The 43,134-nt window shown below is 59.4% G+C and carries 37 protein-coding genes and 1 other RNA gene (1 of these 38 cut by a window edge); 17 read left to right on the top strand and 21 right to left on the bottom strand.

Annotation, left to right across the window (positions count from 1 at the left end; all coding sequences use genetic code 11):
- The 6 genes from carB to grpE form a co-directional block, all read right to left on the bottom strand.
- Nucleotides 1–967 carry the beginning of a carbamoyl-phosphate synthase large subunit gene (carB, locus tag ACEWE8_RS20075; RefSeq protein WP_012312643.1) on the bottom strand. It extends 2,255 nt beyond the left edge of the window, so the window shows 967 of its 3,222 coding nt (coding positions 1–967); the start codon lies at nt 965–967; the stop codon falls past the left edge of the window.
- A gap of 105 nt (nt 968–1,072) precedes the next feature.
- Nucleotides 1,073–2,209 carry a glutamine-hydrolyzing carbamoyl-phosphate synthase small subunit gene (gene carA, locus ACEWE8_RS20080; RefSeq protein WP_039602472.1) on the bottom strand — a complete coding sequence of 379 codons (1,137 nt, stop codon included), beginning with the start codon at nt 2,207–2,209 and terminating at the stop codon, nt 1,073–1,075.
- Between the two features lie 374 nt (nt 2,210–2,583).
- Nucleotides 2,584–3,387 carry a 4-hydroxy-tetrahydrodipicolinate reductase gene (gene dapB / locus ACEWE8_RS20085; protein WP_046788150.1) on the bottom strand — a complete coding sequence of 268 codons (804 nt, stop codon included), beginning with the start codon at nt 3,385–3,387 and terminating at the stop codon, nt 2,584–2,586.
- Nucleotides 3,388–3,400: 13 nt separating this feature from the next.
- Nucleotides 3,401–4,525 carry a molecular chaperone DnaJ gene (gene dnaJ / locus ACEWE8_RS20090; RefSeq protein WP_039602362.1) on the bottom strand — a complete coding sequence of 375 codons (1,125 nt, stop codon included), beginning with the start codon at nt 4,523–4,525 and terminating at the stop codon, nt 3,401–3,403.
- A 197-nt stretch (nt 4,526–4,722) separates the two neighbouring features.
- A complete protein-coding gene (gene dnaK / locus ACEWE8_RS20095) occupies nt 4,723–6,648 on the bottom strand; it encodes a molecular chaperone DnaK (RefSeq protein WP_046788149.1) in 1,926 nt (641 codons plus the stop codon).
- 101 nt (nt 6,649–6,749) lie between these two features.
- Entirely contained in the window at nt 6,750–7,304 is a 555-nt protein-coding gene (grpE, locus tag ACEWE8_RS20100; RefSeq protein WP_012312638.1) for a nucleotide exchange factor GrpE, read from the bottom strand.
- Nucleotides 7,305–7,495: 191 nt separating this feature from the next.
- On the opposite strand from grpE, the gene recN reads away from it, so the two are divergent.
- A complete protein-coding gene (gene recN, locus ACEWE8_RS20105) occupies nt 7,496–9,169 on the top strand; it encodes a DNA repair protein RecN (RefSeq protein ID WP_046788148.1) in 1,674 nt (557 codons plus the stop codon).
- Between the two features lie 104 nt (nt 9,170–9,273).
- Here recN and fur read toward each other — a convergent pair whose 3' ends face one another.
- A complete protein-coding gene (fur, locus tag ACEWE8_RS20110) occupies nt 9,274–9,678 on the bottom strand; it encodes a ferric iron uptake transcriptional regulator (protein WP_046788147.1) in 405 nt (134 codons plus the stop codon).
- A gap of 97 nt (nt 9,679–9,775) precedes the next feature.
- On the opposite strand from fur, the gene ACEWE8_RS20115 reads away from it, so the two are divergent.
- Nucleotides 9,776–10,312: an outer membrane protein assembly factor BamE gene (locus ACEWE8_RS20115; RefSeq protein WP_046788146.1), complete on the top strand. Its 537-nt coding sequence runs from the start codon at nt 9,776–9,778 to the stop codon at nt 10,310–10,312.
- Nucleotides 10,313–10,374: 62 nt separating this feature from the next.
- Here ACEWE8_RS20115 and ACEWE8_RS20120 read toward each other — a convergent pair whose 3' ends face one another.
- Nucleotides 10,375–10,809, bottom strand: a complete 435-nt coding sequence (locus tag ACEWE8_RS20120; protein ID WP_012312635.1) for a type II toxin-antitoxin system RatA family toxin — start codon at nt 10,807–10,809, stop codon at nt 10,375–10,377.
- 162 nt (nt 10,810–10,971) lie between these two features.
- Here ACEWE8_RS20120 and smpB point away from each other — a divergent pair, with 162 nt between their 5' ends.
- The gene (smpB, locus tag ACEWE8_RS20125) at nt 10,972–11,454 is read left to right on the top strand and encodes an SsrA-binding protein SmpB (protein ID WP_012312633.1); all 483 of its coding nucleotides are present in this window, start codon (nt 10,972–10,974) and stop codon (nt 11,452–11,454) included.
- Nucleotides 11,455–11,575: 121 nt separating this feature from the next.
- Here the strand turns inward: smpB and ACEWE8_RS20130 are convergent, their stop codons facing one another.
- A complete protein-coding gene (locus tag ACEWE8_RS20130) occupies nt 11,576–12,343 on the bottom strand; it encodes an FCD domain-containing protein (RefSeq protein ID WP_046788145.1) in 768 nt (255 codons plus the stop codon).
- Between the two features lie 256 nt (nt 12,344–12,599).
- On the opposite strand from ACEWE8_RS20130, the gene ACEWE8_RS20135 reads away from it, so the two are divergent.
- From ACEWE8_RS20135 to ACEWE8_RS20195, 13 genes are all read left to right on the top strand, one after another.
- Complete coding sequence (locus ACEWE8_RS20135; RefSeq protein WP_395589356.1) at nt 12,600–14,270, top strand: lactate permease LctP family transporter; 1,671 nt, start codon at nt 12,600–12,602, stop codon at nt 14,268–14,270.
- Between the two features lie 63 nt (nt 14,271–14,333).
- Nucleotides 14,334–15,479: an FMN-dependent L-lactate dehydrogenase LldD gene (gene lldD / locus ACEWE8_RS20140; protein WP_012312630.1), complete on the top strand. Its 1,146-nt coding sequence runs from the start codon at nt 14,334–14,336 to the stop codon at nt 15,477–15,479.
- Between the two features lie 73 nt (nt 15,480–15,552).
- Complete coding sequence (locus tag ACEWE8_RS20145) at nt 15,553–18,363, top strand: FAD-binding and (Fe-S)-binding domain-containing protein (protein ID WP_046788143.1); 2,811 nt, start codon at nt 15,553–15,555, stop codon at nt 18,361–18,363.
- A gap of 867 nt (nt 18,364–19,230) precedes the next feature.
- Nucleotides 19,231–19,500 carry a hypothetical protein gene (locus tag ACEWE8_RS20150; protein ID WP_115273537.1) on the top strand — a complete coding sequence of 90 codons (270 nt, stop codon included), beginning with the start codon at nt 19,231–19,233 and terminating at the stop codon, nt 19,498–19,500.
- 4 nt (nt 19,501–19,504) lie between these two features.
- Complete coding sequence (locus ACEWE8_RS20155; protein WP_046788360.1) at nt 19,505–19,753, top strand: DUF3077 domain-containing protein; 249 nt, start codon at nt 19,505–19,507, stop codon at nt 19,751–19,753.
- Nucleotides 19,754–20,144: 391 nt separating this feature from the next.
- Nucleotides 20,145–20,414, top strand: a complete 270-nt coding sequence (locus ACEWE8_RS20160; protein WP_115273537.1) for a hypothetical protein — start codon at nt 20,145–20,147, stop codon at nt 20,412–20,414.
- Between the two features lie 4 nt (nt 20,415–20,418).
- Nucleotides 20,419–20,667 carry a DUF3077 domain-containing protein gene (locus ACEWE8_RS20165; protein WP_161871123.1) on the top strand — a complete coding sequence of 83 codons (249 nt, stop codon included), beginning with the start codon at nt 20,419–20,421 and terminating at the stop codon, nt 20,665–20,667.
- A gap of 150 nt (nt 20,668–20,817) precedes the next feature.
- The gene (locus ACEWE8_RS20170) at nt 20,818–21,111 is read left to right on the top strand and encodes a hypothetical protein (protein WP_046785172.1); all 294 of its coding nucleotides are present in this window, start codon (nt 20,818–20,820) and stop codon (nt 21,109–21,111) included.
- A 99-nt stretch (nt 21,112–21,210) separates the two neighbouring features.
- Nucleotides 21,211–21,602: a transfer-messenger RNA gene (gene ssrA / locus ACEWE8_RS20175) on the top strand.
- Nucleotides 21,603–21,775: 173 nt separating this feature from the next.
- Nucleotides 21,776–22,981 (top strand): integrase arm-type DNA-binding domain-containing protein, encoded by a 1,206-nt coding sequence (locus ACEWE8_RS20180; protein WP_340623228.1) that lies wholly within the window; start codon nt 21,776–21,778, stop codon nt 22,979–22,981.
- 140 nt (nt 22,982–23,121) lie between these two features.
- Nucleotides 23,122–28,023: a DEAD/DEAH box helicase gene (locus tag ACEWE8_RS20185; RefSeq protein ID WP_395589357.1), complete on the top strand. Its 4,902-nt coding sequence runs from the start codon at nt 23,122–23,124 to the stop codon at nt 28,021–28,023.
- A gap of 487 nt (nt 28,024–28,510) precedes the next feature.
- Nucleotides 28,511–28,720 (top strand): AlpA family transcriptional regulator, encoded by a 210-nt coding sequence (locus tag ACEWE8_RS20190; protein WP_256207019.1) that lies wholly within the window; start codon nt 28,511–28,513, stop codon nt 28,718–28,720.
- Complete coding sequence (locus tag ACEWE8_RS20195; protein ID WP_274119154.1) at nt 28,720–29,775, top strand: AAA family ATPase; 1,056 nt, start codon at nt 28,720–28,722, stop codon at nt 29,773–29,775. The genes ACEWE8_RS20190 and ACEWE8_RS20195 overlap by 1 nt, the downstream gene beginning before the upstream one ends.
- Before the next feature lie 144 nt (nt 29,776–29,919).
- Here ACEWE8_RS20195 and ACEWE8_RS20200 read toward each other — a convergent pair whose 3' ends face one another.
- Nucleotides 29,920–30,753, bottom strand: coding sequence for a hypothetical protein (locus ACEWE8_RS20200; protein ID WP_340623230.1), 834 nt, complete (start codon nt 30,751–30,753; stop codon nt 29,920–29,922).
- Between the two features lie 128 nt (nt 30,754–30,881).
- Nucleotides 30,882–31,457: a recombinase family protein gene (locus tag ACEWE8_RS20205; RefSeq protein WP_395589358.1), complete on the bottom strand. Its 576-nt coding sequence runs from the start codon at nt 31,455–31,457 to the stop codon at nt 30,882–30,884.
- 227 nt (nt 31,458–31,684) lie between these two features.
- On the opposite strand from ACEWE8_RS20205, the gene ACEWE8_RS20210 reads away from it, so the two are divergent.
- Nucleotides 31,685–32,668 (top strand): hypothetical protein, encoded by a 984-nt coding sequence (locus tag ACEWE8_RS20210; RefSeq protein WP_054904418.1) that lies wholly within the window; start codon nt 31,685–31,687, stop codon nt 32,666–32,668.
- Between the two features lie 804 nt (nt 32,669–33,472).
- Here the strand turns inward: ACEWE8_RS20210 and ACEWE8_RS20215 are convergent.
- The 10 genes from ACEWE8_RS20215 to ACEWE8_RS20260 form a co-directional block, all read right to left on the bottom strand.
- Nucleotides 33,473–33,832, bottom strand: coding sequence for a RidA family protein (locus ACEWE8_RS20215; protein ID WP_009681604.1), 360 nt, complete (start codon nt 33,830–33,832; stop codon nt 33,473–33,475).
- A 36-nt stretch (nt 33,833–33,868) separates the two neighbouring features.
- The gene (locus ACEWE8_RS20220; protein ID WP_009681605.1) at nt 33,869–35,239 is read right to left on the bottom strand and encodes an FAD-dependent oxidoreductase; all 1,371 of its coding nucleotides are present in this window, start codon (nt 35,237–35,239) and stop codon (nt 33,869–33,871) included.
- On the bottom strand, nt 35,232–35,567 hold the full coding sequence (locus ACEWE8_RS20225) for a (2Fe-2S)-binding protein (RefSeq protein ID WP_009681606.1): 336 nt from the start codon (nt 35,565–35,567) through the stop codon (nt 35,232–35,234). Before ACEWE8_RS20225 ends, ACEWE8_RS20220 begins: the two co-directional genes overlap by 8 nt.
- A complete protein-coding gene (locus ACEWE8_RS20230) occupies nt 35,557–36,693 on the bottom strand; it encodes an FAD-binding oxidoreductase (RefSeq protein ID WP_017638571.1) in 1,137 nt (378 codons plus the stop codon). The genes ACEWE8_RS20225 and ACEWE8_RS20230 overlap by 11 nt, the downstream gene beginning before the upstream one ends.
- Before the next feature lie 92 nt (nt 36,694–36,785).
- Complete coding sequence (locus tag ACEWE8_RS20235; protein ID WP_197844851.1) at nt 36,786–37,580, bottom strand: ABC transporter permease; 795 nt, start codon at nt 37,578–37,580, stop codon at nt 36,786–36,788.
- Nucleotides 37,581–37,591: 11 nt separating this feature from the next.
- Entirely contained in the window at nt 37,592–38,461 is an 870-nt protein-coding gene (locus ACEWE8_RS20240; protein WP_009681609.1) for an ABC transporter permease, read from the bottom strand.
- Nucleotides 38,454–39,524 (bottom strand): ABC transporter ATP-binding protein, encoded by a 1,071-nt coding sequence (locus tag ACEWE8_RS20245; RefSeq protein ID WP_009681610.1) that lies wholly within the window; start codon nt 39,522–39,524, stop codon nt 38,454–38,456. The genes ACEWE8_RS20240 and ACEWE8_RS20245 overlap by 8 nt, the downstream gene beginning before the upstream one ends.
- A gap of 40 nt (nt 39,525–39,564) precedes the next feature.
- Nucleotides 39,565–40,596, bottom strand: coding sequence for an ABC transporter substrate-binding protein (locus ACEWE8_RS20250; RefSeq protein ID WP_009681611.1), 1,032 nt, complete (start codon nt 40,594–40,596; stop codon nt 39,565–39,567).
- Between the two features lie 245 nt (nt 40,597–40,841).
- Nucleotides 40,842–41,759 carry a LysR substrate-binding domain-containing protein gene (locus ACEWE8_RS20255; protein ID WP_009681612.1) on the bottom strand — a complete coding sequence of 306 codons (918 nt, stop codon included), beginning with the start codon at nt 41,757–41,759 and terminating at the stop codon, nt 40,842–40,844.
- A gap of 151 nt (nt 41,760–41,910) precedes the next feature.
- Nucleotides 41,911–43,053, bottom strand: coding sequence for a hypothetical protein (locus ACEWE8_RS20260; protein WP_061552265.1), 1,143 nt, complete (start codon nt 43,051–43,053; stop codon nt 41,911–41,913).
- Nucleotides 43,054–43,134: the final 81 nt, after the last annotated feature.

Here is a 43,134-nt window from a genome sequence, read left to right on the forward strand (position 1 = left end):
CGATCTTGGCGATCGGGAAGCCAGTTGCCTTGGAAGCCAGCGCCGAGGAACGCGAAACACGCGGGTTCATCTCGATCACGACCATGCGGCCGGTGTTCGGGCAGATACCGAACTGCACGTTGGAACCGCCGGTTTCAACGCCAATTTCACGCAGCACCGCCAGCGAGGCGTTGCGCATGATCTGGTATTCCTTGTCGGTCAGGGTCTGCGCCGGAGCAACGGTGATCGAGTCACCGGTGTGCACGCCCATCGGGTCGAAGTTTTCGATCGAGCAGACGATGATGCAGTTGTCCTTTTTGTCGCGGACCACTTCCATCTCGTACTCTTTCCAGCCGATCAGCGATTCGTCGATCAGCAGCTCTTTGGTCGGCGACAGGTCCAGACCACGGGTGCAGATTTCTTCGAACTCTTCACGGTTGTAAGCGATACCACCGCCTGTGCCACCCATGGTGAACGACGGGCGGATGATGCATGGGAAGCCAAGCTTCTCAAGGACCGCATTGGCCTCTTCCATGCTGTGGGCGATACCGGAGCGCGGGCACTCCAGGCCGATATCCTTCATGGCCTTGTCGAAGCGCGAACGGTCTTCGGCCTTGTCGATGGTGTCGGCGTTGGCACCGATCATCTCTACGCCGAACTTCTCCAGAACGCCGTGGCGCTCCAGGTCCAGGGCGCAGTTCAGTGCGGTCTGGCCACCCATGGTCGGCAATACGGCGTCCGGGCGCTCTTTTTCGATGATCTTGGCCACCGACTGCCACTTGATCGGCTCGATGTAGGTGGCGTCGGCCATGGCCGGGTCGGTCATGATGGTGGCTGGGTTGGAGTTCACCAGGATGACGCGGAAACCTTCCTCGCGCAGGGCTTTACAGGCCTGGGCGCCGGAGTAGTCGAATTCGCAGGCCTGGCCGATCACGATCGGGCCAGCGCCGAGAATCAGGATGCTTTTGATGTCTGTACGTTTTGGCATGGTGGTCACTCAAATCCGGGGTCAGTCGGCAAGCCGCTTTGAACAATCTGGGTCAGGCGCTTCCGGGCGCGGCAGGTGCCGGCCCGGGGCCTTGAAGCAGGATGCTCAGCGGCGCTTGGCCATGGCATCGGTGAAACGATCGAACAGTGGCGCGACGTCGGTCGGGCCCGGGCTCGCTTCAGGGTGGCCCTGGAAGCTGAACGCGCTCTTGTCGGTACGCTCGATACCCTGCAGGGTGCCGTCGAACAGCGACTTGTGGATGGCGCGGACGTTACCCGGCAGGGTGGCTTCGTCTACGGCGAAACCGTGGTTCTGGCTGGTGATCATCACCACGCCGGTGTCCAGGTCCTGGACCGGGTGGTTGGCACCATGGTGACCGTGGCCCATTTTCACGGTCTTGGCGCCAGAGGCCAGCGCCAGCAGCTGGTGGCCCAGGCAGATGCCGAACACCGGAATATCGGTGTCGAGGATCTCTTTGATCGCCTGGATCGCGTAGTCGCATGGCTCCGGATCACCAGGGCCGTTGGACAGGAACACACCATCGGGGTTGAGCGCGAGCACTTCGCTGGCCGGGGTCTGGGCAGGCACCACGGTCACGCGGCAGCCACGGGCGACCAGCATGCGCAGGATGTTCAGCTTGACGCCGTAGTCGAAGGCAACAACGTGGTACGGCAGCTCGGAAGCTTCCAGGGTCGGGTGGCTGTCGGTTTTCAGCTCCCACACGCTGGAGCGCCACTCGTAACGCTCCTTGGTGGAAACGACCTTGGCCAGGTCCATGCCCTTGAGGCCCGGGAAGGCGCGGGCAGCGGCGATGGCGGCTTCTTCGCTGATGTTGTCACCGGCGAGGATGCAGCCGTTCTGAGCGCCCTTTTCACGCAGGATACGGGTCAGGCGACGGGTGTCGATGCCGGCGATGGCAACGACATTGTTGGCCTTGAGGTAGTCAGGCAGCGACTGGGTGTTACGCCAGTTGCTGGCCAGCAGCGGCAGGTCACGGATGACCAGGCCGGCGGACCAGACACGGTTCGACTCGGCGTCTTCCGGAGTGGTACCGGTGTTGCCAATGTGCGGGTAGGTCAGAGTAACGATTTGCTGCGCGTAGGAAGGGTCTGTAAGGATTTCCTGGTAGCCGGTCATAGCGGTGTTGAACACCACCTCACCAACGGTCTGACCGTCGGCTCCGATGGCTTCACCGCGAAAAATACTGCCGTCGGCAAGGGCGAGTATGGCTGGCTTTGTCAAGAAGACCTCCCGTAAATCAAGCATGAAAGGGCGATCGCAGGTTGCAAAAAAGCGGAGTGACGTATGGACACGTCACCCCGCTTCTATGTGCTGAATTCAATTCGCTGCGCGCTTTTAGTGGACACACTAAAGCTGTAGCTTACAGAAAAGTGCTTTTTTGGTCTACCGCAAATGTGCCTCTAAAACACATGATTGCGACAGACTGACCTTCTTGGGCAATGCACACGCGTGTAGGAGCGGCCTTGTGTCGCGAAAGGGTCGCGCAGCGGCCCCAGGGACCTCGGCAGCGCCGCAGAAAGCTGGGACTGCTGCGCAGTCCTTTCGCGACACAAGGCCGCTCCTACCAGGGATCACATGTACCCCGAGGGAACGGCTTAACGCAGCTCCAGCACATCCTGCATGTCGTACAAGCCCGCCTCGCGCCCATCCAGCCACAGCGCGGCACGCACCGCACCCTTGGCGAAGGTCATGCGGCTGGAAGCCTTGTGGGTGATTTCCAGGCGCTCACCTTCAGCGGCGAACAATACGGTGTGGTCACCGACCACATCGCCGGCACGCACGGTGGCAAAACCGATGGTCTGGCGATCACGCGCGCCCGTCTGGCCCTCACGACCATACACCGCCACTTCTTGAAGATCACGGCCCAGGGCATTGGCAACCACCTCACCCATGCGCAGCGCAGTGCCTGACGGCGCGTCGACCTTGTGGCGGTGGTGCGCCTCGATGATCTCGATGTCGACATCATCGCCCAGCACACGCGCCGCCATGTCCAGCAACTTCAGGCTGAGGTTGACGCCTACGCTGAAGTTGGCGGCGAAGACGATCGGGATGTCCTTGCCTGCCTCGGCCAGCAACTGCTTCTCCTCGCTGGTGAAACCGGTGGTGCCGATGATCATCGCCTTGCCATGCTTGCGGCAAAACGCCAGGTTCTTCAGGGTCACCGAAGGGTGAGTGAAGTCGATCAGCACGTCGAATTCGTCGGCAACCTTGGCCAGGTCATCCGACAACAGCACGCCGATCCGACCGAGCGCCGCCAACTCACCGGCATCCGCACCGACCAGCGAGCTGTCCGGGCGGTCGATCGCCGCCGTCAGCCCGGCACCCGGGGTTTGCTGCACGGCTTCGATCAGGGTCTTGCCCATCCGCCCAGCCGCGCCCATCACTGCAATACGTCGCATAGCCTGTTCCTTGTCAGAGATCGCCGAAGAAGCGCTTCACGCCATCGAACCAGCCATTGGCCTTGGGCGAGTGGGAGCTGTCGCCTTCGAGCGAGTCGCGCAGCTCTTCGAGCAGTTCACGCTGGCGACGGCTGAGGTTGACCGGGGTCTCGACCGCAACGCGGCACAGCAGGTCACCCGCACCACCACCACGCACCGGTGCCACACCCTTGCCACGCAAGCGGAACTGCTTGCCGGTCTGCGTGCCTTCCGGGATCTTCAGCTTCACACGACCATCGAGGGTCGGCACTTCCAGCTCGCCACCCAGAGCGGCATCGGTATAGCTGATAGGCACTTCGCAATACAGGTGCTTGCCGTCACGCTGGAAAATCTCGTGCTCACGCACGTTGATCACCACGTAAAGGTCGCCGGTCGGGCCACCATGGGTGCCTGCCTCGCCTTCGCCGGACAGGCGGATGCGGTCGCCAGTGTCGACGCCGGCCGGCACCTTGACCGACAGGGTCTTGTATTCCTCGACACGGCCTTCACCGTGGCACGAACCGCAAGGGTCGGTGATGATCTTGCCCTGGCCATGGCAGCGCGGGCAGGTCTGCTGCACCGAGAAGAAGCCCTGCTGCATGCGCACCTGGCCGATACCGCCGCACGTCGGGCAGGTCGACGGGGTCGAACCCTTCTTCGCACCACTGCCGTCACAAGGCTGGCAGTTGACCAGGGTCGGCACCCGAATGCTGACCGTGGTGCCGCGCACGGCTTCTTCCAGGTTCAGCTCCAGGGTGTAGCGCAGGTCGCTGCCGCGCGAAGCGCCACCACGACCACCGCCACGACCACCACCGAAGAAGTCACTGAACACATCGCCAAAGATGTCGGAGAAGTTGGCGCCACCGAAGCCTGCACCGCCGCCACCCATGCTCGGGTCGACGCCGGCGTGACCATACTGGTCGAACGCCGCCCGCTTGCTTGCGTCAGACAGTACTTCGTAGGCCTCGTTGGCCTCCTTGAACTTGTCTTCGGACTCTTTATCGCCCGGGTTGCGGTCCGGGTGGTACTTCATCGCCAGGCGGCGATAAGCCTTTTTCAGGTCTGCTTCACTGGCGCCGCGCTCGACACCCAGGACCTCATAATAATCACGCTTGGACATAGGTCATTTGCACCTTGTTGGGCGTTCGGCACCCGCGCCGCGCCGTCAGCACCCGCCTGAAGACCCGATGCGGCCCAGACAAATGCTGTAAAAATTCTCGAATTCCAGATACGCCAACGCGGGAGCAAGCCCCCGCGCGGCGACATCCTACCAGCTCACCGCCAAACGGCGGTGGGCTGGCCGACAACATGCAACGATTACTTCTTGTCGTCGCCTTTCACTTCTTCGAACTCGGCGTCAACCACGTCATCGTGCTTGGCTTCCGGCTCGGCCTGCTGAGCGCCGCCCTGAGGCTGTTCGGCCGACTGCTCGGCGTACATCTTCTGGGCTACCGGCGCGGAGACCTTGGACAGCTCTTCGACCTTGGCATCGATGGCAGCCTTGTCGTCGCCTTTCACAGCGGCTTCCAGGGCAACCACGGCCGCTTCGATGGCAGTCTTCTCTTCGGCAGTGACCTTGTCACCGGCGTCAGCGACCATCTTGCGGGTCGAGTGAACCAGCGCATCACCCTGGTTGCGGGCAGCGGCCAGCTCTTCGAACTTGCGGTCTTCCTCGGCATTGGCCTCGGCGTCACGCACCATTTTTTCGATCTCTTCGTCGGACAGACCGGAGTTGGCCTTGATCACAATCGACTGAGTCTTGCCGGTGGCCTTGTCTTTGGCGCCGACGTGCAGGATGCCGTTGGCGTCAATGTCGAAGGTCACTTCGATCTGCGGAACACCACGCGGTGCTGGCGGGATGTCAGCCAGGTCGAACTTGCCCAGCGACTTGTTCTGCGAAGCCTGCTTGCGCTCACCCTGCAGCACGTGAATGGTCACTGCGCCCTGGTTGTCGTCGGCAGTCGAGAACACCTGCGACTTCTTGGTCGGAATGGTGGTGTTCTTCTCGATCAGCGGGGTCATCACGCCGCCCATGGTTTCGATACCCAGGGTCAGCGGGCTGACGTCCAGCAGCAGTACGTCTTTCACGTCACCGGCCAGTACGGCACCCTGGATGGCAGCGCCCATGGCAACTGCTTCGTCCGGGTTGACGTCCTTGCGGGCTTCCTTGCCGAAGAAATCGGCAACGGCCTTCTGAACCAGCGGCATACGGGTCTGGCCACCGACCAGGATCACGTCGTCGATCTTGCTGGCGTCGATGCCTGCGTCTTTCAGGGCGATGCGGCAAGGCTCGATGGTACGGTTGACCAGGTCTTCCACCAGCGACTCCAGCTTGGCGCGGGAGATCTTCACGTTCAGGTGCTTCGGACCGGTCGCATCTGCAGTGATGTACGGCAGGTTGACGTCGGTCGACTGAGCGGAGGACAGTTCGATCTTGGCCTTTTCCGCGGCTTCTTTCAGACGCTGCAGGGCCAGAGGGTCGTTCTTCAGGTCCATGCCCGACTCTTTCTTGAACTCGTCGACGAGGTAGTCGATCAGGCGCATGTCGAAGTCTTCGCCACCCAGGAAGGTGTCGCCGTTGGTGGCCAGCACTTCGAACTGGTGCTCACCGTCAACTTCGGCGATTTCGATGACCGATACGTCGAAGGTACCGCCACCCAGGTCATAAACGATGACAGTGTGGTCGCCCTTGGCCTTGTCCATGCCATAGGCCAGCGCAGCAGCGGTCGGTTCGTTGATGATGCGCTTTACGTCCAGACCCGCGATGCGACCGGCGTCTTTGGTGGCCTGACGCTGGCTGTCGTTGAAGTAGGCCGGAACGGTGATGACCGCTTCGGTGACTGGCTCGCCGAGGTAGTCTTCGGCGGTCTTCTTCATCTTTTTCAGAACTTCGGCGCTGATCTGCGGCGGCGCCATTTCCTTGCCGGCAGCCTCGACCCAGGCGTCACCGTTGTTAGCCTTGACGATCTTGTACGGCACCAGCTTGATGTCTTTCTGCACGACATCTTCTTCGAAGCGGCGGCCGATGAGGCGCTTCACTGCGAACAGGGTGTTGTGCGGGTTGGTGACGGCCTGGCGCTTGGCCGACTGGCCAACCAGGATTTCGCCATCATTGGCGTAGGCCACGATCGAAGGGGTGGTACGCGCACCTTCGGCGTTTTCGATGACCTTGACGTTACCGTTTTCCAGAATGGAGACGCACGAGTTGGTGGTCCCCAGGTCGATACCGATGATTTTGCCCATGTTTACTCTCCCGAAACTTGAATTTGGTAGCAGCGACTACTTTGGCCAACTGCGGTAATACTTGAAGGCTTGACACCTAGATGGGGATGGCCCGTCAGATTTCAAGCCTTTTCATCGATAGAAGGCTGCGGCGCGCTCGGCGCCTTGCTGACCACCACCATGGCAGGGCGCAGCAGGCGGCCGTTGAGCAGGTAGCCCTTCTGGAACACGTTCAGCACGCTGTTGGGCTCTACCTCGGCGCTTTCCTGCATGGCCATGGCCTGATGGTGCTCGGCATTGAACGGCTGACCGTGCGGGTCGATGGCTTCGAGGTTGTAACGCTTGAGGGTGTCCTGGAACATCTTGAGGGTCAGTTCGACGCCTTCACGGATCTTCTTGACCTGCTCATCTTCAGCGCTGGAGTGCGCCAGAGCCAGCTCCAGGCTGTCGATCACCGGCAACAGGTCGCCGGCAAACTTCTCCAGGGCGAATTTGTGCGCCTTCTCGACATCCTGCTCGGCGCGGCGACGCACGTTCTGCAGGTCGGCGACGGCACGCAGGGACTGATCCTTGGCGGCGGCCAGCTGCTCCTCGAGCTCTTGAACGCGGGCGCCGTTATCCACTGCACCAGCCTCTTCGGCGTTAAGGTCTTTCTCATTCAGCTGTTCGTCAGCCATGGGGTCTCTCCTCCGCAATCTCTGTAGTACGAGCAAAGCTCGCCGTGTCTGCCGGCTATATGGGGCCGGAAAAATCAGCTTCAAGGGGCAAAGCGGTTTTCAGGTCGACGATGGAAACTGCGAGCAGGCATTGGCAGGCTCGAAAAAAGTACTGTATAAATAACCAGACCTGACTTCTCGGGAGCCGCCCCATGCTGGTGCATCTGTCCATTCACAACTACGCCATCGTCGAACACCTCGACCTCGAACTCGCCCGCGGCATGTCCGTCATCACCGGCGAGACCGGCGCAGGCAAATCGATCATGCTCGACGCCCTCGGCCTGGCCCTTGGTGATCGCGCCGACAGCGGCGTGGTGCGCCCTGGCGCGGACAAGGCGGACATCCTGGCCACCTTCGATCTGGTGGATATCCCCGAAGCGCACACCTGGCTGGCCGAGCGCGACCTGGACGACGGCGGCCCGTGCATCCTGCGCCGCGTCATCACGGCCGAAGGCCGCAGCCGCGGCTATATAAACGGCACGCCCTGCCCACTGGGTGACCTGAAGGCGCTCGGTGAACTGCTGATCGACATCCACAGCCAGCATGAGCACCAGTCGCTGCTCAAGACCGACACCCACCGCCGCCTGCTCGACGAATATGCCGGCGCCATCGACCTGTCCCGCCAGGTCCAGCTCGCAGCCAAGCGCTGGAACCAGACCCGCCTGGAGCTCGAGCGCCTGTCCAACTCCGGCGATGAGCAGCGCGCACGCCACCAGTTGCTCAGCTATCAGCTGGAAGAGCTCGACAACCTTGGCCTGGGTGAAAACGAACTGGAGCAGCTGGAGCAGGAACACAAGAACCTGACCAACGCCGAGGCCCTGTTCGGCATCTGCCGCCAGGTCATCGACCAATGCAGCGAAAGCGACTCAGGCAATGTGCTCGGCGCCCTCACCTCCAGCCTCAATCGCCTGGGCGCCGCAGCCAACACCCCCAAGGCGCTGGGTGAAGCCGCCAACCTCATCGCCAGCGCACAGATCCAGATAGAAGAAGCCGTAGGCGAACTCAACCGCTTCCTCGACAATTTCGACGCCGACCCCATGCGCCTGCAGGCCCTGGAAGAGCGCCTCGACACCATCTACACCCTGGCGCGCAAACATCGCGTGCACCCGACCGAACTGCCCCACCTGCAGCAGCAGTTGATGGAGGAGCTGGAAGGCCTGAATGCCAGCGACGAATCGATCGAGCGCCTGGGCGAAGAACTGTCGGCCTATGCCAAGCACTATCAGGAAAGGGCGATCGAGCTGAGCGCCCTGCGCCAGCAGGCGGCACAGCAGCTCGCCATCGCGGTCGAACAGGAGATCCAGCGCCTGGGCATGCCTGGCGGGCGGTTCTGCATCGAACTCACACCCAACGAAAGCAGCGACCTGTCGCCACACGGCCTGGAGCAGATAGAGCTGCTGGTGAGCGCCAACCCCGGGCAGCCGCTCAAAGGTTTGGCCAAGGTGGCCTCGGGTGGCGAACTGTCACGGATCAGCCTGGCGATCCAGGTCATCACGGCGCAAACCTCACGCATCCCGACACTGGTCTTCGATGAGGTTGACGTGGGCATCGGTGGCCCGACGGCCGAGATCGTCGGCCAGCTGTTGCGCCGCCTCGGTGAGCGCGGCCAGGTGCTGACCGTCACCCACCTGCCGCAGGTCGCGGCGCAGGGGCACCATCATTTGTTCGTGCACAAGGTGCGCAACAGCGACACCACGCACACTGCCGTAGCAAGCCTTGGCAAGCGCGAACGGGTCGAGGAAGTGGCGCGGATGCTGGGCGGTATCGACCTGACCAAGGAATCGCTGGCACATGCGCGCAAGATGGTGGTGTCCGGTAAGGCGTGATACTTGGTGTCATCGCCGACAGCCGGCTCACGCAGCTACCCCTGCAGCAGAAAGCACAAAGGCGACCCCAGGGCCGCCTTTGCTCTTCATAACGACCGCAATCGTTACTTTTTCTTACGCACGTAGAGGACCAGGTTGTGGTCCACCAGCTCGTAGCCATGCTCGGCCACGATCTCTTTTTGGCGCCGCTCGATTTCGGCGTCCATGAATTCGATGACTTCACTGGTGTCCACGTTGACCATATGGTCGTGGTGACCGCCGTCCGCCAGCTCGAAAACTGCGTGACCGCCATCGAAGTTGTGCCGTACCACCAGCCCAGCAGCCTCGAACTGGGTGAGTACGCGATAAACGGTTGCCAGGCCGACGTCCTCGCCAGCCTCCATCAGCGCCTTGTAGACATCCTCGGCGCTCATGTGACGTTGCTCGGTCGAGTCGAGCATCTGAAGGATCTTGACTCGAGGCAGTGTCACCTTGAGACCGGCTTTGCGCAATTCGCTATTTTCAACCATGGTCAGCTTTCTCGCCGATGCTGCTTCGCAGCTTCTCTTAATACGGGTATGATCGGGGTTTACGTTGTCCAGCCAAGATAGTGGAAGTCGCCCACCGATGCAAAACAACACCAAGCTCTTGCTAACCAGCCTCACCTTCGTGGGACTGCTCGCACTCGCCGGTTGCTCGTTTCCCGGGGTTTACAAAATCGACATCCAGCAGGGCAATGTCGTTACGCAAGACATGATAGACCAATTACGCCCCGGAATGACCCGCCGGCAAGTAAGGTTTATCATGGGCAACCCTCTGCTTCAGGATACTTTCAACACCAATCGTTGGGATTACCTGTACAGCCTGCAACCTGGTGGCGGCCAACGCCAGCAGGAGCGCATGAGCATCTTCTTCAACGACAGCGACCAACTGGTCAGCCTGTCGGGTGACTTCATGCCAGGCGTGAGCCGCGACCAGGAAATCCTGGGCGGCAGCGGTGATACCACGGTCAGCCCGGCCACCCAGCCAGGCCAGCCAGCGTCGCAACCGGAAGAGAAGCCGGCCAAACCTGGTTCGGTGGAAGAATCCATCCAGCGCGAGATCGACACCATCGAGACCACACCGGTGCCGACACCTGCCCCGCTGGAAACCTCGCCGCAGTAAATGCAGGCGCAAAAAAAGCCCGGATCAGTCCGGGCTTTTTTGTGCCTGATGACTTGGCAGCATCACGTATTGAGCTGCTTGGCACGCTGACAGAACGCATCCACCAGCGTGTTGGCGGCCTGATTGAACAGCGGCCCCAAGGTCGCCCGCACAATCGGCCCGGCGTAATCGAAGGACAGGTCCAGGCTGATCTTGCAGGCTTTTTCACCCAGTGCCTTGAACACCCACACGCCGTGCAGCTGGGTGAACGGCCCTTCTTCCAGGTTCATCTCGATGGACTGCCCCGGCACCAGCACATTGCGGGTCACGAACTGCTGGCTCATGCCCCCTTTGGCCACCTCCAGCTTGGCGCGCATGTGCGTGTCACTGGCTTCGAGCACCGTCGAAGCCGAGCACCAGGGCAGGAACTGCGGGTAGCTGGCTACATCATTGACCAGGTCGTACAGCGCCTGGGCAGGGTACGGCAGCAGGGCGGAGCGTTGAATATGGGTAGTCATCCAGGCGTCACTTCCAAGGCTGGGTGGCGGGCTTCGCAGCGTGCCAAAAACAGGTTCTGTGCGTAAGACAGGGCCTGTATTGTCCGGTATTCATTGCGGTGGCTCAAGCGCACCTAAATCCCGTAGCCGACCACGCGGTGACTTGCCTATAATGCCGCCCCTATGGCTAAACAAAAGAAACATCCGACCGGGACCATCGCGCAAAACAAAAAGGCGCGACACGATTACTTCATCGAACACAAGTTCGAGGCCGGGCTGGTCCTGTCCGGTTGGGAAGTAAAAAGCCTGCGGGCCGGCAAGGCGCACCTGACCGACAGCTACGTGCTGCTCAAGGATGGCGAAGCCTGGCTGTTCGGCAGCCACATCACCCCGCTGACCACTGCCAGCACCCACGTCATCGCCGACCCTATCCGCTCGCGCAAGCTGCTGCTGAACAAGCGCGAGCTGGAGCGTGTGGAAGCTGCGGTGGCGCAAAAGGGCTACACCTGTGTGGCCCTGGCGCTGTACTGGAGCAAGCACCTGATCAAGTGCGAGATTGCGCTTGGCAAGGGCAAGAAGGAATTCGACAAGCGCGACACCGTGCGCGAACGCGATTCCAACCGCGAGCTGCAGCGTGCGGTGCGCAACAAGGGCAAGGAAGACTAAAGGCTTCTTTCGCCTGTAGCGACCTTATCGCCGGCAAGCCGGCTCCCACAGGCAGCCCACTGGCTTGAAGTCGGTGGAGTACCTGTGGGAGCCGGCTTGCCGGCGATAGGGCCAGCAAACTTCAGCGCCCGCTGCGCCGCTCTGCCCGCGCTACGCGCTGGGCTTCGCTCTGCGCCTCTTCCAGCACCTCCTGCACATACAGAATGTGCCGGCTGGACACCTCCCGCGCATCATCCGCCCTGCCCTCGACAATCGCCTGGTACAACTCACGGTGCTGGCTGATCAGCATGTCCCGCGTCTCAGTACGCTGCTGGTACATGCCCCCGATGTTGGTCACCACGTTGCGCTTTAGCAGGTCGAACAGCCCGCGAATGGTATGCAGCAGCACCGCATTGTGGCTGGCTTCGGCAATCGCCAGGTGGAATCGCGCATCCGCCGCGCCCTCCTCTGCGCGCGTGACTTGGTCAGCCCGCGCATAACAGTCCTGCAGGGTGTCGAATGCAGCCTTGAGGCGCGCCCGATCTGGCTCGGTGGCGCGCTGGGCAGCGTAGTAGGCGCATGACGCCTCCAGGGTGTGACGGAACTCCAGCAAATCGCGCTGCGCCTCGGCGCTGTGCTCCAGCAGCTGCAGCAATGGGTCACTGAAGGTTGAACCGAGCGATTCGGCCACATAGTTACCGCCACCCTGCCGGCTGACCAACAGCCCCTTGGCCACCAGCTTCTGGATCGCCTCGCGCAGTGAGGGGCGCGACACACCGAACTGCTCGGCCAGGGCGCGCTCGGCCGGCAGCCGCTGGCCTGAGGTCAGCGTGCCTTCGAGAATCATCCCTTCCAACCGATCGACGATGTCGTCGGACAGGCGCCGCTGGCGGACCTGATCAAAAACCATCACATGCTCTCCACAAACCCCCGGCAAAGTTCAGGGGGCGTCTATTCTCGCCGATCCACGCCACGCCGACACCCATCAGGCGACGATTTTCAAACACCATCAGCCGCCCGCTCATCGGCACACGACCAAAGTTTTGCACAGGACAAATTGACACACCCATGACAGCGCTTTTAACCTAGCGTCCAGCCATTGTAAATTGGTCTTACCAATTATCCAATGCCAGTGCCTGACCAACAACAATTAGGGGCTACCCCATATGCAAACCTGGCAACAACTCTATTCCCCGCTTGGTAGTCTTGGCCTGTCCGCACTGGCGGCGGTCATACCCATCGTGTTCTTCTTCCTGGCCCTCGCCGTGTTCCGCCTCAAAGGCCACGTCGCCGGCAGCATTACCCTTGGATTATCGATGCTGGTGGCGATCTTCGCCTTCCAGATGCCGGTCGACATGGCCCTTGCTGCCGCGGGCTATGGCTTCCTCTACGGCCTCTGGCCAATCGCCTGGATCATCGTAGCCGCGGTGTTCCTGTACAAACTCACGGTCAAGAGCGGCCAGTTCGAGGTGATCCGCAGCTCGGTACTGTCGATCACCGACGACCAGCGCCTGCAGGTGCTGCTGATCGGTTTCTGCTTCGGTGCCTTCCTCGAAGGCGCGGCCGGCTTCGGCGCACCAGTGGCAATCACTGCCGCGCTGCTGGTGGGCCTGGGCTTCAACCCGCTGTACGCCGCCGGCCTGTGCCTGATCGCCAACACCGCCCCCGTGGCGTTCGGCGCCCTGGGCATCCCGATCATCGTCGCCGGCCAGGTCACGGGCATCGACGCCTTCCACATCGGCGCCATGACCGGCCGCCAGCTGCCTCTGCTGTCGTTATTCGTGCCGTTCTGGCTGGTGTTCATGATGGACGGCCTGCGCGGCGTCAAAGAAACCTGGCCTGCAGCCCTGGTGGCCGGCCTGAGTTTCGCCGTCACCCAGTACTTCACCTCCAACTTCATCGGCCCGGAACTGCCGGACATCACCTCGGCCCTGGCCAGCCTTGTCGCCCTGACCCTGTTCCTGAAGGTCTGGCAGCCCAAGCGCTCGTTCGCCGAAGCCAAAGGCAGCGTCGGCGCCGCCGTGGTCAGCAGCGGCGGCAGCCAGCCAAGCCCTTACAGCTTCGGTGAAATCTTCAAGGCCTGGTCGCCGTTCCTGATCCTCACCGTGCTGGTCACCATCTGGACCCTGAAACCGTTCAAGGCGGCGTTCGCCCCGGGCGGCGCGATGTACAACTTCGTGTTCAACTTCGCCATCCCGCACCTCGACCAACTGGTGATCAAGACCGCGCCGATCGTCGCCGCGCCGACCGCCATGTCAGCGGTGTTCAAGCTCGACCCGATCTCCGCCACCGGCACAGCGATCTTCCTGTCCGCGCTGATCTCCATGGCCGTATTGAAGATCAACTTCAAAACTGGTCTTACCACTTTCAAGGAAACCTTCTGGGAGCTGCGCTGGCCGATCCTGTCGATCGGTATGGTCCTGGCCTTCGCCTTCGTCACCAACTATTCGGGCATGTCTTCGACCATGGCCCTGGTACTGGCCGGCACCGGCGCCGCGTTCCCGTTCTTCTCGCCGTTCCTGGGCTGGCTGGGTGTGTTCCTCACAGGCTCCGACACCTCGTCCAATGCCCTGTTCGGTTCGCTGCAGGCCACCACCGCCCACCAGATCGGGGTCAACGACACCCTGCTGGTAGCAGCCAACACCAGCGGCGGCGTGACCGGCAAGATGATCTCGCCGCAGTCGATCGCCGTGGCCTGCGCAGCCACCGGCCTGGTCGGCAAGGAGTCCGACCTGTTCCGCTTCACCGTCAAGCACAGCCTGTTCTTCGCCACCATCGTCGGCCTGATCACCTTGGTACAGGCCTACTGGCTGACCGGCATGCTGGTCCATCACTAAAGTGAAAGGGGCCGGGCGCCACCGAGCGCCCGGCATCTCCTTCAACCCACGCTGCGAGAATCCATGATCATTTCCGCCTCCACCGACTATCGCGCCGCGGCCCAACGCAAGCTGCCCCCCTTCCTCTTCCACTATGCCGACGGCGGCGCGTACGCAGAGCACACCCTGCGCCACAACGTCTCGGACCTGGCCGGCATTGCCCTGCGCCAGCGGGTGCTGAAGAACATGTCCGAGCTGAGCCTGGAAACCCGGCTGTTCGACGAAACCCTGAGCATGCCCGTGGCCCTGGCCCCGGTCGGCCTCACCGGTATGTATGCCCGCCGCGGCGAAGTGCAGGCAGCCCGTGCGGCAGCCGCCCATGGCATCCCCTTCACCATGTCTACCGTGTCGGTCTGCCCGATCGAAGAAGTGGCGCCAGCCATCGACCGGCCGATGTGGTTCCAGCTGTATGTGCTCAAAGACCGCGGCTTCATGCGCAACGCGCTGGAGCGGGCCAAGGCCGCCGGGGTCAAAACCCTGGTGTTCACCGTCGACATGCCGGTGCCAGGCGCCCGTTACCGTGATGCACACTCCGGCATGAGCGGTGCCAACGGGCCAATGCGCCGCGTGTTGCAGGCCATGACCCACCCCGAATGGGCCTGGGACGTTGGCGTGATGGGCCGCCCGCACGACCTGGGCAACATTTCCAAATACCGCGGCAACCCCACCGGCCTTGCCGACTACATCGGCTGGCTGGGTAGCAACTTCGACCCGTCGATTTCCTGGAAGGACCTGGAATGGATCCGCGAGTTCTGGGACGGCCCGATGATCATCAAAGGCATCCTCGACGCCGACGACGCACGTGACGCGGTCAAGTTCGGTGCCGACGGCATCGTCGTCTCCAACCACGGCGGCCGCCAGCTCGACGGCGTGCTGTCCAGCGCCCGTGCGTTGCCGGCGATTGCCGACGCAGTGAAAGGCGACCTGAAAATCCTCGCCGACTCCGGCATCCGCAGCGGCCTCGATGTAGTGCGCATGATCGCCCTGGGCGCAGACACCGTACTGATCGGCCGCGCCTTCCTCTGGGCCCTGGCCGTGCATGGCCAGGCCGGGGTGAAGAACCTGCTCGAACTGTTCGAAAAAGAAATGCGCGTGGCCATGGTGCTTACGGGCGCCAAGGCGATCAGCGAGATCAGCCGCGACTCGCTGGTACGCGAACTGGGCGCTTGAGCGCCTGCAAAAACACCGCCTGTATGACCGGGCATGCGGCGCGCCAGACGCCGTGGCCCGGTGAGGAGATAGCATGAGCCTGCCCGCCGCATTCCTGCGTGATGCCGAGCGCCTGATACCCGCCGATCGCCGTTTCGACGACGCCACGTCCACCCTGGCCTTCGGCACCGACGCCAGTTTCTACCGGCTGATCCCCAAGCTGGTCGTGCGCGTGGAGTCGGAGGACGAAGTGGTCGGGCTGCTGCAACTGGCCCAGCGCGAGCGCGTGCCGGTGACCTTCCGCGCCGCGGGCACCAGCCTGTCCGGCCAGGCTATCAGTGACTCGGTGCTGATCGTGCTCGGCGATAACTGGGGCAACAAAGAGATCCGTGGCCAGGGCGAACAGATCCGCCTGCAACCGGGGGTTATCGGTGCCCAGGCCAACGCCTGGCTGGCCCCTTACGGGCGCAAGATCGGCCCGGACCCGGCCTCGATCAATGCCTGCAAGATCGGCGGCATCGTTGCCAACAACGCCAGCGGCATGTGCTGCGGCACCGCACAGAACACCTACCACACCCTGGCCGGCCTGCGCCTGGTGCTGGCTGACGGCACGCGCCTGGACAGCGAAGACCCGGCCAGCGTTGCCGCCTTTGAAAACAGCCACGCCGACCTGCTCGAAGCGCTGGCCCGGCTTGGCCGCGAAACCCGCGCCAACACCGCACTGGCAGAGCGCATCCGGCACAAGTACCGGCTGAAGAACACCACCGGCCTGTCGCTCAACGCCCTGGTGGACTACGACAAGCCGCTGGATATCCTCCAGCATTTGCTGGTTGGGTCTGAAGGTACGCTGGGCTTCATCAGCGCCGTCACCTACGACACCGTGCCCGATCACCCGCACAAGGCCAGCGCGCTGCTGGTGTTCCCCAGCGTGGAAAGCTGCTGCCGCGCGGTGACCGTGCTCAAGCGCCAGCCGGTGTCCGCCGTGGAGCTGCTCGACCGCCGCAGCCTGCGTTCGGTGCAAAACATGCCGGGCATGCCGCTGTGGGTAAAAGGCCTGTCGGACAATGCCTGCGCGCTGCTGATCGAGTCCCGCGCCGCCAGCCAGAGCCTGCTGCACGAACAACTGCAACAGGTCATGGCCTCTATCGCCGAATACCCGCTGGAACAGAAAGTCGACTTCAGCGAAGACCCGGCGGTGTACAACCAGCTGTGGAAGATCCGCAAGGACACCTTCCCCGCCGTCGGCGCCGTGCGCCAGACCGGCACCACGGTGATCATCGAAGACGTCACCTTCCCCGTCGAGCAACTGGCCGAAGGCGTCAATCGCCTGATCCAGCTGTTCGACAAGCACCACTACGACGAAGCGATCATTTTCGGCCATGCGCTGGAGGGCAACCTGCACTTTGTCTTCACCCAGGGTTTCAACAGCGCGCAAGAAGTCGCGCGCTACCAGGCCTTCATGGATGACGTGGCGCAACTGGTGGCCGTGGAGTTCGGCGGCTCGCTCAAGGCCGAGCACGGCACCGGCCGCAACATGGCGCCGTTCGTGGAGCTGGAGTGGGGGCATGACGCCTATCAGCTGATGTGGACGCTCAAGCGCCTGCTCGACCCCAACGGCATCCTCAACCCCGACGTGGTGTTGAGCGAAGACCCGGACATTCACCTGAAAAACCTGAAGCCGCTGCCCGCCGCCGACGAGATCGTCGACAAATGCATCGAGTGCGGCTTCTGCGAACCGGTCTGCCCGTCCAAAGGCCTGACCCTCAGCCCACGCCAGCGCATCGTCATGTGGCGTGACATTCAGGCGAAAAAACGCGCCGGCATCGATACCCGCGCACTGCTGCAGACTTACCAGTACCAAGGCATCGACACCTGCGCCGCCACCGGCCTGTGCGCCCAGCGCTGCCCGGTGGGCATCAATACCGGCGAGCTGGTGAAGAAGTTGCGCAGCCAGGCCGCCGAGCATGCAAAGACCGCCGACTGGCTGGCCGAGCACTTCCCTACTGCACTGGGTGGCGCCCGCCTGACCCTGACCGCCGCCAACACCGCCCGCAAGCTGCTCGGCGCCCCACGCCTGGGCCGCCTGAGTGCCTCGTTGAGCAAGGCCAGCAAAGGCCGCCTGCCGCAATGGTCCCCCGCCATGCCGCAGCCGTTGCGCAGCATCGATTTCGGCCCGGCGAGCAACGATGCCCGGCCACGGGTGGTGTACCTGGCGGCTTGCGTATCACGAGTGATGGGCCCGGCCTATGCCGACCGCGAGCAAAGTTCACTGCTGGACAAGACCCGCGCCCTGCTGGAAAAGGCCGGTTACCAGGTGGTGTTCCCCGGCAACGCCGACAGCCTGTGCTGCGGGCAACCGTTCGCGTCCAAAGGTTACCCCGAGCAAGCGGAGCACAAGCGCCAGGAGCTGATCAACGCGCTGCTGCACGCCAGCCGCGGCGGCCTCGACCCCATCTACTGCGACACCAGCCCCTGCACCCTGCGCCTGGTGCAGGACCTGGGCGAAACCCGCCTGGACCTCTACGACCCAGTGCGCTTCATCCGCACCCACCTGCTGGACAAGCTGGAGTTCACCCCACAAAACGAGCCGGTGGCGGTGCACGTGACCTGCAGCACCCAGCACCTGGGTGAAAGCCAGGCGCTGATCGACCTGGCGCGGCGCTGCAGCACGCAAGTGGTTATCCCGGAAGGGATTCACTGTTGCGGGTTTGCCGGTGACAAGGGCTTTACCACACCAGAGCTCAATGCCCACTCACTGCGCAGCCTGAAGGACGCAGTGCAGTATTGCAGTGAAGGGATTTCCACCAGCCGGACCTGTGAGATCGGGTTGTCCAGCCACAGCGGGATCGATTACCACGGGTTGGTTTACCTGGTGGATCGCGTCACCCGTCCGCGTACGCTCTGATCTGCCCGCTGATTCGCCGGCAAAACCGGCCCCGGTGGTAGCAACGGTCTTGCTCAACTTCTAAAAGCTGGCGCGATCCAGGTGGGAGCCGGCTTGCCGGCGATGGGCCGCAAAGCGGCCCCAGATGCTCGCTGGTCCCGTCGAGCGCGCTCGTGCTATTACAGCTCCGCTATGGGGGCTGCTGCGCAGCCCATCGCCGGCAAGCCGGCTCCCACCGCGACCGCGCAGTTCTTCAGCCCTGCGCTTTACCTGTGTAAGCAACCGTCTTGCCCAATTTCTAAAAGCTGGCGCAATCCATGTGGGAGCCGGCTTGCCGGCGATCGAGGGCGCAGCCCTCGCCTACGCCCTCCACCCGTAAGACATTCCCTAACCCGCAACCAAACGCTTCTGAATTGGATGCTTCGGCCTGCCCAGCCACAGCCAGATTCATTAACACGCTGCCCGCGCCCCATCTGATCTCTCCTCTAATTCACCGGCAAACGCTGCCCCCCGGTGGGAGCCGGCTTGCCGGCGATCGAGGGCGCAGCCCTCGCCTACGCCCTCCACCCGTAAGACATTTCCTAACCTGCAACCAAATGCTTCTGGATTGGATGCTTTGGGAATTATCCTACGACCGCCGCTGCCGTTTCGCTGTTGTTGCTCACAACCATCAGGGCTAACTTCCCTGGGTCGTCATCTTTGACGATTTGGGTGTGAGAGCCCGCAAATTTCGGCAGTACTGCTATGGCAGCCGCAACGCGGGCAGGCTTCGGCCTGGCCGGCTTATGCCGATCTTTGCCGGTCTCTCACCCCGCGTTCGGCTGCCACCTTATTCTGTGAGAGGAAGACGAAGGGCAGCTCAAATCCAGCCACGATCGGATCTGCACCATGAAGAAAATCGTACCCGACCCACCCCGCTCCAAACTCCTCACCAACCCGTACTTCTCCATCCACAGCGACATGCCCCCTCCAGACGCCCTTGCCCACGCCAGCGAACTGCTGCGCGGCGTCGCCGAAACCATCGACGAACACTGCCGCACCCACGCCGGCGAACCGGGCCTGAGCATGCTCAGCAACGCCGAGCATGCCTGCGAGACGTCCAGAGCCCTGATCGAGCATGCCTTGACTGGCCTCTACAACGCGCAAAGGCAGAGGTGACTCAATGAATGACGCGTTGAAAAACCTCACCACAGCCGGCAGTGAAACCTTCGACCTGTTTCGCCTGCAACCGGGCGTGCCTTTCGAGCACGCCTTCAGCCAGCTATCAGTACTGCTCGGTTGCATACGCCACCTCACCACCGAAGCCGAAATGGAAAACGACCGCAAGGCCGGCAGCGCGGCGCGCATCCTGAGCGAGATGGCCAAGGCACTGATCGACGACATCGAGCTTGGGCTGAACAAATCCCACTGATGCCACCCGGGCCGCGCTGCGGCCCAATTGCCGGCGATCGAGGGCACAGCCCTCACCTAAGCCCTCCACCCGTAAGACATTTCCTAACCTGCAACCAAATGCTTCTGGATTAAATGCTTTGGGATTTATCCTACGACCGCTGCTGCCGTTTCGCTGTTGTTGCTCACAACCATCAGGGCTAACTTCCCTGGGTCGTTTTCGAACGACAGGGTGTGAGAACCCCGTAAACATGACAGCAGCCTCGTAATGGCGGCCCTGCGTGGGCAGACCTCGGTCTGGCCGGATTTCCCATGTTTACCGGTTTCTCACCCCACGCATGGCTGCCACCCAATCCCGTGAGAAAGGATCGCGTAGGCAGCTCCTGTTGAGTAATCAAACTGGGATCTGCACCATGAAGAAAATCGTACCCGACCCACCCCGCTCCAAACTCCTCACCAACCCTTACTTCTCCATCCACAGCGACATGCCCCCACCAGACGCCCTGGCCCACGCCAGCGAACTGCTGCGCGGCGTCGCCGAAACCATCGACGAACACTGCCGCACCCACGCCGGCGAACCGGGCCTGAGCATGCTCAGCAACGCCGAGCATGCCTGCGAGACGTCCAGAGCCCTGATCGAGCATGCCTTGACTGGCCTCTACAACGCGCAAAGGCAGAGGTGACTCAATGAATGACGCGTTGAAAAACCTCACCACAGCCGGCAGTGAAACCTTCGACCTGTTTCGCCTGCAACCGGGCGTGCCTTTCGAGCACGCCTTCAGCCAGCTATCAGTACTGCTCGGTTGCATCCGCCACCTCACCACCGAAGCCGAAATGGAACACGACCGCCAGGCCGGCAGCGCGGCGCGCATCCTGAGCGAGATGGCCAAGGCACTGATCGACGACATCGAGCTTGGGCTGAACAAATCCCACTGATACCACCCGGGCCGCGCTGCGGCCCAATCAGCGGCACCACCCCGCCGCACACCATCATGTCGCCAAGCCAACACCCCGATTGAACCCTCGGCAAACCCCGACAGTCCACCCTTACAGGCCCACCTTCCAGAGGCCTTCAAGGAGACACCCATGAAAGGTACCGCGCTTTCGGCCCTCTTCGCGGCCGCTACCCTCCTGGCTTCACCGGTGTTCGCTGCTGACGACCTGTGCACTATCAACCTGCAGAAGATCGACAACCAGATGGCCACCGCCGGTGCCACCTCCGAAGGCCTGGACAAGGCCATCACCGAACACGTCGACAAGGCCAAGGCCGCGCAGGCGTCGGGCGACACCAAAGAATGCATTGCCATCTCCACCAAAGTGCTCGAACGCCTGGAAAAAACCGACAAGGGCAGCGGCTCGGCCGGTGGCAGCGGTAGCTAAGCTTTGAGCGGGCGGCAAGAAGCGGCTGTCGACGCCGCCCGCGCAAAGGCGTATACTCAGCAGCACGTGCCGAAAGGTACGTCAGCTAGAGCTGAGTGTGGGGCCGATTAGGATTCGACGCCGGTAGCGAAACTCTAGGTGCATGCCGAGTTGGTAACAGAACTCGTAAATCCACTGTTGCAACTTTCTATAGTTGCCAATGACGAAAACTACGAGGGTTACGCTCTCGCTGCGTAAGCAGCTGAGCCCGCTCTCCTGGTAGCTTCGGCTCCAGCAATCATCAGGGGATGCCTGTAAACCCGAAATGATTGTCATACAGAACAGGATCGTCGTGTAGCACGTTGGGGGCAAAGCGACTAAAACTTACCCAACTCGTCCAAAGCACCCTGCCCGTCGGGCGGCTGCGGATTAACTCAATAGACACGGCTAAGCATGTAGTACCGACAGCGGAGTACTGGCGGACGGGGGTTCAAATCCCCCCGGCTCCACCAATTTTTCTTCCCAGGAAGACCCAGAAAAGCCGTAAAGCCTAGAGAAATCAAAGCTTTACGGCTTTTTTATTGCCCGCGTTTTCCCACCTTATCCCAGGGCATCCCACGATTGACGGGGGCACATATGGGGGCATAAAACGCTCATCTGCTCGTTCGGAGAGGATGTGCCCCCAATGCCCTTGAAAGACACCAACTGCCGCAACGCCAAGCCCCAGGACAAGCCGTACCGCCTGTATGACGAACAGGGCTTGTACCTGGAAGTGCAGCCCAACGGAGGTCGTTACTGGCGCTTGAAGTACCGCTTTCTGGGAAAGGAAAAGCGCTTAGCGCTTGGTGTTTATCCTGAGGTCGGCCTGCAGGAGGCCCGGCGCAAGCGTGATGATGCTCGCGTTCAGCTTGCCGGCGGCCAAGACCCTTCGCTGCAAAGACGCATGGCCAAGGTGGTCAGCCAGCTCGATCACCAACACACCTTTGAGTCGGTCGCAAAGCAATGGCTCACTATTCGCGAGTCAACCTGGGATCCGGAATATACCCGCACGGTGCGGCAGCGCCTTGAGCTCAATGCCTACCCCTGGCTGGGAAAACTCCCGATCAGCAGCATCAGCACGCCCATGCTGGTCGAAAACCTGCAGCGCATCATCAAGCGCGGCGCTCGCGAGACGGCGCGTCGTGTTGCCCAGATCTACAAACAGATTTTCGAGTTCGCCGAAGCTGCCGGTATCACCCCGCCCAACCAGATTGGCAATCTCTCACGTACGCTCCCAGCCAAGCGGGTGAAACACTTTGCTGCCGTGACCGATCCTGAAAAACTCGGGGCACTGCTCAAAGCACTGGATAGCTACACGGGGACAATGCCTGTTTGTTGTGCACTCAAGCTGGCCCCATTGCTGTTCTGCCGGCCCGGTGACCTGCGCCACATGGAGTGGTCGGAGGTCAATCTGGATGCGGGCGAGTGGTTGATTCCCGGCCACAAGATGAAAGGGCTCACTGCCACCAAACAGGATCGTCCGGATCATTTGGTTCCCCTGAGCCAGCAAGCAATCGCTGTTCTGCGCGAGCTGAAACCACTCACCGGCAGACATCGATACGCCTTCCCCTCGGCACGAGGAGGCGACCGGCCGATGTCCAACAATGCCGTACTCAGCGCATTACGCCGCATGGACATCAGCGGCGACGAAATGACTGGGCACGGCTTTCGTGCGACAGCGAGAACCATAGGTGCGGAGGTGCTGGGATTTCGCCCAGATCTCTTGGAGCATCAGCTTGCTCACACAGTAAAAAATCCGCTGGGACGCGCGTACGATCGAACCAGCTTCTTGCCAGAGCGGCGTGAAATGATGCAGATCTGGGCCGACTTTTTGGACTCGATAAAACGCTGAATGCAAGCGCCCCCATCAGTCAGCGAGCCCTCAAGCTAATACGAGCACTATCTTATCGCTCCAGTACTGGCTGAATTGCTAAACTGCGCCGATTTGGCGCCTGTAATGCGCCAGACGCAATCCAAAAGGAATTCCTACCGATGTCAGCCTTATCAGCTTTGCTGAATACCTACCGCAGCGCTTCTGTCACCGAACGCGAAAAAGGTACTTACTTCGAAGAGCTGATTTGCACTTACCTCCGCAACGAAGCCACCTACCGCGACCTTTACGACAAAGTATGGACGTATGCGGAGTGGGCGAAGGAACAAAGCCTCAGTGGCAAGGATGCGGGCGTTGATTTAGTGGCTCGCACCCAGGGCACCGGCGAGTACCACGCTATCCAGTGCAAGCTGTACGCCGAGGACTACAAAGTCCAGAAGAAGGACATAGACAGTTTCTTCACCGCCTCGGGCAAGGCGCCGTTCTCGCACCGCGTCATCGTCGCCACCACCAACAACTGGAGCGAGCACGCCGAGGACGCGTTGCAGGGTCAGCAGCCTCCGGTCAGTAAAATCGACCTGCAAGCCCTGGAAGACAGCCAGATAGACTGGGCCAAGTACCAGCCCAATCAGGCAGTCGCTCTCAAGGCCAAAAAGCAGCTGCGCGAGCACCAGCAAACCGCGTTGAATGCCGTGGCCGCTGGCCTCAAGGACGCCGAACGCGGCAAGCTAATCATGGCCTGCGGCACCGGCAAGACCTTCACCAGCTTGAAAATTGCCGAACAGCAGGCCGGCAAGGGTAAGCGTGTACTGTTCCTGGTGCCTAGCCTGTCGCTGCTATCGCAGACCCTAACCGAATGGACGCAGGAAAGCGCCACCCCGCTCCACAGCTTTGCCGTCTGCTCCGACAGTGACGTAGGCAAGAAGCGAAAAGCAGAGGATGACGCGGTTCAGGTGTTCACCCATGAACTGCGATACCCGGCCACTACCAAGGCAGATCGCCTCGCGGCAGAAATGCTCAAGCGTCACGATGCCGAACACATGAGCGTGGTGTTCTCCACCTATCACTCCATCGATGTGATCAGCCGTGCCCAGGCTGATCATGGCCTGGCCGCTTTCGATCTGGTGATCTGCGACGAAGCGCACCGCACCACGGGTGCCACCTTTGGTGACGATGACGAAAGCAACTTTGTGCGCGTTCATGATGCCGACTACATCCGCGCCACCAAACGTCTGTACATGACCGCCACGCCGCGCATCTACGGTGACAACGCCAAGCTCAAGGCCGAGTCCGGCGAAGTCACCCTGTGCTCAATGGATGACGAAGCGCTCTACGGCAAAGAGCTGTTCGTCATCAACTTCTCCGAGGCCGTCCAGCGCGGCCTGCTCACCGATTACAAGGTGCTAGTACTCACCGTCGAGGAAAGCACAATCAGCCGCCGCCTTCAGGAGATGCTGAAGGACGAGAACAACCAGCTCAAGGTAGACGATGCCGCCAAGATAGTCGGTTGCTGGAAGGCGCTGGCCAAGCAGGGATTGGCCGAAAACTTGGTGGGTGATGATCAGCCCATGAGGCGCGCTGTAGCTTTCTGCCAGGTCATCTCGCCCAATTACAAGGGCACCAAGCACAAGGTCAGCTCGATCAACATCGCCAGCATGTTCCAGTCGGTGGTGGAAGCTTATCAAGACTCCGAAAATATCGATGAGGACTCACGCATCATCTGCGAAGCCGCACACGTCGATGGCGGCATGAATGCTAGTGCCAAAGAAGCCAAGCTCAACTGGCTCAAAGAAGAACCGCCAGCCAATACCTGCCGCATCCTCAGCAACGTACGTTGCCTGTCTGAAGGTGTGGACGTACCAGCGCTGGACGCCGTTCTCTTCCTCACCCCGCGTAATTCCCAGGTGGACGTGGTGCAATCCGTTGGCCGGGTAATGCGCAACGCACCGGGTAAGAAGCGTGGCTATGTGGTGCTGCCCGTGGTCATTCCGGCCGGCATGGAGCCCCACGAAGCGCTCAATGACAACCAGACCTACAAAGTTGTCTGGCAGGTGCTTCAGGCCCTGCGCTCGCACGACGACAGCTTCGACGCCATGGTCAACAAGCTCGACCTGATCGGCTCTGACCCGCGCAAGATGGAAGTCATCGCCATCACCGACAAGGCCGACAAAAAGACCAAGAAAAACAGCGGAACGAGCAACGGCCAGGCTGGCAAAGGCCAATACGGCATTGGTGAGAAACGCGCTAAGTACGATGTCGAGGGTCAGATGACCCAGCAGGCCGAGCTGGCCTATGAGGTGGGGGAAATCGAGAAGGCCATCTACGCCAAGATCGTTGACAAGTGCGGTAACCGCCACCACTGGGAAGACTGGGCCAACGACATCGCCAAGATCGCCCGCACCCATATCGACCGCATTCAGGGCATCCTGGAGAACCCTGCCAACATCCAGGAAAAGACCGCATTCAATGCCTTCGCCACCGAGCTGCGCGACGACCTCAACGACAGCATCAGCGATGGCGAGATTGTCGAAATGCTCGCCCAGCACCTGGTAACCAAGCCAGTGTTCGACGCGCTGTTCGATGAGTACAGCTTCGCCAGCCACAACCCCATGTCCAAGGCCATGCAAGGCGTACTGGACGCGCTTCATGAACATCACCTGGCCAAGGAAGCCGATACCCTAGATAAGTTCTACGCCAGCGTGCGGCAACGCGCTGCCGGCATCAACAATGCCCAAGGCAAGCAGAAGATCATCGTCGAGCTGTACGACAAGTTTTTCCGCAATGCCTTCCCCAAGATGACTGAGCGCCTAGGGATCGTTTACACCCCGGTTGAGGTCGTGGACTTTATTCTGCACAGCGTCAATCACCTGCTGCAGCAGGAGTTCAGCCAGACCTTGGGCAGCAAGGGCGTCCACATCATTGACCCGTTCACCGGCACCGGTACCTTTATCACCCGCCTGATCCAGTCAGGCCTGATCAAGCCGGACGAGCTGCCGCACAAATACAGACACGAGATTCACGCCAACGAGCTGGTACTGCTGGCCTACTACATCGCGGCCATCAATATCGAAGCGGCATACCACGGCGAAGTGATTGACGAATACACCCCGTTTGAAGGTATCTGCCTGACCGACACCTTCCAGATGTACGAAAAGGACGATTTGGTAAGCGCGCTGCTGGAGGACAACAGCGCCCGGCGTCAGCGCCAGAAGGATTTGGATATACGGGTGATTGTGGGTAATCCGCCGTATTCGGTTGGTCAAGGAGATGCCAATGCCAACAATGCCAATGTGCCCTATCCATCATTGGACGCACGCATTCGTGATACATACGGAGCGCGTTCTGAAGCAACCAACAAGAACTCGCTGTATGACAGCTACATTCGCGCCATCCGATGGGCCAGCGATCGTATCGGTGATGCCGGGATCATCGGCTTTGTTACCAACGCCGGCTTTGTCGATGCCAGCACTACTGACGGACTGCGGAAGTGCCTAACTGATGAGTTTTCCAGCCTGTATGTGTTCCATCTGCGCGGGAACGCCCGCACATCAGGTGAAACACGCCGGAAGGAAAAGGACAACGTGTTTGGCATGGGTAGTCGAGCGCCTATTGCCATCTCCCTATTGGTCAAGAATCCTAACGCAGAGGCTTATGGCCAGATTAATTTCAACGACATAGGCGACTACCTCAGCCGTGAGGAAAAGCTGAAGAAGATCGCCGGCTTTAGCAGCGTGGCCGGCATCGAGCAGTGGCAGCCGATCACCCCGGATGAGCACGGGGACTGGGTTAAGCAGCGTGACGACAGCTTTAACCAGTTCATTGTATTGGGCGAAAAGGACGACAAAAGCGCACTTACACTGTTCGACAACTACTCCAATGGCGTGAAAACTCAGCGTGATGCTTGGGCCTTCAATTCCTGCAAAGCCAAATTAGCGACCAATATGGAAGGCATGATTGGTTTCTACAACGCTGAAGTAAAGCGCTTCAATGCGGCGCATCCGGGGCTGGATACCAAGGGCCGTCAGGCTCAGGTGGATGGATTTATTGACACCGATCCGACACGCATCAGTTGGACTCGCGCACTGAAGCAGGATCTTGGCAAAGATCGCAGCTATGCCTTCGAGGTCGACTGCTTGATGACTGCACTTTATCGCCCTTTCACCAAGCAATGGTTGTACTTCAACCGTCGATTCAACGAGATGGTTTACCAGATGCCGCGCATTTTTCCCGATGCCGTGGCTGAGAATTTGGTGATCGGCGTTTCTGCCACAGGTGAAAAGGTTGCATTTAGCGCCTTGATTTCTCGCCATGTACCAAGCCTTCACTTCGTGGATATTGAGGGTTCGCAGTGCTTCCCCCTGTACCTCTACGACGAAACCGCACAGGCCTCGAAAAAAGATCTCTTTTCCGAGCCCACTGAAGCCGGGCTGCGCCGGCGCGATGCCATCACCGATGCCGGCCTTGCACACTTCAATACCACCTACCCCGGCGAGCAGATCAGCAAAGAAGACCTGTTCTACTACGTCTACGGCATCCTGCACTCCCCAGACTACCGCGAGCGCTTTGCCGACAACCTGAGCAAAGAGCTGCCGCGCATCCCGGCTGTGAAGAAGGCCGCCGACTTCTGGGCTTTCAGCAAAGCAGGCCGCGCCCTGGCTGACCTCCACCTGAACTACGAAACTGTCGAGCCGTACCCGTTGACCATCGAGGCCAAGGGCACGCTGGCCGATGCCGACTACCGAGTGGAGAAGATGAAGTTCGCCAAGAAGGGCGACAAAACCACAGTCATCTATAACCCCCGTATCACCCTCAAGGGCATCCCCGAGGTGGCTTGGGATTACGTGGTCAACGGCAAAGCTGCGCTGGATTGGGTAATGGAACGCCAAGCCGTGCGCACCGACAAAGCCAGCGGCATCGTCAACGACGCCAACGACTGGGCAACCGAAACCATGGGCAACCCCAAATACCCTCTGGAGCTGTTCCAGCGCGTGGTCACCGTGAGCTTGGAAACCCAGAAAATCGTCAAGGGATTGCCCAAACTCGATATCGGTACAGATGACTAGTTGAGTCCGATAAAACGCTGAGCACTCAGTCAACTATTGCCTTGGTTGGGCCACCCTTTCCCAACCAAGGCAGAGCACCTGCTGATTGCCAGCCCGGCACTCTCATGTTAAATAGTGTTCGTCCCAAGCGATCCATATCGATCCGCAACGGTCCGCCACGTCGCCCTGGTAACGATGTTAAAAACTTTCGCCTCGTTCGCATCCGCTGAACGGGCCGCATCAACTGCCATTGGTTGATTTGCGTATCTGGCGAGGACATTCTCAGTCCGTTCTGCCACTAGAAGCCTTAGGGCCCTAGAACTTCTGTAGCCCACAACGACCTCCGACGCTACCGAACATCAATCTCGGAAACGCGCATATACCTATGCGTGTGGCAAATGCCCCTGCTCGCTATGTAGCCAGCCGATATCCGTCTTTTACCCTTTTTAGCAGTAGTGCCGGAGGACGCTGCCCCACGCTTCAGAACCTAGGACTCAAACCTATGTCAATGCACGTTAGCAACCCTGACGATGTCAGCGACGATGACAAAATTCTTCGTTTGCGCGATGTCGAGGCAATCGTCGGCCTAAAACGTTCAACGATCTATCGGAAAATTTCGGAAGGCCTTTTCCCGCGACAGCGCCTTTTGTGCGGCTCCAGCGTCGGTTGGCGTAATAGCGAAGTCCAAGCTTGGATTCGGCAAAGGGAGGCGCTGTAATGCAGCGCCGAACACCTCAACAACCGGGCTGGATGATAGAACTCACAGCAGCGGTCGATATCCCAGCGGAAAAAACCCAGTGGATTTGGCCAGGCTGGCTGCCAAAGGCAAAGTTATCCATTCTTGCCGGTGCAGGTGGATGCGGCAAAACCACGCTGGCAATCTCGCTGGCCGCCACGCTCAGCAGAGGTGGTGACTGGCCAGACGGCAGCAAATGTGAGGCAGCAGGCAACATCGTAATCTGGAGCGGCGAGGATGGTATCGCTGACACGATCATTCCCCGCCTTACGGCTGCAGATGCAGACCTAACCCGCGTGCACATAATCGAAGGGCTAAGTGATCAGCGCGGGAACAGGCGACAGTTTGATCCTGCAGCCAACTTTGCCCTTTTGAATGAGGCAGCCGCACGTATTGACGGCGTTTCATTGCTGATTTTCGATCCACTGATCAATCTTATTCGTGGAGATATGCACCGAGCAAACGAGGTTCGGCAAGGGCTACAAATGGTAGTGGATTTTGCAGAGCGGCATTGTTGCGCTGTCCTCGGCATATCTCACCTGAGCAAAGGTACGGCCCAGTCCTCCGCCGCTAATCGTGTAATCGGCAGCCAGGCATTCTCCGCGCTCGCTCGCACTGTACTGGTGGCAGAGAAGGATCAAAATTCAGAAGCCAGGGTGCTTGTCCGAGCCAAGTCCAACGTTTCGATTGATAACGGAGGAATCGAGTATTTCGTTGAGCCCATCGTTATAGACGAGCAGTTGGAGACAACCTGCATCCGATGGGGAGAGGCCATCGATGGTAGCGCTGAAGCCATTCTCGCTGCGATCGAGCAAGCGGGTGACGCCAGACCCGCATCAGCTACTCAAGAAGCGCGTAGCTTTCTTGAGGAGACGTTGCAAGCTGGGCCTGTTGCAATCAATGCGTTGATGGCTTTAGCTGAAGAACGTTGCATTTCTTCGGCGTCACTTCGCAGAGCCCAGAAACAGCTAGGTATACGTTCACACAAAACAGGTATGCAGGGCGGATGGGCATGGGAGCTTCCCACCGCTCCCTGAAGGCGCTCAACGCACGTCGAAGGTGCTCAATACTCGTGTTGAGCATCTTCGTTTTTATTGAACGCCTTCGACTCGCGAGAGAGTCTGTATGACTGATTCCGCAGATAAAACCCCAGCACGCCAGGCGCACAGGTCGACCACGAACTACTTCCCAATGAAATAGAGATTGCCGTTCTTGTTGTAAATAGCGGCAGGTCGGAAGTCCTTAGGCCAATTCCGTCCAGGGTAGTATGCATAGATCCATTCGGGCAGGTGACGAGCAATACCCGCCAGCGCATCCATGCCGTCCTTATCAGCTCTGCTAGCGTCAGCAAATAGTTCGCCTGAGGGATCGGTCAGGAAAATCGGGCCGTAGGCTTTCTCGGCCGAAATGAATGCTGGCGCAGCGCTCGCCGGAGCGTCGAACGGTGCAGGGTTCCCAGCAGCCAAATCTGCAAGCCTGTCGTATTTCTTGCCTGATCCGTCAGCGTACTTAGCCGGCTCATGACGCAACTTTGAGATTTTCCCACCGAAGTATTTTTCTCTCGCATCCAGCCAGGCCAACCTGACCAACGCAGATGCCTCCTTTGGGTTAGACGCGAGTTCCTCAGGCACCCACGCAGCAACCTGGTAATGATAGACAGGGCCAGCGCTGCCACCACCCAGCAAGAACAACCCGACGCCAAGAGAGGCTGCTCCTGCGCTGCTAAAACCAGTTGGAGGTGACACGTATCCCAAACCTGCCGTCGCCAGACCTCCAGAGCCTCCCGAAGTCCCCAGCGCGCTCAAGTTATTTACCTCGTTCCCGACCATTTCCCTTGGAATATCGCGCTGACCATCGATGCGCATGGCTTCCAGAACCAGCATGGCATCGGACCATTTCTCGCGAGGAACATTTTTAGGTTCTGGCAACGTGACCCTCGGGGTACTGGAGCACCCAACTAGCGCAACCAACAGCAAGGTACCAACGCATCCCTTCACAGAAAAATACACCGACATGAAAACTCCCTATTTTTATTCAGTGGTAGTCCGGCACACGTAGTGCGCCGGAAACATCCGTCACTTGCCTGCCAAGTCATAGCGCCCAAAATTATCTGGGCAACTTCAGCGGAAAATACCACCACCACTTAAACGACCGCAGATGATTTCTGCGAACCGACGTAGCGGTAAAGCGTTGTTCGAGAAACGCCATACCGTCGGGCAACATCGGTCACCTGTATCTCAGGATCTCTGAGAAGAGCTCGTATCTCACGTACCTGACGATCATCCAGCGCAGGCTTGCGTCCACCGTTTCTCCCACGGGCACGAGCCGCAGCCAGCCCTGCGGGAGTTCGCTCTCGAATGAGGTTGCGCTCGAACTCCGCCAGGGCAGCGAACACGTGAAAGATCAGCTTACCGGCAGCGCTGGTGGTTTCGATTCGTTCGGTCATGGATTCGAAGGCCACCCCTTCCCGCTCCAAGCTACTGACAATCCCAACCAAGTCAGGCAGAGAACGACCGAGACGGTCCAGTCGCCAGACAACCAGAGTGTCACCACTACGCAGAGCTGTTAGGCAATGCCCAAGCTCCGGTCTGTCCGCCGACTTGCCGCTCATGGTCTCCTCGTAGACTGTTGAGCACCCAGCCAGAGCAAGTGCATCTCGCTGCAGGTCGAGGTTCTGATCATCAGTCGACACTCGGGCATACCCAATCCGCTTTCCCATACGTTTTTCTCACACTGATTTCGGTACAGGAAAAGTGACAGGAAAGCGGTAAATCCCAAGTTCAAAAGATCATTTGGAATAGGTGTGCCATAAACGACCGTTTACGGGATGGATGCGCTCGTCAATTTCAGGCGCTAAATGCAACCGAAAACGAAGCCCAGGATATTTTTTCTCGCTCAACATTTCCTTTAGCAGCTCAGCACCTGAGCTGAATGGAGAAATGACCCATGAAGCAGAGTTTCCACTCACATTTTGATCGGGACTTGACCAAGGCCGGCTCGGCGGTACTCGGGGAGGCAGTCCGACGCGGGCTACTTGGGCAACACGAGGCCATGATCCACGACCAGCAATGGGCGCAGTTCTGTGTTTATGCCAGGGACTCTCATGAGGTGGATATCCTGGAATTCGTCAATAAAAAACTTGTGAGGGAGTACGGGGAAGAGCTGTACATCCAGGCATACCAAGGGAACCTTCCGCAGCAAAACGTAATCGCTCTGCTTGAGACTGTACATTCAGTAATGAGCTTCGCAAGTGATGGACGCTGGAAGGGCTCAGCGGCTGATGCTGGTAGCCGGCTTGGCTTTCCAAGCCATGCACGGATTACGGTACCTCGCGGTCTTGACCGAACTAGGTTTGAAGCCGCGATGGTAGATATTCAGACTCTCCACTCAGAGCAGCTAGCAACATTGATCAGATTGGTTCGATACCTCGGCATGTCAATGCTAGACGCTTTTTTCTTCGACGCAGAAGATGCTCATAAAGAAGCCGAGGCGGAAAACATCTTTTATGCGTTCAGCAAAGATAAGCGTGAGCATCGGATCATTAATATTTCTGATCCTGAGCAAATTGTCATTCTGGATAAGGCCGCAGCATTTCAAAAACGACATGGCAGCAGGCGCCCGAAGCCTGCAGCTTGGCGTACATGGAAATCAAAGAACCTACCTGCAGCGCAAGAGCTTTTACTTTCTCACGGACTAAACATTGATGACTGTCGCGCAGCATATGCCTGCGAGCTCTACCAGCGGTCGTCTGGTCACCACGCCCCGATTCTTGGAGGAAAAGCACCCGACGATGAGGATCTGGAGGCTCGGAATGACGTCGCCTACGAGTTAGGGCATTTGCATATTTGGGAAACTGATGCGTACGTCGGTGCCAGGGCCTACATGCGGAAAGAGCCTGCAGGCACCGGGCGCAAAGCCGTCACACAGTAGATTTGGGATTCGATCAAAAGCCCTTAACCTTTAGACCTCAAATCAAAGGAGTAAGGGCATGGATCGTTTTGAGCTGCTTGTATATGCCGTGCTTGCCGTCGTCAGTGCGCTGACCATCGCAGGCGCTATTGGCTACATGGTCGCAGCGCGTCTGGACAAAAAGCGTGGCGACGACTGAGTCTTCAGCGGTACGGCCAGCTACCTGCAGCAAACTGCCCGCTGCCTCTTTTGGCAGCGGGCGCTGATCCAAATCCAACGGCAGGGCACCCTACCGCTGCGATACGCAGTATTTTCCCAAGCCTGTGAGGTCATGGGATGACTTCGGAAGGGCTGCCAGTTTCGGCACCCTAGCGAAAGTGAGCAAAACGCCGAAGCGTTTAGATCAGCTACATGCACGCACGCCATGTGGCGAGCTAGCTTGCCCAACAAGATAAACTCGTGCGCCGACTCGCTGACAACAGCTGACCTTGGGTTTTCAGGAAGTTACCGGAGAGTGTCTAGCGACCTCATCTATCCGGAGCACAAGCATGGAATTTCGTCACCTCGGTAACGGGCAATACTTCCCGCCTATTGCACCAAACGGTCGGGTTTACGCTGTACCTCTTGGGCAGGAAACCCAGGTACAGATTTTCTGCCTGGCCCCAGTATCCCCCCGGCTGATTGGTAAGCCGTGGGCGCAGCGGCGCACCTTGCGCCGGTGCGCGCGCTCACGCCAGTCAGAAGCTGTAGTTGAAACGCCTCATCACATTGCGCGGTGCCGTGAACACCGTACAGACCGGTTTAGCTGTAGTACTGCGAGGCGGCTTACTCAGCAACCGCGGCGGTCACGATGATCTCGACCAGCACATCCGGCGCGCCCATGTCGCACTGGGCGGTGGCGCGCGTGGGGGCGCAACCCGGTGCGGTCCAGGCGTTCCAGACCTCATTCATGCTGTCGAAGTCACGGGCCAGGTCTTTGATCCAGATTTGCGCTGTCAGCACCCGGCTTTTGTCTGAGCCCGCCTTCTCAAGATAAGCTTCAATTTTCGCCAATGTATCGCGTGTTTGGCCGGCGATATCTTGAGTGCGGTCATCGGCGGTCATCCCGCCGACATAAATCACACCATTATAAATAACGACCCGGCTACGGCGCGGGTCAGTTTCGATGCGAACGATATCACTCATATAGGCTCCTGGATTTTAGTATGAAGAACGGGCGAACTAATGTGTAAGTTCGCCCAGTAAAATAGGTTTGATAGGGGCGCGAACGCGGTAGTGGCCGACCTCGTTAGGATCGACGTTGCGCGTTTTCGCGATAATTTCGGTGACGGTTAAACCGCAGAAACGTCCTTGGCATGGCCCCATGCCGCAGCGGCCAAATGCCTTGGTTTGATTCGGCCCATGGCAGCCCAACGCTACATAGCTGCGAATCTGCCCAGCAGTCACTTCCTCGCAGCGGCACACCAGCACGTTATCGTCTGCGGGAATTCTATTTTCCTCCTGGGGGCGATAAAGAACATCCAGGAACTTTCTGATGCTCGTAGCGTTTTCCAACTGCTGAGCCAGTCCGGCCAGTTGATGTCCCAAGCCCTGCAAACTTCCAAGCTGCGCCCCAATTGCCAAGGCCGCCAAGCGTCCCTGTACAGCAGATGCCTTGGCGCCGACGATGCCTCGGCTATCACCGGCGACGTAGATCACGGTGTCGCCCAGGCGTCCATGCTCATCGGTATGCGGCAACCAGCAAAGTTGCTCGGGGCTCCAATAGTGCGCGGCGCCCGTCGAGAGGCTGAGTTGCGCATTCGGGACCACCCCTTGATGCAGTAACACCAGAGAAGACGCGACGGACGTGCGCTGCCCGCGATGTTTGAATTGAATGCCTTGGGCCGCATGGTCCCCCACGATTGCCAGGTCGGTAGCGCCCGAGTAAACCTTGACCCCGTGACGCTTGATCGACGCGAGCAGCTTCATGCCCTTGGCAAGATCACGCCAGCCTTTGAGCGCACCAGCCGCTTCGCGCAACGCCCGGACATAAGCCGACTGTGGTGTGGTGTCCACCAACGCCTTGATCGCCACGCCTGCCCTGAGGTATTGCCAAGCCAAGAGGTAGAGCAGCGGACCGCAACCGGCGAGGACAACGGGCTCGGTAGGCAGTGCACCAGCCCCTTTGAGCATGATCTGACCGGCACCCGCGCCCATTACACCAGGTAACGTCCAGCCTTTGATGGGGAATGGTCGCTCCATGGCGCCGCTGGCCAGTACGACATACTTGCCGACGATGTCTTCATTATGGCCATTGGCGATGTAATTGATTTCCCCCGAAGCGGCCACGTTCCAGACCACCGCACCGGTGATGTGGATAGCACCGCTGGCTTTGAATTCACGAGCAAGGGCTCGGCCTGCGACGTAATCCGCGCCGAGGATGTGTTGTATGGCTTCAGGAGCGGACTCGATCCGCCGATAGATCTGGCCGCCGAGCGCTGGTTGCTCGTCCAGCACGACCACCGTCAACCCCTGGGCGCGTGCCTGGCAGGCTGCGGCCATTCCAGCTGGGCCGGCACCGACGACCACCAGGTCTACCGGGACATTATTCATGGCACCCTCCCATTTCGCCGAGGTCCAGTGCCACAGCGCCGAGTTGACGCTTGATATGCATGCCGTCGCGCACCGGGACCATGCAACTTTGCCGTGCGGGTACGCCGTCGATTTCAACGAGGCATTCAAAGCAAACACCCATCATGCAGTACGGAGCGCGGGAAACATTACCGACGATACTGGAGCGGAAATCACGGGCGCCTTGGGTCAGCAACGCGGCAGCCACACTGATGCCCTCGGCGACGCGCAATTCTTGCCCCTCGAATGTGATTTTTACCGTCCGCCCAGCAGGCGCGTTCGAAACAGAAAAAAGCGGCTTAGTGGTCATGGGTAAAACTCGCGTTGGGGTCTAGGAATCTGTCGCTGTGGAACCCTTCGAAGTTCGGGGGTGAGGGTGTTATGCCCCCGACCCAGGGCCCGATGACGTAGGCGTGGATTGCCGCCAGTGTCACGCCGCTATGACAAATAACGGCATAGGCCCCTGGGCACGTCGTCGAACTCTGGTACACCGGGTAGCCGTCGGGGGTTAAAGGCCGAATGGCGCCCCATGCTCGAACGAGCCTCACATCCTTGAGGGCGGGAAACGTATCTACAGCCCGTTCGGCGAGCCAGCTGATCTTGTCAGGTGTCGTGCGATCATCCAGACCGACATCTTCTGAAGTCGAGCCGATCTGCACCGACCCTTCCTTGGTCTGCCGCGCCTTGTTCGTCGGGTAGGGGATAAACGGCTTGAGCCGCTCGGTGATCAGCACTTGCCCGCGCGTCGGGCGGGTTGGGGCATGCAACCCCACTTGCGATGCCAACTCGGAGATCCCGATACCGGCGGCGAGTACGAGCCTGTCGCTGTTCCAGGATTGGCCATCCCGGGAACGCGCCGTGAATTTACCGGTACCGGGGTCCTGCGAGACCGCAACAACGTCAACGCCAGAAATGATATCTGCCCCCTTCATTTTCAGACCCGCATGCAGTGCCCTGAGCAGCATCAAGGGGTTGGCGTGGCCATCATGAGTACCGAAGCTTCCGCCGACGACCTTGGGGCCTAGCCCAGGCAAATGCTGCCTCAGCTCTGCAGGGCCCATCATTTGATAGGGGATATCACCCACTGCTTTGTTGATTTTCTCAAGCAAGTCCGCCCGCGCTTGTACCTCTTTTTCGCTGAACCCAAGCCAGAAGCCGCCCGTTTGCTCAAGCCCCGTATCGACACCCGTCAGGCTGAGCAACTCCCGGTGCAGTTCCGGCCACTGTCTTACGGCATCGCGCGTCCATTGCGCATAGCGGGGCATCCCACCACCTTTGCTCGATAACCAGACCAGGCCAAAATTTCCCCGAGAGGCGCGTAATGCGGCATCCCCTTGGTCGAGGACGGTGACCTTAAGGCCCCTGCGCGCGGCACCGTAGCCAATTGCCGCGCCGACGAGTCCACCGCCCACTACGATCATGTGTTCTTTGCTCATACTTCACCTCCGCAACTGTGCGGCAGCTCTTGAAAAAAGGGCGAGCGGCTCCTCGCTGCCAAAGTCTTTGGAAGCGAAAAGTGCACCTGGGCCTATTTTTTACCGATTAATACTTTGTCCAAACCGACAATACGGTCTAGCAAAAACATGAGGATCATCGTTCCCACAATCATTACCGTGGAAACCGAAGTCGTCACCGGGTCGGTCATCAATGCGATCCGTTCATACAGGGCAACCGGAAGTGTCGTAGTACCCGGGGTGGAGACGAATATCGTCATGGTGACTTCATCGAAACTTTGAATGAAGGCCAATAACCAACCGCCGGCCACGCCTGGGAGAATCAAGGGAAACAACACTTTCCAAAAGGACACATATTTAGAGGCGCCGAGTGAGCGTGCCGCCAGTTCCGCATCGCGATCAATCCCGATGACAGCCGCCAGGGTAAGCCGCAGTGAGTAAGGCGTGACGATCAATGCATGCACCAATAACAGCCCGATGAACGAACCCGAAATCCCCGCCACTGAAAAGAACCTGAGAAACGCTACACCAAGCACGACATGAGGAATCATCAAGGGGGAGAGAATCAATGATGTAAGTGCTTCGCGTCCGGCGAAACGGTATTTGGCAATAGCTATCGCGGCGGGTACCGCGACAATGGACGCAATCGTCGCCGCGCCAAGCCCCAGCCACACCGAGAGCCAAAACGCATTGATCAACTCCGGGGCGTCCCAAATGGCTTTGTACCACCGCCACGAGGCGCCGTCGAAAGGCATCGATATATAGCCCTTGTCTGAGAAAGAGACCAATACAATGATCAACAGCGGCGCCACAATGAAACTGACGAACAGTGTGTGGAAGAGTATTGCAAAGGGTCCGTTACTTTCCAGGCTGCGATCACTCATACGAACACCTGCTTGAATTTTCGCTCGATCAATCGATTGCTGCCGATCACCACGAAGACAATGGCAATAAGCAAGAGCACCGCAATGGAAGCGCCCAATGGCCAGTTCATCGTGGAGAGAAATTCATCGTAGATCGCCGTGGTGACGACTTTGACGCCGCGACCGCCGATCATCGCCGGCGTGGCGAAGGCCGAGGCAGACAAGGTAAAGACGATGATCCCGCCAGACAAAATACCCGGCATCAGCTGCGGCAGCACAACGCGCCTGAAGGTGGTCACCGGGCCGGCCCCGAGGGAGCGGGCCGCATGGGCAATCTGGCCATCGACTTTTTGCAGCGTGCTCCATACCGAGATCACCATGAAAGGCATCATCACATGGGTCAGGGCAATCACTACCCCGGTCAGGGTAAACATGAGCTGTAGTGGCTGGTCGATCAGACCGAGTGCCATCAGCGCTGAGTTGATAAAACCTTCACGTCCCAACAACAGCGACCATCCCAACGTCCGTACCACCACGGAAATGAGTAACGGGCCGAGTATCACGACGAAAAAGCCACCTTGCCATGCGGGCCGCATGCGCGAAAGGATCAGCGTTTCAGGAACGCCAATGGCAATGCAGACGGCGGTGACGCCCAGTGACATCAAAGCGGTACGGGCAAACAGCTCGTAATAGAAACTGTCGCTGAGTACCTCCAGGTAACTGGCCAAGGTATAACTGTTTTGAGTGCCACTCATGGCGTCGAACACATTGAATGAAAGCATGCCAGTCAATGCGATGGGTACGACGAGCAACCCTAGAAACAACAGGAGCGCGGGCAGCGAGAGTACCCACTGAGCACCATTGGCGCGGTAGGTAGTGTCAGCCATGGGCGGCCTCCGCGGATACGACCTGCAGGTCGCCGTCGCCCCAACCGATGCCGACCGTTTCGCCTTCTTGAGGCTGGCGCTCGCCATTGTTCGGTGCTGTCATCTTCAACGCGCCCAAGGCGCTTTCGATTTCGTAATACCACAGGCCACCGAGGAACAAACGTGATGCAATACGCCCCTCGGCTTTCCCAACGCCGGGCGGGGTGAAGCGGATGCGCTCAGGCCGGATGAACAGCATGGCGTCGTCGCCCACCTTGAGCTGCTGCCGGTTCGCGGGCACGACGATGCCGTCCAGGTGGACCAATGCCTGTCCCTGGGAGATGGACTTCACCTTGCCCATGAGAATATTGGTCTGACCCAGGAAGCGCATGGCGAAGCTGGAGGTGGGCTGGTCGTAGACATCTTGAGGCTTACCCAGCTCTGCGATGCAACCGTCGGCCATCACAGCGATTCGGTCGCTCATTGTCATGGCTTCGACTTGGTCATGGGTGACCAAGATAGTAGTAATGCCGAGCCGGCGCTGGAGCGCCCGGAGCTCAACATGCATTTCACCCCTGAGCTTAGCGTCGAGGTTCGACATAGGCTCATCGAGCAGCAAGACACTCGGACGGATCGTCAAAACCCGTGCGATAGCGACACGCTGCCGTTGGCCACCGGACAACTCCCGTGGATAACGCGCCCCGAGCCCCGACAGACGGACCATCGCGAGCGCTTCTTCGACACGCGTCGCCAGCTCTTGTTTAGGCACTTTGCGCATCTGCAACCCGAAGCCGACGTTTTCGGCAACGGTCATATGCGGGAACAGTGCATAGCTTTGGAATACGATGCCCATGTCACGTTTTTCAGGCAGCATGCTGGTGATGTCGTTGCCACCGAGATGGACAGAACCCGTGGTAGGGGAAATAAATCCCGCGACCATCTGAAGTGTCGTCGTTTTTCCGCATCCCGAGCCACCCAGCAGCGAGATGAACTCACCGCTCTTAACCTCTAGGTCCAAGTTGCGCACAGCGGTAAAGCCGCCCGAATAGGTTTTCGAGAGCCCTCGGATAATCAAATTACTCATGGCCAATACTCACTATTATTATCATCGTCGAGAAAAGCGCTCACTCAACGGTACGGCTCCACTGTTTTGTCCATTCAGCACGTTTACGGTTAACGGTGTCCCAGTCTATCGGCACCAGCTGCGCAAGCTTCTCTTCGCCATAAGGGACCTCTTCGGCCAAACCCTCTTCGAGCTTGGCTTGCCGGTTGACGGGGCCGAAGCCCTCGGTGGCGAACTTGGCCTGCACACTGGGAGACGCCAGGTATTGAATCAGCGCTTGAGATTTTTCTGCGAGCTTATTCCCGGAAACTACACAGGCCGAAGCAATAATGGCGGGTGTGCCTTCTTTTGGATAAACAAACTCGATAGGAAAGCCTGTTTTTTTCAACGCCACGGCACGGTTGCTACCCCAGACAGCAATATCGATATCGTTGCTCTGGAACATCTGCGCTAATTGGGCATTCGAAGAGGTCCACGCCAATACATTGGGCGCGACATTTTCACGAACGGCTTTGAAGCCTGGGTCCATATCATGCTCACCGCCACCGTTGATGCGGGAGAACATGATCAAGGTATTTAGGCCGAACGTACCGGAGATAGGGTTGGAGGCGACGCGCTTGGCATATTTGGGGTCCGCGATGTCGGACCACGATGTGGGCGCCGCCCAACCATTCTTGGCGAAGACTGCTTTATTGTAGGCAATGCCCGTCGCCACCAGCCCGATACCGACCGCCTTACCCTTGAAGTTCGAGGCTGCGGCGATATCGTAGATGTCCTGATACACCGGCGACTGCGCCAAGTTATCGCACAGGCCAAATTGCACGGCGTAATGCATGGGGCCGTCGTCAAACAAGGCAACGTTGATTTGCTGACTGGCTCGCTGCGCTTGCAATTTGGCAAGGTTTTCACTCGAGCTGCCCGGCACATAAACGACGTTGACATCATGCTTGGCTTCGAACTCGGGAAGGATGACCGTTTCAAAGGTCTTTTGAAAGTCGCCGGAATACCCTGCGAAATAGAGCGTGTCTTGCGCATACGCGCCGCTGCTAAGCGTAATGGCGCTGGCCAATGCAAAGGTGTTGATTTTTTTCATGTCAGCTTCCCCTCCTCACGCGAGTTAACGAGGCAGTGGTCCGCCTCTGTTTTGACTCAATTGGGTAACATCAGTCGGCAGAAGCCCAGCTTCAATGCACGGACTATAATTGTTGTCTTCCAGGAGACGCTTAGCGCCCCAGTTCCGGCTGAACACAACGTTAAGGGGAGCAGCGGTGGACAAGCAAATAGAATATCGCCTTGGCCTATGCACTGGTGATATACCCCCCCTCCCGGGAGCAATCCCTACGCCGGCGCTTTACACCCGAGGCTCTCGAGTTCGCGGGCCAGCACGTCTTTGACGGTCGTCACGAAGTCTGAAATCAACCGATCGTTCGCGCGCTCTTTGGGGTAGATGATGTACCCCTGATGTTTTACGGTGGGCAGAAAAGGCCGCGTCACCATGCCCGAATGGCGGTAATCCAATGAGGCGAGCGGGTTCACGATCGATAGGCCTAGCCCCTGCATGACCAGCGAACAGGTGATTGAACTGTAAGAGGTCTCTAGGCGAATGTGCCGGTCAATACCGGCGTTTTCAAAATGGGTGTCGACCAGTGAGTAGCCATGTTCGGTGCGGGGCAGCGAGATGAAAGGCTCATTCGCCAGGTCCTGGGGGGTTATCACGTCCTTGCGTGCGAGCCGATGGTCTGCAGGCATCACGCAGACGGCGTCTACCTCATACAGGTGCTCATAGGCCAGGCCATAGTTGTTATTGACCTGGGAGACCAAGCCGACATCACAGGTTTGATCTTCAACCCAGCGTGCCACTGTCGTTGCGTGGCCGGTATGGATGGACACGCTGACTTCGGGCAGATTTTGACAAAACTGCTGCATCACCCTGGGCACCAGGCCCAGCGCAAGCATCTGTACTGCGGCGACCGTCAGCGCGCCACCGCTGAACCGCTTGATCCGCTTGGCGGCTTCGTCCAGATGGTGCAGCCCCGCAAAGCTTCGTTGTACCTCCTTGAAGAAGGACCGGGCGTCACTGGTGGGCACCAGTCGCCCTGGCAATCGCTCGAAAAGTTTCAAGCCGGTTTTTTGTTCAAGCAGCGCAATCGCTCTGCTCACATTAGGTTGTGAGGTGTGCAGCGTCTGCGCGGCCGCAGTGGTTGAGCCCGACAACATGACGGCCCTGAACGCCTCAATTTCAGAGAACCTCATCATGGAAAAGTCTCCAATATCGCTTTCTCCACAGCGCCAATATTCAGCTTGCCGGTATGCCGAATCAGTGTTTCAGCCTCTCTCAAAGCAATCACCCCCAATGCAGGACTCGCGCAGCGCTGCGTTAAACGCTTAATGTACCCCAGGTCCATCATCACACGGCGACGGGATGCTCCTTCGCTGCGCCAGGCTCGACGATGGCGGCGCTCAGTCTTGCAGCAACCCTGCGCGTCGGCGATTCGTCGTAATTATCACCTGTTAGTCGCAGCTTACGCCTGTGGTCTTCCTCGGCGCCAAACGCGGCCTCAATCATGATGAGGTGCGCCATCACTTCATCGATGCCGTCAGAAAGAAACGCACGGACCAGGAAGTGTTCGACAGGAGTTGAGAAAAGCTCCGACGCTTGGGGGCTAGCTACACGCAGCAGCTCCCACCTGGCTTCCAGTGCCTGCCGCACATCCTCGGCGGTTGCCCAAGTTCGCAGCCACATAGGGCGTTCGGCTTCCTCCCACTCGTCGTGGTCCACTTGGAAGGAGCACGGCTCCCACGTCAGCCGCTCAGGGTGGGGCGGCGGGTGCGGGAAAGCGCACAGGTCATCGTCGAGGGTATAGACCCAAGGCAGCCGGAAACCCCGCCAGTCCACTTCGGTCATCTCGGCCCAGTCTTCCCATGGCGCCAGTAGCAGGAAAAACAGTGCACGTTCTACCGCAGCGGGGAAGCGCCCGCTGTGGGGAACAATCTCGCCCAGATCCTTTCCGATGGGGAAATCCAGCCAGGAGAACTGGCGATTGCCCGATTCGCTGCGAACAGATACGTCCTCCTCTACGACCATCCAATGAAACTGGGACAGGCGCTGAGCGTCCAGCTGCATGTCTGGATAGCAGCGCTCTAAGCGGGGCGCATTGAACAAAACCTCAAGTTCGGTATCGGCGAATCGACCCATCCGGGCATTGCCAAACTGGAAGGACGGGAGCTCATCGGCCATATCGAGCGGGCAGAGGTAACGCCGCTTAGTGGTGGTACGTTGAAACTCATGAGCCAACAGGCCAGCCACCTTAGCCATGTCTGGCATGGACTGGTTAGACAGATGAGGGGTGCTGCATGGCAGCCCCAGCGACCTAAGCGCATTGCCGATGGAGACCTCCAGCCCGAAGGTGGATTTTCCGCTGTAGTAGCGTTTGGTGAGCAACTCCTTCAGTGCGACGAACTCGCGGCTGCTCCAGAGATTCTGCGAGCCAGGTGGCGGGATGTCCCACAGCGCTTGAAGGGCAGCGACAAGAGATTTATCTGCGGACATGAGTGGCTCGACCCTCCCTGGAATATCTGTTCAAATGGTCCCTGATGGAGATTACTGAATCGCCCCTGGTTTCCTAGACAC

The sequence above is a fragment of the Pseudomonas sp. TR47 genome, from assembly GCF_044143025.1.
Lineage (GTDB): Bacteria > Pseudomonadota > Gammaproteobacteria > Pseudomonadales > Pseudomonadaceae > Aquipseudomonas > Aquipseudomonas putida_E.

Bases quoted from the DNA above. Each gene is read 5' to 3' on its own strand.
- dapB (WP_046788150.1), bottom strand. From the start codon at position 3,387: ATGCGACGTATTGCAGTGATGGGCGCGGCTGGGCGGATGGGCAAGACC.
- dnaJ (WP_039602362.1), bottom strand. From the start codon at position 4,525: ATGTCCAAGCGTGATTATTATGAGGTCCTGGGTGTCGAGCGCGGCGCC.
- dnaK (WP_046788149.1), bottom strand. From the start codon at position 6,648: ATGGGCAAAATCATCGGTATCGACCTGGGGACCACCAACTCGTGCGTC.
- grpE (WP_012312638.1), bottom strand. From the start codon at position 7,304: ATGGCTGACGAACAGCTGAATGAGAAAGACCTTAACGCCGAAGAGGCT.
- recN (WP_046788148.1), top strand. From the start codon at position 7,496: ATGCTGGTGCATCTGTCCATTCACAACTACGCCATCGTCGAACACCTC.
- fur (WP_046788147.1), bottom strand. From the start codon at position 9,678: ATGGTTGAAAATAGCGAATTGCGCAAAGCCGGTCTCAAGGTGACACTG.
- ACEWE8_RS20115 (WP_046788146.1), top strand. From the start codon at position 9,776: ATGCAAAACAACACCAAGCTCTTGCTAACCAGCCTCACCTTCGTGGGA.
- ACEWE8_RS20120 (WP_012312635.1), bottom strand. From the start codon at position 10,809: ATGACTACCCATATTCAACGCTCCGCCCTGCTGCCGTACCCTGCCCAG.
- smpB (WP_012312633.1), top strand. From the start codon at position 10,972: ATGGCTAAACAAAAGAAACATCCGACCGGGACCATCGCGCAAAACAAA.
- ACEWE8_RS20130 (WP_046788145.1), bottom strand. From the start codon at position 12,343: ATGGTTTTTGATCAGGTCCGCCAGCGGCGCCTGTCCGACGACATCGTC.
- ACEWE8_RS20135 (WP_395589356.1), top strand. From the start codon at position 12,600: ATGCAAACCTGGCAACAACTCTATTCCCCGCTTGGTAGTCTTGGCCTG.
- lldD (WP_012312630.1), top strand. From the start codon at position 14,334: ATGATCATTTCCGCCTCCACCGACTATCGCGCCGCGGCCCAACGCAAG.
- ACEWE8_RS20145 (WP_046788143.1), top strand. From the start codon at position 15,553: ATGAGCCTGCCCGCCGCATTCCTGCGTGATGCCGAGCGCCTGATACCC.
- ACEWE8_RS20150 (WP_115273537.1), top strand. From the start codon at position 19,231: ATGAAGAAAATCGTACCCGACCCACCCCGCTCCAAACTCCTCACCAAC.
- ACEWE8_RS20155 (WP_046788360.1), top strand. From the start codon at position 19,505: ATGAATGACGCGTTGAAAAACCTCACCACAGCCGGCAGTGAAACCTTC.
- ACEWE8_RS20160 (WP_115273537.1), top strand. From the start codon at position 20,145: ATGAAGAAAATCGTACCCGACCCACCCCGCTCCAAACTCCTCACCAAC.
- ACEWE8_RS20165 (WP_161871123.1), top strand. From the start codon at position 20,419: ATGAATGACGCGTTGAAAAACCTCACCACAGCCGGCAGTGAAACCTTC.
- ACEWE8_RS20170 (WP_046785172.1), top strand. From the start codon at position 20,818: ATGAAAGGTACCGCGCTTTCGGCCCTCTTCGCGGCCGCTACCCTCCTG.
- ACEWE8_RS20180 (WP_340623228.1), top strand. From the start codon at position 21,776: ATGCCCTTGAAAGACACCAACTGCCGCAACGCCAAGCCCCAGGACAAG.
- ACEWE8_RS20185 (WP_395589357.1), top strand. From the start codon at position 23,122: ATGTCAGCCTTATCAGCTTTGCTGAATACCTACCGCAGCGCTTCTGTC.
- ACEWE8_RS20190 (WP_256207019.1), top strand. From the start codon at position 28,511: ATGCACGTTAGCAACCCTGACGATGTCAGCGACGATGACAAAATTCTT.
- ACEWE8_RS20195 (WP_274119154.1), top strand. From the start codon at position 28,720: ATGCAGCGCCGAACACCTCAACAACCGGGCTGGATGATAGAACTCACA.
- ACEWE8_RS20200 (WP_340623230.1), bottom strand. From the start codon at position 30,753: ATGTCGGTGTATTTTTCTGTGAAGGGATGCGTTGGTACCTTGCTGTTG.
- ACEWE8_RS20205 (WP_395589358.1), bottom strand. From the start codon at position 31,457: ATGGGAAAGCGGATTGGGTATGCCCGAGTGTCGACTGATGATCAGAAC.
- ACEWE8_RS20210 (WP_054904418.1), top strand. From the start codon at position 31,685: ATGAAGCAGAGTTTCCACTCACATTTTGATCGGGACTTGACCAAGGCC.
- ACEWE8_RS20215 (WP_009681604.1), bottom strand. From the start codon at position 33,832: ATGAGTGATATCGTTCGCATCGAAACTGACCCGCGCCGTAGCCGGGTC.
- ACEWE8_RS20220 (WP_009681605.1), bottom strand. From the start codon at position 35,239: ATGAATAATGTCCCGGTAGACCTGGTGGTCGTCGGTGCCGGCCCAGCT.
- ACEWE8_RS20225 (WP_009681606.1), bottom strand. From the start codon at position 35,567: ATGACCACTAAGCCGCTTTTTTCTGTTTCGAACGCGCCTGCTGGGCGG.
- ACEWE8_RS20230 (WP_017638571.1), bottom strand. From the start codon at position 36,693: ATGAGCAAAGAACACATGATCGTAGTGGGCGGTGGACTCGTCGGCGCG.
- ACEWE8_RS20240 (WP_009681609.1), bottom strand. From the start codon at position 38,461: ATGGCTGACACTACCTACCGCGCCAATGGTGCTCAGTGGGTACTCTCG.
- ACEWE8_RS20245 (WP_009681610.1), bottom strand. From the start codon at position 39,524: ATGAGTAATTTGATTATCCGAGGGCTCTCGAAAACCTATTCGGGCGGC.
- ACEWE8_RS20250 (WP_009681611.1), bottom strand. From the start codon at position 40,596: ATGAAAAAAATCAACACCTTTGCATTGGCCAGCGCCATTACGCTTAGC.
- ACEWE8_RS20255 (WP_009681612.1), bottom strand. From the start codon at position 41,759: ATGATGAGGTTCTCTGAAATTGAGGCGTTCAGGGCCGTCATGTTGTCG.
- ACEWE8_RS20260 (WP_061552265.1), bottom strand. From the start codon at position 43,053: ATGTCCGCAGATAAATCTCTTGTCGCTGCCCTTCAAGCGCTGTGGGAC.